This is a genomic window from Sphaerisporangium sp. NPDC051011 (assembly GCF_040653595.1).
Lineage (GTDB): Bacteria > Actinomycetota > Actinomycetes > Streptosporangiales > Streptosporangiaceae > Sphaerisporangium.
In genome coordinates, this window is sequence record NZ_JBFAGG010000006.1 from 1 (window position 1) to 56,923 (window position 56,923).

Below are 56,923 nucleotides of genomic sequence, written 5' to 3' on the forward strand. Positions count from 1 at the left end.
GAACAAGAACAATCCAAAGAACGACCCTCAAGATCATGGACAACGGCGATGTCGCCGTACGCCTCCTACGTACTCAACCTGAGTGTCGTCCTACACCTGGTGGGGGTGGCTGGGGTATTCCTCGTCCGGCTCCAGTCGCCAGCGCCAGACCTCGACAGGGGCCGGGCCTGAGGTCGTCAGCATGAGCCGGGCCTCGCTGCCCCGTTCTCCGGTCCACAGTGGTGCCACGGCGTCGGCGGCCACGACGCGGACGCGGCTTTGGGGCGGTCCCTGCATCAGGGCGGACACCGAAATGCCGAAGGTGTCGGCCAGCCGGACCAGGGTGGCGAGGTTGGGGTTGCCCTGGGCTTTCTCCAGTCCCACCAGGGCACCCTTGCTGACCTGGGCGCGCCGGCTGAGTTCCTCCAGGGACAAACCCGCGCGGACGCGGGCCGCCCGGACGTTGTGCGCGACCGTCCGCAGGGCTGCGGCTGTCTCGGCCACCTGATCACCATCCTCACAGTTGACCATTCGAATGCACTAGTAGGTCGTTCGATTGACCGCCACCGGTCGATATGTTGTACGGTTTGGTCGTTCTAGTGAAATAGTAAGGGATATCATGTGATCGCTCTGCTGCTGGCCCTGGGCAGCTCACTCGCTTACGGGTGCGCCGATTTCCTCGGCGGCCTCAGCGCCCGCAGGGCCCATGTGCTGCGCACCGTGATGATCGCGGCCCCGGCCAGTCTCGCGGTAGAACTGCTGCTGTGGCCGCTGCTCGGCGCCTCCTTCAACACCGCGGCCCTCGGCTGGGGCGCCGCCTCGGGGGTCGCCTCGGCCGCCGCGTTCGCCCTGCTCTACCGCACCCTGGCGATCGGTCCGATGAACGTGCTGTCGCCCGTGACCGCGCTGGTGTCCGCCGCGCTGCCCGTCGGTGCCGGCCTGCTGCAAGGCGAGCACCTGGCCGCCGCCGCCCTGGTGGGCCTGCCGCTCGCGCTGGTGGCGGTGGTGCTGGTCAGCGCCGGACACGGCGCGGGCTCGGCACGCCCCTCGCCTGCCGCGCTGCTGCCGGCATTCGGTGCGGGCGCCGCCATCGCCCTTCAGCTGATCTTCCTGCACCAGACGCCGCCCGACAGCGGGGTGGCTCCGCTGATCGTGGGCCGGGCGGTCTCCTCGGCCGTCACCCTGGCCGCGGCCGGGCTGATGCGCCGCAAGCTGGGCTCCGAGCGGCCCGCGTACGCGATCTCGGCGGCCGCGGGCGTGCTGGACTCGGTGGCGAACCTGCTGTTCCTGCTCGCCGCCCGCAGCGGGGACCTCGCCGTCGTCGCCGTGATCACCGCCCTCTACCCGGCAGGCACGGTCCTGCTCGCCCGCAGCGTGCTCGCCGAACGCATCCACCGCGGCCAGCTCGTCGGCCTGGGCACCGCCGCGGTCGCCGTCAGCCTGCTCGCCCTGGCCTGAGCGAGCCACGCAGCCCACCACACCACCGAACCAAGGAGAACAGCATGTTCATACAGCCCTGGGACGCCGGCCTGGACGAGGCCGAATGGCAGACCTGGATCGCCGAAGGCCACGACTTCGGGCAGCTGAGCGTCAACGGCCTGCCCGGCCACCCGCCCATCGTCGTCCCCACCCACTTCACCTGTGACGGACACCACCTTCTGGTCCACCTCGCCCGGCCCAACCCGGTCTGGGCGGCGATCGAGCACGACCCGAACGTCGTCTTCACCGTCATCGGCGACTACGCCTTCATCCCAGGCCCCTGGCGGGCCAAGACCGGCACCCCGCCCCACGAGGGCGTGCCCACCAGCTACTACACGGCCGTCCAGTTCACCTGCCGGGCCGGCATCGTCGACGACCCCGAGGCCAAGGCCGAGCTGCTGCGACGCCAGCTCGCCCACTTCCAGCCCGACGGCGACCACGCCCCCGTCGCCGTCGACCAGCCTCCCTACGGCCGGATGCTGCCCGGCATCCGCGGACTGCGCTTGGAGGTAATCGAAGCAGTGGCCAAGTTCAAATACGACGACCACAAACCCGTCGAGCACCGCGCCGCCGTCGCCGACCACCTCACCGGACGCGGTCAGGGTCTCGATGTTCCCACCGCACGCCAGCAGCGCCGCCGCCTGGACCGCATCGGCCCCTGGAAGCCCTGACCCCGGCAACCGGCGCACGTACCGCATGCAGGGGAACGGAACTCCGCCCATGCCCGCCTTCCACCTCACTCCCGCTGTCGTGGTGTGGTGGTCGGGTCCAGGGAACTGATCCTCCCGATCAAGACCGAGGCGATGATCAACGTGGGAGGCGCCATCTCACCGTTCAACGCATGGCTGATCTCCTGCGGTGCGACCACCCTGCCGCTGTGACTGCGCCGGCATCTGTCCACAGCCCAGCGGGTGGCCGAGTTTCTGGACAGCGATCCGCGGGTGCTGCACATCGCCTACCCAGGTAATTCGCTCTTCGGCCCGACGCTCGACGAAATCCGGGCTTCACCAAGAAGCCGTTTCCTCATCTTGGAGACAGCCGCTCCGCCCGGGACCCATAAGCCCACTGAGATCGACGACCTCGTCGCGACCCTCGCTGCGCGGAAGGATGTCATCGGCTTCAACTGGTACACCTACTACCAGGCCGGCGTGAAAGATGAGACCGACTGGAAGGTCGACAGCGGCTCGCAATCCCTGGCGGCCTTCCATTCTGCGGTCACGAACGCTCTCGCCGGATTCAACATGGAGCACCGTTGATGGAGATAGGGCACCTTGATGGAGGTTGAGATCACAACCCCGGCCTTCGGCACCGGACGCACCGCCCCGCAGCGGCTCGGGGACGAACTCCAGGTGAGCCGCTCGTCGATCCAGGAGGGCCAGGAGGCCCCGCGCGTGCTGGACAGCATGGGGGCCCCGCTCCACGACACACCTGCCCACCTTGTCCCCGAGGTCGCCCCGGCCGGGTGGTCAGCCCGGGACGGTCGCCGGCGTGCCTGGGTGTGCCGAGCTGGTCTCGGCCTCATCATGGTGGTGCAGGCCCTGCTGTCGATGCGGCTGCACAACACCGCCTTCATGGACGAGGCGCTGTACATCTACGCCGGCCACGCGGAGTTCGCGCACATCTTCCACGGGGCTCCGGTGAACTCCTCGTACAGCAGCACCTTCTCAGGTTCACCGATGCTGTATCCCCTGCTCGCGGGGGCCATGGACTCTCTGGGCGACCTGACCGGGGCACGCGCCCTGAGCCTGTTGTTCATGCTCGGCTGCACGGGCCTGCTCTATTCGCTGACCCGCCGCCTCTTCGAGGAGCGCGTGGGCCTGTTCGCGGCCGCACTCTTCGTGGCCGCCCAGTCGACGATCGTGCTGGGTTGGTTCGCGACCTTCGACTCCGCGGCCCTGTTCCTGCTGGCCTTCGCGGCGTGGGTCGTGGTGCGCACCGACCGGGCCAATCCGTTCACGGTCCTGTTCGCCGCACCGATCCTGGTCCTCGCCTTCTGCACCAAGTACGCCGCCGGACTCTTCATCCCCACGGTCGTCGCCCTGGCCGTCATCGTCGCCTGGCCCCATCGGGGCGCCCGCGCGCTCTGGCGCGGGGTGCTGCTGTCAGCCGCCCTGGGAGCCATCGGCGGCGCGGTGCTGTACGGCAGTTCCATCCTGGCGGGCATCCAGTTCACCACCACCTCCCGGGCTCACGGCACCAACTCCACGAGCTCGCTGATCGACGTGTCCGCCGACTGGATAGGGTTGGCCCTCGCCTTGGCGTGCTGGGGGGCACTGTCCTACGTGTGGCGCGGCCGTATCGGCGAGGTCACCTCCGCGGCCCGGAAGGCCACTGGCGAAGAGCCGGGCAGGATCTGGCGTGCGATGCTGGGCCTCCTGCTCTGTGGGACGGGTCTGCTGGCCCCGGCCTACCAGATTCACTTGTCGACCTCCGTGTCCCTCCACAAGCACGTCGGGTTCGGCCTCTTCTTCTTCGCACCGCTGGCCGGGCTGGGCCTCGCCAGGATCGTCGGCCCGCATTTCCGCCGCGCCGCGATCGGCCCACGTTTCCGCCGCGCCACGATCGGCGTCGGCCTGCTGATCATCCGCGCCGCGACCGGCCTGCTGATCATCGTGCTTGCGCTCTCCGACGGCATGGAGCAGTCCCAGCGACGGTACGCGACCTGGCCGGACTCGACGCGCCTCGTCGACCTTCTCCGTCCACACGTGAACGGCAACGGCCGGTACCTCTCGGACATCGCGCAGGTGCCAATCTACTATTTCCGGGACATCACCAAATGGAATCAGTGGACGGGCACCTACTACCTCAACTACACCGACACCAAGGGCGTCAAGCGCACCGGTGCGGACGCCTTTGCGGCAGCCATCGATGACGGCCGCTACAACTTTGTGGTGCTGCAGAAGCCCGGAGTCTCGAAGTTCGATCCGGCCATCGCGAAGGCCCTGCCGACTAGCGGCAAGTACCGCCTCTACGCGGAGCTGCCATTCTCCACCACCTTCGGGGACGGCTCCTACCAGGTCTGGATGAGGACATCCGATTCGCGTGGAACGTCAGTCAGTTGATCAGCGTGGAGGACTGGCTGAGATCCGACGGCCTCGGCCAAGGTCCAGCGGTTCTTGTCTTCCCGGTGAATCACCAGGCCTTGTGGCGCGCGCTTCGCGCGTCGAGGGGAGACGTCAGGAGATGGTGAGCGCGCCGTTCGCGTTACGGGCGCACGTGACGATCGTGCGGGGCGCGGCGGCGAGGGCGCCGGTCAGGCACTGGCCGAGGGCGGCGTGACCCGCGGCGTTGGGGTGCCACGACTCCTGGCAGGTCTGGAAGTAGGTGACGCAGGTGTTCGCCAGCCGCTGGATGCCGATCTTGTCCCAGCCGGACAGGCTGGTGATGAACGTACCGGACGGCCCGTCCTGCACCCGGAGCGGCGTGGCGAGCGCGCCCGCCGGGCTTCCGGGGTTCTCGCAGAGCCGGGCCCCGTCGAAGGCCCTTTGGACGTCCAGCACGCGCAGGTCGGCCGTCGGACGCTCGGCCGCCAGCGTGGAGTAGGCGTTCTTGACCAGGGAGCCGAGGTCCTGGGAGAACACGTACCCGGGGGCGAGGCTCGCGCGGTGGATCGGGCAGCCGGCGGCGTACCGCTCGGCGCCGAGGGCGCGGAACTTGTCGCGGGTGTCGGTGCGGCCGTCCTCGTCCCAGTACTGCGGGGCGACGTCGAGCGGCAGCGGGTTGGTGTAGGTCTGCAGGACTACCTGGTGGACGCCGTCGGCGTCGATTTGGTCGAGGGTGTCGAGGATCCGGCGCAGGGCGGCGGTGGTCTCGGTGGTGGCGGCGGCGACCTCGGCGTCACTGGCCAGGTCCGAGACGGTGCAGGGCTCCTGCGGCACCGGGCCGCCCAGATACGCCCAGAACTCCCACCAGCCCGTCCAGGCGTCCGCGATGAAGCGGTTGGCGCACAGCGTGGCCACATCGCCGAAGGTGAACTGGGCGTTGTTGGAGCCGAGGCCGATGAGGACGACGTCGATGTCGTGGGTCTGGGCGACGGCGCGTAGCTGGTCGAGTTGCGAGGCGACGGAGCGGCCGTTGGCGCGGGCGCTGGAGGGGTTGGCGATGTCGGCGGGCTGACCGCCGGAGCACGCGAGGTTGAAGCGGTCCTGGATGCCGGGGAGTGACGCCTTGAACAACGAGGCGTTCGCCGACCGGTGGCAGAAGTAGGCGTTGCTGTTGGCCGCCGACCAGCCGGGGAATGCCTGTGCCGTTCCAGAGGCGTCGACGACGGGTTGGTAGTCCCCTGCGCCCTCACCGCTGACGAAGCTGTCGCCGAGCGCGACGGCCGCGGTGGGCAGGGCCGCCTGCGCCGCTCCGCCCTGGACGACCTGGATGCCGACCGCGCCCACCAGGAGCGCGACCATCGCGGCCACACGCCGGAGAACCCTCACAACTCCCCCATTTCCTACTAAACAAGTACGAAATAACGGTTATGCAGATGACAACACGCCGCGCCGATGGCGTCAAGATCTCCATGAGATCCGGCCGCTTCACCTAAAGAGATCGCGTATCGCCCTGACCGTCAAGCATGCATTTGCTTGCTCAGTTCGAGCATTCAGCGACCGAACGGGTCGAATCAGGTCGGGGACTACTACATTCACGACTCGATGTGGTCTTCCGCGCTGCCAAGGAGAGGTACATACCTCAGACTCCCCAGCGGATCGCTCTCTGATGACCGGCCTTATGCGCACGTCAGAGCTCTGCGAGCAGCGATCGATACACTTCCCAAGCTGACAGCGCGGGTCCGATTCCCGTCACCCGCTCCCCTCGACCGGCCAGGTCAGCTAAGCATTCCTGGCAGAGTTGATGGTCCAACCGGCCTCGATCAAGATGGTTGAAGGCAGCAGGAGCGGCACTTCCAACTCTTCAAGGAGACGTACGCACGAGGTGTGGTACTTGTCATCCCGATCGACGACGGCGATCAGGGGGCCGGTGTCCAGCAGCGTGGCAGCCACGTTGACCGATTGAACCGCTCCGCTAGCAGATCCTCGACCTGTTCCGAGAGATTCCCTTCACCAGAGGCACCGATCCCTGCAATGGACAACCGACGGCAAAGCGGCTGAGAGCGCTCTTCATCCACTGCCTCGGCCAACTCCGGATCTGTCTCCACCAATCGCAAGAGGCATACAGTAGCCGCAGCATAGTGAGATCGCCACCGAAATGCGGATCGTCGGACCCGCCAGTCGATCTTCACGGGCATACCGTGGGCATACGACCCAGAACCCGATCTCCTCGGACCGCACGGCGGTGACCGAATGCTGCATGCGCTACGGGTCTGATGACATGATCGCTCGGTGTTAACCGCGCCTACCGGACCGGGTGCCCGCTGCAGGCAAGCCCCACGCGCCCCCCACTAAGCGATGGCCCAATCATCGGTTGGCTCGGCGCTCCACGAATACGTCGACAACAGCCACAACTAGCGCGGCCAGCACGAACATCATGTTGATCAGTAGGGCGTGCTGGAACGCCTTCGCATGGATGCCATGAGCCGAACCCACCGCCGCAAGACCGACGGAGGCGCCGATTCGCTGTCCTGTCTGAAGCACGCCGCCGGCAACGCCGGCCTCGGCGAACGGCACCGCCGACAAGGTGAATGTCTGGTTTGGCGAGACGATCAGGCCGTTGCCCAGCCCTGCCAGAAACAGTGCTGCTGCGATCATCCAGGCCCCGCTTTGGCCGGTAGCCAGCCGCATGGCGGGTTCCGTGGCGCCCAATCCAACCGTGACCAGCACCAGTCCGAATGCGAGGAGCGGGCGGCCGAATCGGACGACGAGTCGACCGCTCAGTGCGGCACTGAATGCTGATCCCAGCGCGAACGTCGCACTCAACAAACCTGCCCGCAGAGCGGAATAATGCAGGCCTTCTTGCAAGTATTGAGTGACAAGGTAGAAGATTGCGGTGAATCCGCCAAAATACAGCGCAGCGAGCAATACGCCGAGGACATATGAGCCTCGACGAAACAGGGACATATCAACCATCGGACTGCTTCGCTGTCCGTACCAACGCTCCCAGCGTACGAACCCGGCCAGGACGACGGCCGAAGCCAACAGCAACAGCCACTTGCTCTGTGCCTGCCACTCATGTCCTTCCACGAGCGGCAATAGCAGCAGCAATATACCAGCAGCCAGAATTAAAACTCCAACAGGATCAATGCTCTCTCGTTTCCGTTTCCTAACCTGCTGCCTAGGTACGTATCGGTACGCCAAGATCACGGTGATGATGCTGATCGGTATGCTGACGTGCAAGACATGGCGCCAGCCCGCCTCTTGGCCGGTAAATTGAATAAGCAGGCCGCCCAATAGCGGGCCGATTGCCGTGGAGAAGCTGATCACGGCGCCGAGCAGTCCGAAGGCCCGTCCCCGTTCCGCGCCCCAGAAAAGCTGCTCGATCAGGCCGGTGATCTGCGGGGCCATCACACCTGCAGCAGCCCCCTGTACGACCCGTGCCACGATCAGCCAACCCGGTCCCGAGGCTGCTCCCGCCACGGCGCTGGCCAATGTGAAAAGGACCGAGCCGAAGACAAATACATTGTGCCGGCCGTGTGCGTCGCCGAACCGCCCGGCGGGTATCAGCACCAGCCCGAAGGCGAACGCGTATCCAGAAACAACCCACTGCAGGTCGCTCGGCGAGGCGTGTAACGCGATGCGGATAGCGGGTAGCGCCACGTTGACAATGCTGATGTCCAACCATGTGACGAAACCGGCGATCAGGCAGACGCCCAGAGCCTTCCACCGGCGGGGGTCCGAAGGCTTCTGCCCATGCTCGCCGGGCGCCCCGCCTGCAGGGACGCCGCCACTCATCTGATCGGGCACCGGAGCAACGCTCCGTTACACCGTCTCGCCACGGCACCGCACAGTGCCGCTGACTACCGCCACCATAAAGCCGCACCGAGCCAAATCTTTCCTTACGTACTCATAGTCCTCCGGCGGCCCGGCATCGTGGGGACTTCCCGCACCGCCGTCGTGGCTGTTGCCACGAGCGAGAAGGCGTGATGACGCTCGGTGGATCTCCCCTAGGTGATCGGCGAAAATCCACTCTCCTTGTCCTATTCCGGAACCAGGTTCCCAATACACTCACAGAACGGTATCGATTGGATCTCCCTGACATCTGCCGACGACCGACTCGACGGCATACTCAGGCAAGCAAGCGATCTTGGACGGATCATTAACCGGGCTGGGCTGTGCGGCTGTTGAGCTGGACGTAGCGTGGAACCGCATCGTCCTGTGAGGACCCTCCGCTTGCTAAGTAGCTCTGCGGGTCATCGCCCCTGGATCGCTACGAGCGTTTTAACGAGAGGGAGACTTTCATGATGGAGAAGGCTTACCAGATCGCGCTGCTGGTCGCTCGGGTCATCGTGGGCATCATCTTCATTGTGCACGGGGTGGAGAAATTCACGAGCATCGACGCCACCACCGCGTTCTTTCAGTCGTCCCATGTACCCCTGCCCAGGGTGTCGACCCTGGTGGCCGCGGCTGTCGAACTGGTCGGAGGCGTGGCTCTTGTGCTCGGGTTGCTGCTGCCGTTGTTCGGCACGCTGCTTGCGCTCGACATGCTGTTCGCGATCATCTTCGTTCACGCAAGCAAGGGCTTCTGGGTATCCAAGGACGGTTACGAGTACGTTCTGACACTCTTGGCTGTCTCCATCGCCCTCGCCTATAGCAGGGGAGGATTCCTCGCCGCGGACAGCCTGTGGCGGCGGGGTCGCAAGGCCCAGGAATGACACTCCCTCATCGGGAGCAAGGACGTGGCGCCCTCGACCGAACTGCGCCGATGGTATGTCCATGATCCGGCCAAGTTCACCGAGTTCCGCCGTCGCTACACGCCATGGAGCGCGCGGTTCATGGTGGCGCTCCGTCTGCTGATTCAGTTATCAGACGTATTCGGGGGCACGCCCGAGGGCCGGGACAGTGCCCCGGATGGGGGCATCATGAGCATTCCGCGAGGGCAGGTCCTGGTGCTGTACGGCATCGCCGGGAATCTCGCCAAGAAGAAGATCATTCCAGCGCTGTATCGGCTCACCGCCCGCGGCTTACTCGACGTTCCGGTCATCGGCGTGGATCGCGGGCCGCTGGACGCGGCCGCGCTGCGCGACCACGTGCATGACAGCGTCGCCGCCGCCTGCGGAGGGGTCGATGAGGAGGTGTTCGGCGCGTTCGTCGGCAGGCTCGTGCCGGTGGTCGGCGACGTGACAAAGCCCGACCTCTATTCGGAGGTCGCGCGCCACATTCCCGACGACGCGTTCGCGGTGCACTATCTGGCTGTGCCGCCCGCGCTGTTCGGGCCGATAGCCGAGCGGCTGGGGGCCGAGGGACTGAGCGCCCGCGGCCGGCTGGTGGTGGAGAAGCCGTTCGGCCACGACCTTGCCTCCGCGCGGCAGCTCAACACCGCGCTGCACCGGCATTTCCCGGAGGAGCGGCTGCTGCGGGTTGATCATTTCCTTGATAAGGAGACGGTGCAGAACCTGGTGGTGTTCCGTTTCGCCAACAGCCTGCTGGAGCCGATCTGGAACCGTGATCATGTCGCCGCCGTGCAGATCACGATGGCAGAGGCGTTCGACGCAGCCGACAGGGGGGCGTTCTATGACGCGGTGGGCGCCGTCCGCGACGTCGTACAGAATCATCTGCTGCAGGTCCTGGCGTACCTGACCATGGATCCTCCGGCCGACCACGGCGCCGAGAGCGAACGCGACGAAAAACGCCGGCTGATGTGTGCGATACGCGCGATCGACCCTGATGACCTGGTGCGCGGCCAGTACGATGGATACCGCGACACGCCGGGCGTTGCCGCCGGGTCGACCGTGGAGACCTACGCCGCGGTGCGGCTGTGGATCGACAACTGGCGCTGGGCCGACGTGCCATTCCTGATCAGGACGGGTAAGGCGCTCGCGGTCACGAGCACCGAGATCGCGGTACGGTTCCGCCGGCCGCCGCGCATGCTGTTCGCATCCGGCGACGGCGACCGGCCGCGACCGAACATCGTGCGCTTCCGGCTGGAGCCCAATCCCGGGGTAACGTTCGAGCTGCTCGCCAAGGCCCCCGGACAGATCGACGCGATTCGCGAGGTGCCGGTGTCGGTCGACTTCCGGGGCGGGCCGGGTCAGCTGGAGAGCGCGTACGAGCGGATCTTCACGGATGCGCTTTCGGGCGACCCGCGCCACTTCGCCCGCCAGGACAACGTGGAGGAGGAATGGCGCATCGTCGCTTCCATCCTCGACGCCACGGCTCCGCCGGAGCGGTACGAACGCGGCTCCTGGGGGCCGTCCAGCGCCGACCGGCTCGCCGAGGAGGGCCACTGGATTCCCACCGTCGTCCAAGCCTGACCGTGATACCCGCGTCGCTGTCTCCTCCAACAGGCCACGGATTACGATTTAGCCCTTGAAGAAGAGCTCCGTGCACCTCAGTGCGAGATCGCTGACGACGATCGCAGAATGTAGCGCTCGACGGCATTGGCGAAGCCTTCGTCCTCGTTGGACGTTGTGATCCGCCGGGCCGCCCGCTGGACTTCGATGCTCGCGTTTCCCATCGCGATGCTGAGGCCGGAGTGGGCGAACATGAGGACGTCGTTGGGCATGTCACCGATGGTGGCGATCGCGGCGGCGGGGATCGAGAATCGTTCGGCCAAAAATTGCGCCACCTGTCCTTTGTTCGCGTTGGGATGGGTGATGTCGAGGTAGTACGGCTGGGAGCGGGCCGCCGAGACGTGGTCGCCGATCCTCGCGTGGGCGGCTTCGGAGGCCTTCGCGACCGCGTCGAGGTCGTCGCTCACTCCAACGATCTTGACAACCTCGCGGGCATGGGCGTAACTGTTCGTGGCGATGGGTACGAACTTCACGGTCCAGGCTTCCCGGTCGACGTGCGGCCCGTTCGGGTTGCGCACATACCATTCGGTGCCCTGGTAGATCCAGACATCGAGATCGAACGACTCCAGCAACGAGATCACCGGGTCGACCATGGGGTCCGGGATGACCTGCTGCTTGATGGCCGACATGTCGGGTTCCACGAACAGGCCGCCGTTGAATGCGGCGATCGGCGTGTTGAGCTGGAGGGGGTCGACGAGCATGGACATGCCGCGCGGCGGGCGGCCACTGGTGATCGCGAAGAGGATGCCGGCCTCGTGGAGCCTGTGAACGGCCTCGCATGCGCGGTTGGTGAGGATCTTGTTCGGTGTGACCAGAGTCCCGTCGACGTCGGCTAGGAGCAGGCGCGTTGCTTGGGTCATGACCACCTCCTGGGGTATGCGGCGTCCTTGTCCGCGAGCACGTACGAGCGCGCCGCCTCCACCCGCCCGGCGGGGATCGCCGGATCACCGGCCAGTAACTTGCGCAGTGGTGTTCGCTTGTCGGCTCCGGTGATGAGCCAGAGTAGCTGGTCGGCGCGGGCGAGGGCGGGATAGGTGAGCGTCATCCGCGGATGGCCCTGGTACGGCCGGGTGAGCGCGACCAGCCGATCGGTCACGGTGAGCACCGGGTCGCCGGGGACCAAGGAAGCGGTGTGACCGTCCGGGCCGAGGCCGAGATGGACGAGATCGAATCTGGCCGGCAACAGCTCGGCGTATCGCCCCGCGGCGGCTTCCAGGTCGGCGTCGGTCACCGGCATGGGTACGATCTCGACACCCGCCGCGCCGAGGCTTTCCCGCAGGTGGGTCAGGTTTCGGTCCGGGTCGCCATCGGGTGCTACGCGTTCGTCGGCCTGGAAGATGGTGATGTTCTGCCAGGGCAGGTTGCGGGTGGCGAGCGCCGCGAACATCTTCCATGGCGTGTGGCCGCCGCTGACGGCGAAGGTGAAGCGCCCGTGGTCGACGACCGCGGCGGTGGCGCGGTTCGCGACCTCGGCGGCGGCGTGGGTGGCCACGGCGTCCGGGTCGTCGAGGATCTGCAGGTCGTGGCGCATTCAGGGTCAGTCCTTCTTCTCCGCGTGGCCACCGAATTCGGCTCGCATCGCCGAGAGCGCCGCGTCGGAGAAGTGGCCGAGCCCACGCGAAGAGAACCGTTCGGACAGCGCCGCGCTGATGGCCGGTGCGGGCACGCTTTCCTCGATCGCGGCGATCAGCGTCCAGCGCCCTTCGCCGGAGTCCGAGACATGCCCTCGGAAATCGTGGAGCTGCGGGGATCGGGCCAGCGCGTCGGCCAGCAGATCGACCAGCCAGGAGGACACCACCGATCCGCGGCGCCACACCTCCGCCACCTCGGCGACGTCGATGTCGTACTGGTAGGCCTCGGGGTCGCGAAGCGGCGCGGTCTCGGCGTCGACGGTCCGTTCCTTCATCCCCGCGTTCGCGTGCCTGACGATGGACAGGCCCTCGGCGATCGCGGCCATCATCCCGTACTCCACACCGTTGTGAACCATCTTCACGAAGTGCCCGGCTCCGTTCGGGCCGCAGTGCAGGTAGCCGTAGGGGGCGGTGCCGTCGCGGGTCCGCCCCGGCGTCGGTTCAGCGGTTCCTGTGCCGGGAGCGATGGTCGCGAAGATCGGGTCGAGTCGCTCGACAGGTTCGTTCTCGCCGCCGATCATCAGGCAGTAGCCGCGCTCGAGACCCCACACCCCGCCGGAGGTGCCGCAGTCGATGTAGTGCAGCTCCTTGGCGGCGAGCCGGTGGGCCCGGGTGATGTCGTCGCGGTAGTAGGAGTTGCCGCCATCGATCACCGTGTCGCCGGCATCGAGCACCTCGACGAGCTGGTCGAGCGCGGATTGAACGACCCCGGCGGGAAGCATCAGCCACACGGCCCGAGGCCGGTCTAGCTTACCCGCCAGGTCGCGAAGCGACGTGGCGGCGGTCGCGCCCTCGGCCTGCAGATCCTTGACCGCGTCTTCGTTGACGTCGTAGACGACGCAGTCGTGCCCGTCGCGCATCAGCCGGCGGACGAGGTTGGCGCCCATCCGACCCAGGCCGACCATTCCCAGCTGGATGGCTCTGTCCGATGCCATGATTCCCCCAAGCGGTTGTCTCTAGGTCTGCTTCAACCTCCGGTAGTGGCAGACTTGGCGAACCCGATCAAGTCGACCGGGATGAGCCGGGTGCCCTGGTGGATGAGCTGGTAGAAGCTGTACTGACCGTTGGTGCCGGGCTCGCCCCAGTACAGGGGGCCGGTGTCGTAGTCGACCGGCACACCGTCGACGGTGACGCGCTTGCCGTTCGACTCCATCGTCAGCTGCTGCAGGTAGGCCGGGAAGCGTTTGAGGTACTGTGGCATCGGCGCGATATCCATCGGCGTACCCGGATGCCCCGACTTGGCCCGCTGGATCGCGTCCAAACACAGGCCACGGATCGTGTTAATGGACAAAGCGTCCATACGTCCCCTTAATCACGAGACTACCAGCGATCCGAGATCGAGGTCAGCGAACGGTTCGCCGAGCGCGGTCCGAAGACCGCTTCACCCATCCCGAGGCGCCTCTTCCACGCCCCACCGACGCCACCGGCAACGAACGCAAGCCGCCGGCCCTCGGGTCTACGACACCCTCCTCGACTTGGCCGGCGTCGAGCACGTCGCTGAGGAAGGCGTGCTGAAGGAGATGTCGGAGGGGTCGATGTGGCTGATGCTGCGTTTTGGCGGCCACACCCGCGAACAGCCGCGCGTGAACGCACAGCCGCCTCAACTGCGCGGCCGGGCTACGCGCCCTCGGCCAGACTGGGCCCAGCTGACACGATCGTGGCCGACACGAGGGCCAGGCCCATGCCACGCACCCGTCAGGGCGTTGGCAGCAGGCGCGCGACGCCCCCGCCTTGAGGGCGCGTTGCTGCTGCCCGCGATCCGCGGCGCGGTACCCGCCGACGACCCGCGGGGCCAGCGTAGGGGGCCGTACGGCGGACCGGGCTCAGGTGGCGTCGTAGACGAGGAGCCCGTCGTCGAGAAGACGTGCGCCGGCGGTCGGCCGGTGTTCGGCGAGCCGCCCGTCATGGGCCAGGTGCAGTACGGGGACGTGGTGGACCAGCACGGCGTAGTCGGCGATGATCCGCCGATGGCAGCGCCACCAGACGGACTCGGCGCACATGATCGCGGTACGGGTGGCCGCCGCCTGGTCCAGGAGGTCCTTCAGGGCGGCGTGAAACTCCGGTCCGCGGCTGTAGCCGGCGTACCCACGGAAGGAGTCGTTCCGCCAGAACGTGTCGGGCGAGTCCGGGGCCGGCCTGCGGAAACCGCCGAGCCTCCTCTCCCACCGGTAGTCGATGCCCTCCTCCGGCAGCCAGGCGGAGAGCTCCTGTCTGCCCACGTCGGGGAGGCGCCGACTCCCCGGCGCGGTACGCACGTCCACGACGGCCTCCGCGTCGACGCCGTGAAGGAGGGCGGCGATCAGGGTCCGGGAGGCCGTGCCGTGGCCGAAGGTGAGCAGCGGAGGCGCCTGGTCGCGGTCGGCCGGCAACGGACGGAGGTCTGCGGTACCCACCAGCGGTGTAGTACCTGGGGACCCGAGGGCCAATCGCCTGATCAGGACGATGCCGCCGGGCGAGAACACACCGGTGGTCGCGGAAAGTACCAGCCCGCCTGAGAGTTGGGCACTACAGCATCCCTGCCATGTTGGAGGCCTGGGTCGGGTAGACGAATAGCGCATGCTTCAGCGCGTCGGCGCGGACGTCCGCTCGGATGGCAAGAGCGAAGACGTTCGCGAACTCGTCGGCCTCCGGGCCCAAGAGGTGAGCTCCGAGAATCTTGCCGCTGCCCTTCTCGATCAGGATCTTGTACATCGACGCCGGCTCGGCGACCCGCCGCGCTGAGTACCAGCTAGAGGTATCCGCCTGGTTAACGGTGAAAGTCAGGCCCTTGGCGTGAGCTTCCTCCTCGGTCATCCCCACCGCGCCCAGTGCGGGAATCGAATAGACCACACTCGCCATGCCGAGGTAGTCCGCCGTACGCTGGTTGCCCTCCACAATGTTGTGGGCAACAAGGCCGCCCTCGTACTGAGCGAGGGGCGTCTCGGGCAGCCCTCCGCTGTTGGCCGCGTCACCCGCCGCGTACACCGCCGGGTTCGAGACGCTCTGCAGGTGGCCGTTGACCCGGATCCCACGGCGATCGAACTCGACCCCGGCAGCGGACAGGTCGAGATCGTCCACCTCGGGTGCGCGACCAGCCGCATGGACAACCATGTCCGCCTCGAACACCTCAGGCCCCGAATCCGTCAAGGCCGTGACCTTGAAGTTTCCCGATGCTCTCTCGACGCCCGTAACCTTCGTACCAGTCCGAACGTCGATGCCCACGTCACGGGTGCGCTCCACTAGCCGCGCCACGAGGTCTTGGTCAAAGTGTTTGAGTGGCCGAGCCCCTTGGTGCAAGATCGTGACTGCCGCGCCAGCCCTGGCCGCGATGTGGCCGAACTCGAAGCCGATGTAGCCGCCTCCGACAAACGCGATCCGTCGAGGCAACTCCTGCAGGTCGAGAAACTGGTCGCTGCGGGTGAGGTGGTGCTCGCCCTGGATGCCCAGCCTGGTCGGCCACGCGCCAACTGCTACGACTACGTGAGCGCCATCGAGCATGGCCTCGCCAACCTCGATCGAACGCTGGTCAAGAAAGCGCGCACGCCCGTGGAAGGGTTCCACCCCTGCTTGGACGAAGCCATCCTCTCGCTGCCGGGGAAAGGGGTCTGTGAACGTGGCCTTGAAACGGATCAGCTCAGGCCAGTCGATGCGCAGGTCCCCAGCAACGCCTCGGCCCTCCATGCGACGTTTCCGATCGATGATCTCGGCCGCTCCCACCAACACCTTCTTGGGGTCACAGCCGCGCAGCCCACAGGTGCCGCCAAAGGGCCGGGAATCGACGATCGCCACCTTCTGGCCGGCCGCCCGGCATTGCATGGCCACCGCTGAGCCGGCTTCCCCTGTTCCGATCACAACGACGTCAAAGGACTTCTTCATGATCCATCCTTATGGCTATCCGTTCGATCAGGTGCTTCTTCATTGACGGCACCAATGGCCTGACGCTGCTGCGCAAATGCCGCTCGCGCACAGACTGTCCGCAATCGTTCCGCTACCCTAAGTGCACTAGTTCGACACGTCCGTCGACTCGATGCTTCGAGCAGGGCCGATGTAGGCCGTTCCTGCCTGTGCCCTCAAGCTGCGGGCTCCAGCCGGTGGGGGGTTGCGCTGGCGGGGGTGCGTCGTGGCGACCGCCCCGGTCGGTTCGACAACCGGTCCTACGTGCAATCATGGAGGGCTGAATCCGGTGGGTGGTTTCGAACTCATCGGCTGGCGGACTGGCCGGCGACAGGGCCCATGGAGCGAGGCGGCTGGCAGCACTCGGTCCGCAGCCTGGTTGCAAGACGATCCCACCGCGTAGGCCGATGATGGGGAGAAGGCGTCCACTGACTCATACAAGTGCAGCCAGTTGGGGAGCACTGTCATGACCAAGGACATCACGTACCGCAGGATCTACGAGGAATCCTCGCCCGAGGACGGCAGGCGGGTGCTTGTCGATCGCGTCTGGCCGCGGGGGATGCGTAAGGAGGACGCACATCTCGACGAGTGGCTGCGTGACGTCGCCCCGTCCACCGAACTACGCCGCTGGTACGGCCACAAGCCCAGCCGCTTCGCCGAGTTCCGCCGCCGCTACCTCACCGAACTGCGCGGGCCTGCGCGGCACCAGGCCGTAGACCATCTGCGATACATCGCCGACCACGACAAGCTGACGCTGCTGACCGCCACCCACGATGTCGAACGCAGCCAGGCCGCCGTCCTCGCCGAGTGGCTGACCAGCACCGGGAGATCTAGGGCTTGATCCGCCGCGAGCCCCCAGCACCTTTGCCGCAGGTGTCGTTCGCCGAGGATGAGCGTCCGGTCGATGACCTCAGCCTCGTCCTGTTCCTTGCGCGGCTCTGGCAGGCCACGCTACGCGGCGAGACCGCCCCGGCCTGACTGCATCGTGCGGTTGCGGGCGGCAGACGGAACTGCGCGTCTCCCCGTACTGAGGAGCCCGCTGCGGACTGACTCGAACCCTACTTGGGTCCGTGTCCGGAAGTCAGCGGGCCCCTCAAACCGACCATTCCGATTTGCATCTCGTGTCTCCTTCTTGTTCTTGTGTCATGCCTGGTCTTGGAGCTGCCCTTGGTCCGCTCCGCGCGGGCCGACGATCAGCCGCACCGGGCGGTTGCGGAACAGGTAGCCGGACACCCAGTTCGCCAGCACCAGCCAGCGGTTGCGCATGCCCGCGATCCGGGCGATGTGCACCACCAGCCAGGCCAGGAATCCCGGCTGCCCGCTGAGCCGGACCGGTCCGATGTCGGCCACGGCGAAGCCGCGCCCGACTGTGGCCATGGTGCCCAGGTCCTTGTACCGGAAGGGCTGCGGGATGTCTCCGCGCAGCAGCGCGCCGATATTCCTCGCGGCCTGCCGGCCGGACTGGATGGCCACCTGGGCGAGCATCGGCAGCGGCTCCCCGGCGTCAGGCTGGGGGATCTCCGCGAAATCGCCCACAGCGAACACCTCCGGGTGCCCGTCGACCTGCAGGGTGGGCGTCACCACGATCCGCTCGTGCGAGCCGAGCCGGAGGCCCAGGCCGTCGGCCAGGTGCGAGGAGCGCACCCCGGCGGCCCAGACCACCGTCGCGGCGGGGACCGTTGTCCCGTCCTTCAGGCGCAGGCCCGTCTTGTCGACTTCGGTGACCATGACCCCGGAGCGGATCCGGACGCCCTTGCGCCGCAGCGCCCGGTCGACCGCGGCCGGCAGCGGCCGGGGGAACACGGACAGCGGGTGGCGGCCGGCCTCGGCGAGCGTGATGCTCACCTCCGACCGGTCCAGGCCGGGGAAGTCCCGGGTCAGGGTGCCGGTGACCAACTCGGCCAGCGCCCCGGCGAACTCGGTCCCGGTGGGACCGCCGCCGACCACCGCGAAGCTGAGCAGGCGAGCCCGTTCGGCCGGATCACCCGTCCAGGCGGCGGCCTCGAACCGGGCGAGGATGGCGTTGCGCAGCTGCAGCGCCTCGGGCAGGTCGTTCAGCCCGAGGGAATGCTCGGCGATCTCGGAGTGCCCGAAGTAGGCGTTGACCGCCCCGGCGGCCAGCACCAGATAGTCATAGGGCAGCCGGCCCTGGTCGGTGTCGACCGCCTTCGTGTCCAGGTCGACGCCAGTGACGGTGGCGAGCCGGAACGACACGTTGCCCAGCCGCCGGACCTCGCCGCGGACCGGGTAGGCGACGTCGTCGGCTTCCAGCAGGGCGGTGGCCACCTGGTACAGGAACGGGGTGAAGGTGTGATAGTCGTGCTGATCCACCATGGTGACCTGGACGGGCGCCCGGTGCAGGGCCTTGGCCGCGGCCAGCCCGGCGAAGCCGGCCCCGATGATCACGACCATGGGCCGGGGGGCGCTCACAACGCTCGCCCTCTCGCGGCCCGGTGCCGGCGGATCAGCGTCGTGGTGGAGGAGTCATGATCCAGGCTGGGCGCCGCTTCGGACAACAGCTCGCCCTCGATGGTCTTGGCCAGGATCTTGCCCAGTTCCACGCCCCACTGGTCGAAGGAGTCGATGCCCCAGATGACTCCCTCGGTAAAGACCCGGTGCTCATACAGGGCGATCAGCTTGCCGAGGTTCGCGGGGGTCAGGCGCTCGGCCAGGATCAGCGTGGTGGGCCGGTTGCCCTCGCAGACCCGGTGGGGGATCTGGGCGGGCGGGCTGCCGGCCTTCCGCAGTGCCTCTTCGTCCCGGCCGAAAGCCAGCGCCTCGGCCTGGGCGAACATGTTCGCCATCAGCAGGTCGTGATGGTCGCCGAGATCCTCCACCGGCTCCCAGAAGCCGATCAGCTCGGCCGGGATCAGCTTGGTTCCCTGGTGCAGGGCCTGGTAGAACGCATGCTGGCCGTTGGTGCCGGGCTGGCCCCAGATGATCGGGGCGGTCTGCCAGTCCACCCGGCGGCCGGCCAGGTCCACGTGCTTGCCGTTGGATTCCATCTCCAGTTGCTGCAGGTAGGCGGCCAGCCGGGCCAGGTAGTCGCTGTAGGGCAGCACGGCGACGGTCTGGGCGCCGAGGAAATTGTTGTACCAGACCGACAGCAGGCCGAGCAGCACCGGCAGGTTCGCCTCGAACGGGGCGGTCCGGAAATGCTCGTCGATCTCGTGGAATCCGGACAGCATCTCGGCGAACCGCTCCGGCCCGATCGCGACCATCAGCGACAGCCCCACGGCGGAGTCGAAGGAGTACCGGCCGCCGACCCAGTCCCAGAACCCGAACATGTTCGCGGGGTCGATGCCGAATTCCCTGACCCCGTCGGCGTTGGTGGACACTGCCACGAAGTGGCGGGCTACCGCCGCGGTGTCCCCGCCCAGCCCGCCGACCAGCCACTCCCGGGCCGAACTGGCATTGACCAGGGTCTCTTGCGTGTGCCAGCTCTTGGAACAGACAATGAACACCGTCTCCGCCGGGTCCAGGTCCCGCGTCGCCTCGATCAGGGCGGCCCCGTCGATGTTGGACACGAACCGAACCGCCTTGTCCAGGTCGGTGTAGGCGCGCAGCGCCGTGTAGGCCATCGCCGGGCCCAGATCAGAGCCGCCGATGCCGATGTTGACCACGTTGCGTATCGGCCTGCCGGTGTGACCTTTCCAGGTCCCGTCCCGCACCGCCCGGGCGAAACCCGCCATCCGGTCCAGGACCTCGTGCACCTCAGGCACCACATCGGCACCGTCGACCTCGATGGATTGGTCCCGGGGCGCCCGCAAGGCGACGTGCAGCACCGCCCGGCCCTCGGAGGAGTTGATCTTCTCCCCGGCGAACATGGCATCGATCCGCTGGCGCAGTCCACACTGACGGGCCAGGTCCAGCAGCGCGCCCAGGATCTCATCGGTGAGCAGGTTCTTCGAGTAATCGAGATGGATCCCGCAGGCATCTGCGGACAGCCGCGCGGACCTGCCCGGGTCCTCGCAGAACATCTCCGCCAGCCGCAGGTCCTCTGTCTTGGCCGCGTACCCCTCCAGCCGCGCCCACGCGGGCTGATGGCGGGCCGGTATCGGCTCGGACTGTGCCATGGAACTCTCCCTCGTTCGTCGTCCGTAGCGATGACGGGCGGGTGAACGACGCGGTCAGCTCGCCCCGGAAAGCTGCTCGTGCCTGGACCCGATCCGGTCCAGCAGGTCTTTCCAGGAGGTCACGAAGGCGTCCGCGCCCTCGCGCTGCAGCTCGCCCGCCAGTGAACCGGCGTCGATGCCGGCCCTGGCGAAGGCGGCGATGACCTCGTCGGAGTCGCCGCCGTCGGCAGGCAGCAGCTCGCCGGCCTTCCCGTGATCGGCGAAGGCCTCCAAGGTCTGGTCCGGCATGGTGTTGACGGTGAACGGAGCGGCCAGCGCGGCCACGTACAGCACGTCCGAGGCCTCGGGATCCTTGACCGAGGTGGAGGCCCACAGCATCCGCTGCGGCCTGGCTCCTTCGTTGGCCAGCCGTTCCCAGCGCGGGGAGTCCAGCAGCTCCCGGTAGGCGCGGTATGCCTGCCTGGCCACGGCGATGCCCAGCCGGTCGCGCAGCTCCTCAGGGACCCGCCCGGCCACCGCCTTGTCCCACCGGGACACGAACAGCGAGGCGACCGAGCCCACGGCCGGGTCCAGGCCGTCGGTGATCCGGCGCTCCACGCCGCGCAGGTAGGCTCCGGCCGCTGCCTGGTACTGCTCCGCCGAGAACAGCAGGGTCACGTTGACCGGCACCCCCGAGTAGATGCATTCCTCGATCGCCGGCAGGCCCTCGGCGGTGCCCGGGATCTTGATGAACAGGTTATCCCGCGCGGCCCTGCGGTGCAGCGCCCTGGCCTCGTCGATCGTGCTGCCGGTGTCGTGCGCCAGCAGCGGGGACACCTCCAGCGACACCCAGCCGTCCACCCCGTCGGTCCGGTCGTGGATGGGCGCGAACAGGTCGGCGGCGCGGCGCAGGTCGGCCACGGCCAGCTCGAAGAACACCTCCTCGTCGGAGGCTCCGGCGGACTTGCGGCCGGCGATGTCGGCGTCGTAGTCGCGGCCGCCCTCGATCGCCTTGTCGAAGATCGTCGGGTTCGAGGTGAGCCCGGTCACCGAGTACTCGGCGATGTAGCGGTCCAGGGTGCCCTCGTCGAGCAGCGCCCGGGTGATGTTGTCCAGCCAGATGCTCTGGCCCGCCTCGTGCAGGGCCTGGGTCGGTTTCATGGCTCTTCCTTTCCCCGCAGGACGACCGGGACGGTGCCGGTCACGGCCGGCGGGCCAGCTGGTCCCGGGCTGCCTGGACGACATGGGCGGGCTCGAAGCCGAACATCGCCTGGACCTTCTGGATCGGCGCCGAGGCGCCGAAGGTCTCCATGCCGAGGATGGCTCCGTCGATGCCGACATACCGGCACCAGCCGAAGTCGGCGCCCTCCTCGACCGCGACCCGGGCGCGGACCCGCGGCGGCAGCACCTCGTCGCGGTAGGCCTGATCCTGTCTCTCGAACAGCTCCCAGCAGGGCATCGACACCACACGAGCGCGGATGCCTTCCTCGGTGAGCGCCTCATAGGCGGCCACGCACAGCGCGACCTCCGAGCCGGTGCCGATCAGGATCACATCGGGCTCCGCGCCCGGGGGGTCGGCCAGCACGTAGCCGCCGCGGGCCAGGCCGGAGGCGGCGGCGTAGCGGGAACGGTCCAGGGTCGGCAGCTTCTGGCGGGACAGCACGAGCACGGCGGGCTCGTGACGCAGCGGCATGATCACCCGCCACGCCTCGGTCACCTCGTTGGCGTCGGCGGGCCGGATGACCAGGATGCCGGGCATGGCCCGCAGCGAGGCGAGCTGCTCGATCGGCTGGTGGGTGGGGCCGTCCTGGCCCAGGCTGATCGAGTCGTGGGTCCAGATGTAGATGACCGGGATCTCCATCAGCGCCGACAGCCGCATCGCGCCGCGGGCGTAGTCGGTGAAGATCAGGAACCCGGAGGCGAACGGCCGCACCTTTGCCAGCGCCATGCCGTTGGCCATGGCGCACATGGCGTGCTCGCGGATGCCGAAGTGGAAATTCCGCCCGGCGTAGCTGCCGGCCTCGAAGTCCCCGGCGCCGTCGAAGGTGAGCCGGGTCTTGGTCGAAGGGTACAGGTCGGCGGCTCCGCCGAGCAGCCAGGGGACGTTGCGGGCCAGGACGTTGAGCACCTGGCCGGAAGACTCCCGGCCGGCCAGTCCCTTTGGGTCGGGTGGGAAGGTGGGCAGGCCGGAATCCCAGCCGCCGGGGAGTTGGCGGTGGCTCATCCGGTACACCTCGTCGGCCAGTTCGGGGTGCGCCTGACGGTAGCGCTCGAACAGCGCGAACCATTCCGCCCGCAGTTCCGCGCCGCGGCGGCCGATGCCCTCCCGGAAGTGCTCGTACACCCCGTCCGGCACCAGGAAGCGGGCCTCTTCCGGCCAGCCGTAGAACCGTTTCGCGGCCCGGACCTCGTCCTCGCCGAGCGGCTGGCCGTGCGCCGCGGCGGTGTCGTGCTTGTGCGGGGCGCCGTAGCCGATGTGGGTGTCCACGATGATCAGCGTGGGCCGCCCTGACGTCGCCTTGAACGTGTCCAAGGCCTTGGACAGCAGGTCCAGGTCGTTGGCGTCGCCGACCCGGGTGACGTCCCACCCGTAGCTCTGGAAGCGGGCGGCCACGTCGTCGGAGAACGCCAGCGAGGTGGATCCCTCGATCGTGATGTGGTTGTTGTCGTAGATCCAGCACAGGTTGTCCAGGCGCAGGTGCCCGGCCAGCGACGCCGCCTCGCTGCTGATTCCCTCCATCATGCAGCCGTCGCCCATCAGCGCGTACACATCGTAGCCGAACAGCCGGAAGCCTGGCTTGTTGTAGCGTTCGGCCAGCCAGCGGCCCGCGGCCGCCATGCCCACGCTGGTGGCCACCCCCTGGCCCAGGGGCCCGGTGGTGGTCTCCACCCCCGAGGTCCACCGGTACTCCGGGTGCCCAGGGCAGCGGCTACCGGCCTGTCGGAACGTCTTGATGTCCTCCAGCGTCACCGAGGGCTTGCCGGTGGTCTCGTACTTCGGGTTCACCGCCTGCACCCTGGCCAGGTGCAGCAGTGAGTACAGCAGCATCGAGGCGTGCCCGTTGGACAGGATGAACCGGTCCCGGTCCGGCCAGATCGGGTCGGCCGGGTCGAACCGCAGGTGCCGCTGCCACAGGCAGTACGCCACTGGGGCCAGCGCCATCGGGGTGCCGGGATGCCCGGATTTCGCCGCCTGCACCGCATCCATGGACAGGGTGCGGATCGTATCGACGCAGCGCCGGTCCACATCCTCGGTGGCGAGCTGATTTGCTTGATCGGTCATGGGTGGTTCACGCTCCTCTGGCTGTGGCCGCGCGGGAAGTGGCGGTCCACGCGGCGACGTCGCGCAAGGAGGTCACGCAGGCCGTACCGGCCGCGTGGTATCGAAGATGGCCGAGCCGACGACGATGGTCGCCCCGGCGTCGACCGCCATGGCGATGGTCTGTTCGTGGATGCCTCGTCCACCTCGACGTCTGAGCGGGTAAGCCCCGGCTGGCCGGCAGTCCCGCGGCGGGCACCTTGTCCAGCGTCGAGGTCCAGCGTCGAGGAGATCAGTTCCTGGTCGCCGAAGCCCAGATCGACGCTCATCACGAGAACAGGGCGACCTCGGTGAGGATCTCTTCGACGGCTTCCGGTGAGGTAGCCGGGTTCAGGGCCACCCCGGCGCCGGAGCCCGACGATCGTATGTTCTCGATCGTCCGGTGCAGCCGGCGGCATGCCTCCGCGTGCACCCTTATCACCTCCACTCTACGACCCCCCTGGCTGCATGTACCAGGGGCGCCAGTGCCGCCACCGTCCCCGGGTCGAACGTGAGTCCGCGGAGCGCCGCCATGGCGGGCCGTCAGGTCCGACTAGCCGCCCATCCCAGCCTTCCGCGGCCCTCCACCACGGCGAACGACAGCCCGCGAGTGCCCCAGCCCGGCGCTCTCCGGTTCGCCATTAAATGGACTGCCGGTAGACGAAGAACTCGTGGTCGGGGTTGTAGCCGCCGCCGACCTCGGAAAAGTGGGCCACGAATTCGATGCCGGCCAGCCATTTGACCTGCTTGAAGCCGAGCTGGACCTCGTTGCGCAGCCGTAGCGGGGCGCCGTGCCCGTACGACAGCGGGGCGGCTGCGGGCGTACCGGCTGGACCGGACCGGCGCCGGGGCCGGCGTGTCGGGCGCGGACGGCATCACGGTGATCACATCGCTGGATGAGCTGGTGACCCTGCTGGTCGCATGGTCCCGAAGGTCTCCCTCGTCTGCCGGTGCGCCGGTCGGCGGCCGGGAGGCTGGGTGGGGGCCGGGCCCGGGAACGCCGGAGGGATCGCGCAGGTGATCGGCGCGCCGTTGGTGACGACGTCCGGCTTCCCATAGTGGACGATCTTGAGCGGCTCGCCGTCGAGTAGCGTGTACGTGGCGGACTTCTGGTCCGCGCTGACCGTGAGCCGCCGCCCCAGCAGGGACACCGTGAAGGAGAGCCCGGTGAGCGCCGAAGGCAGCCGCGGCGCGAAGCGGAGCACGCCGCCGTGGTGGCGCATCCCGGCGAGCCCCTCGACCAGGGCGATCCAGGCTCCGACCAGAGCCGCGATGTGCAGTCCGTCGCGGGTGTTGTGCTCGACGTCCTCGAGATCCATCAGCGCCACCTCGGCGAGGTAGTCGTAGGCGAGGTCCATGTGACCGACCTCGGCCGCGATCACCGCCTGGGTGCAGGCCGACAGCGAGGAGTCCCGTACAGTGATCCGCTCGTAGTAGGCGAAGTCGCGCGCCTTCTGCTCGGGGGTGAAGGCGTCGCTCCGCCGGTGCAGCGCCAGCACGAGGTCGGCCTGCTTGACGACCTGCTTGCGGTACAGGTCGAAGTACGGGAAGTGCAGCATCAGCGGGTACTGGTCGGGTCCCGTCGCGGCGAAGTCCCACACCTGGTGCTTGGTGAAGTCGTCGGCCTGCGGGTGGACCCCGAGCTTCTCGTCATAGGGGACGTACATCGCCTGGGCCGCGGCCCGCCAGCCCGCCATCTCCTTCTCGTCGACGTCCAGGCTCCTGGCCTCGTCGGGGTGGCGCTTGGCCGACTCGGCCGCGGCGTACAGGTTCCGCTGGGCCATCAGGTTCGTGTAGACGTTGTTGTCGGAGACGGCGCTGTACTCGTCCGGGCCGGTGACCCCAGCGATGCGGAACGCGCCGTCGGCGTCGTGGTGTCCCAGCGACCGCCACAGCCGGGCGGTCTGCACGAGCAGCTCCAGGCCGACGCCCCGGTCGAACGCCTCGTCCTGCGTGATGTCGAGATAGCGGTCGACGGCGTCGGCGATGGCGGCGTTGACGTGGAAGGCCGCCGTCCCGGCGGGCCAGTAGCCCGAGCATTCCTCCCCGTGGATGGTCCGCCAGGGGAAGGCAGCCCCACGCAGCCCGAGCTGCCGCGCCCGGTCCATCGCCATCGGCAGCGTGCTCTGCCGCCAGCTCAGCGCGTGGGCGACAGCCTCGGGCAGCAGATAGGTCAGCACCGGCATCACGAACGCCTCGCTGTCCCAGAAGCAGTGCCCGTCGTAGCCGTTGCCGGTCAGCCCCTTGGCCGGGATGCCCCTACCTTCGCCGCGCGCCGCGGCCTGAAGCATGTGGAACAGCCCGAACCGCACCGCCTGCTGGATCTCCGCGTCGCCCTCCACCTTGACGTCGGCGCGGGCCCAGAAGTCGTCCAGATAGCTCCGCTGCCCGGCGACCAGCCCGTCCCAGCCGGTCTGGCGCGCCGCGGCGAGCGCGGCGTCGGCCTGGTCCCGCACTGCGGGGCGCGACCGCGCGCCCGACCAGCCGTAGGAGACGAACTTGACCAGGCGCAGCGGGCTGCCGGGCTCGATCGAGGCGATCACGGTCACCCGGCCGAGGTCGGGGGAGCTCTCGGCCATGACGCCGGTGCCGTCCGGACCGTCGACGACGTGGTCCATCGCGGCGGCGACGCACAGGCCGCTCGCGTGGGTGTTGTGCACGAGCGCGGCGCGGGCGCCCCACGCCGCGTTCTCGCGGGAGATCAGCGGCGCCTCCAGCGCGGCGGCGACCCGTGGGTCGCCCGCCGCGCTGGGCAACTGCTCGTTGGCGACGAGTTCGGACTGCACGACCACCCGCAGCGGCTTGTCGACGGGCTCCACCTCGTAGCAGATCGCGGCGACCGCTCGCTGGAGCAGCGACACCAGCCGGACCGAGGACACCCGGACCGCGCACCCGTCCGGCGACTCCCATTCGGCGGTCCGCCGCAGCACACCGTCGCGGAAGTCCAGCGTCTGCTCGTGCGCGCGCAACTGTCCGTAGCGGACGTCGAACGGCTCGTCGTTGACGAGCAGGCGGATCACCTTGCCGTTCGTGACGTTGATGACGGTCTGCCCCGACTCGGGAAAGCCGTAGCCGGCCTCGGCGTACGGCAGGGGCCGCACCTCGTAGACACCGGACAGGTAGCTGCCGGGCAGGCCGTGCGGTTCCCCCTCGTCGAGGTTGCCGCGCCAGCCGATGTGCCCGTTGGACAGCGCGAACAGCGACTCGGACTGGGCGAGGACGTCGACGTCCAGCCCGGTCAGCCGCAGGCTCCAGGGCTCGCACGCGAATGCGGGATGGGTGATCATGAGGAGCGCTCCAACAGCTCTGCGAGGTCGGACACCACCACGTCGGCGCCGTGTTCGCGCAGCTCGGCCGCCTGCCCGACCCTGTCCACGCCGACCACGCAGGCGAACCGTCCGGCCCGTCCGGCCTCGACCCCCGCGAGCGCGTCCTCGAACACCGCCGCCTCGTCAGGCGCCACCCCAAGTGCCCGCGCGGCGGCCAGGAAGGCGTCGGGCGCCGGTTTTCCGGCCAGGTGGTCGCGGACCACGGTGCGTCCGTCGATGCGTTCCTCGAACAGGTCCTCGATCCCCGCGCCGACGAGCATCTCCCGGCAGTTGGCGCTCGACGACACCACCGCCCGGTGCAGCCCGGCGTCCCGCACCGCGCGGACATAGCGGACCGATCCCTCGTAGACGTCCACGCCGTCCTTCATGATCCGGTCCAGTACCAACTGGTTCTTGCGGTTGCCCAGGCCGTGAACGGTCTCGGTGCCGGGCGGGTCGTCGGGGTCGCCCTCCGGCAGGTGGATGCCGCGCGCGGCCAGGAACGCCCGGGTGCCGTCGGCCCTGGTTTTGCCGTCCACGTACGTGTCGTAGTCGTTCACCGGGTCGAAGGGGACCAGCGCCTCGCCCGTCCGGTCGGCCCGCTCGCGCAGGAAGTCATCGAACATCTCCTTCCAGGCGGCGGCGTGCAGCCGCGCCGTACGGGTCAGGACACCGTCCAGGTCGAACAGGCAGGCCCGCACGCGGTCCGGCAGGCCCAGTTTCCTCGCGGCAGACAGCTCCACGCTGGGTGACCTCCTCGACCATCCGAAACGTGACCCTGCTCCCCCTACCCCCGATGGGGCCGGTCATCGGATCCGCGCCACGGTCCAGGGCAAAGGCTCCGGATTCTTTCCCTTGGGAGCCGCCCTTTGCCCAGGAGCGCGAGTTCGTTGTGCATGGCCGTCGAGACAGGGTTAAGGTGTTCTCGAACTGGTGTTTGATATCGATGGCATCATGAGCATCGTGAAGGAGCGATCACATGACCGAGCCGAAGACCCACACCCTTGAGGTGCCTGGCGCCGTCGTCCACTACGACGTGCGCGAGGCCGAGGCGAGCGCCGCGCCGACTCTGCTGATGATCGGGTCCCCCATGGATGCCAGCGGGTTCACCAGCCTGGCCGCGCACTTCCCGGACCGTACGGTGGTGACCTACGACCCGCGCGGAATCGGACGTAGCAGGCGGACCGACGGCGCCGTCGAGTCGACCCCCGAACTGCACGCGGACGACCTGCACCGGCTGATCACGGCGCTCGGCGGCGAGCCGGTCGACATCTTCGCCAGCAGCGGCGGCGCCGTCAACGCGCTGGCGCTGGTGGCCCGGCATCCAGAGCAGGTACGCACGCTCGTGGCGCACGAACCGCCGGCCGTCCAGGCCCTGCCGGACCGCGAGCAGGCGCTGGCCGCGGTGGTGGACATCCGCCGGACGTACGAGCGGGACGGTTTCGGACCGGCGATGGTGAAGTTCTTCGCGGTCGCCGGCCTGCGCGGCGAGATTCCGGCCGACTTCGCCGACCACCCCGTTCAGAACCCGGCCGATTTCGGGCTGCCGGCGGAGGACGACGGCTCCCGTGACGACCCGCTGTTCGGCCAGAACCTCATGACGTCCACGCACTACGGGCACGACTTTGACGCGCTACGTGCCGCGCCGACCCGCATCGTCGTCGGTGTCGGGGCCGAATCGGAGGGCGAGATGGCGCACCGCGCAGGCTTGGCGGTCGCCGAGGGGCTCGGCACGAAGCCCGTGACCTTCCCCAGCCACCACGGCGGTTTCCTCGACGGCGAGCTCGGCATGAAGGGCGACCCGGACGCCTTCGCCGTCACGCTCCGCCAGATCCTGAGTGAGTAGGTTCAGACCTCGAGGCGTGAACACGCGGACCTCTATCCAGCGGGCCGAACCTGGATGAGGTAGGCATTAAATGATTCGCGGAGTTCCCGTTCTGGAGGAGGTGCTCGATGCGGGCTACCACCGATGCCGACGTGCGCCGCGTGTTCGACCGGATCGCGGACCGCTATGACGACCAGATGCAGGTCTGGGAGCGGCGCCTGTTCCCCGGGAGCCGGGAGTGGGCCGTCGGGCAGGCGCGCGGCCATACGGTGGAGATCGCGGTCGGCACCGGGCTCAACCTGCCGCTGTACGGCGACGACGTCACGGTGGTCGGGGTCGAGCTGTCCGAGCACATGCTGGAACTGGCGCGGCGGCGCGTGGCGCGGGCCGGCCTCGGCGCGCGGGTGGAGTTGCGACAAGGGGACGTGCAACGCCTGGAACTGCCCGACGGCATCGCGGACACCGTGCTGTCCACGTTCACGATATGCACGATCCCGGACCCCGCGGCCGCGGCGCGCGAGGCCTACCGCGTGCTCAAGCCAGGCGGCCGGTTCGTGCTGGCCGAGCATGGGCCGTCGAGCAACCCGATCATCCGGGCCGGCATGCGACTGGTGGAACCGATGTTCGTGCGGTTCGCAGCCGACTACCTCACCCGCGATCCCCGGCCGTTCCTGGAGCAGGCCGGTTTCCAGATCGAGTCGGTGTCCCGGATGAAAAGCGGTGTCAGCTTCCGGGTACTGGCCATCCGGCCCTGACGTACGGGCAGGTCACCGACGCGTGCGGCACCCCGTCCTCCGCCTGGGCGGGACGACGCGATTTCCAGCCCCGGCCGGCGCCTGGGGCCTGCCGGGGCAGGCAGGGCCGTGTCGGGGCGGATCTATTCGGGTTCGTTGCGTTTCTGGCCTCCAATGGTGAAGGGGGTGGTGACTCCCTCGTACATAAGGTGGGCCACCAGGCCTTCGGTGGCGTGGGGCAGGTTGTGGCAGTGGTCCATCCAGATGCCGGGGTTGTCGGCGACGAAGGCGACGTCGTACCACTCGCCGTTGCCGACCTCCAAGGAGTCCACCCACCACGGGCTCCCCGTCGCGCGCACACCGCTGCGGCTCAGCACCACGGCGTGGTGGCCGTGCAGGTGCATGGGGTGCGTCTCGCCGCTGTGGTTGCCGATGCGCATCCGTACGACGTCGCCGGACGCCACGACGAACATCGGCACGTCCGGGAACATGTGCCCGTTGACGGTCCACCAGAGCCCGGGACGCCCGTCGAGGAAGCCCGGGCGGCGCCCGATGTCGTACACGAACCGCCGGTCGGCGGCGTCGGGGTCGAACCCGATCGGCGCCGGGGTGCCGTAGGACAGCAGGTCGAGCGTCGTGGCGGGCCTGGGGACGGCGGCGGCGTCGTACGTTCGCGAGCCGAGCACGACGCCGGAGGGGCCGCCGATGTGGACCCGCACCGGCGACCCGTCCGCGGGCATGGTGACCTCGACGTCGGCGCGGCCTCCCGCGGTGACCATCACGGCGGTGTCGCGGACCGGGCCGGGCTCGTGCAGGTCGGTGCCGTCGACGGCGACGAGCCGGTACGGCGCGCCGGCCACCCATACGGGCGTCTGGCCGTTCTCGGTGTTGATCACCCGCACGCGGGCCCGTTCGCCGGGACGGGCCTCGACGCGGACGTCCCCCTCCCGGCCGTTGACGGTGCGGACACCGTCGTACAGGTGCAGCAGTGCGACAGCGTCCACTGCGGGCGGGCGCGCGGCCGGAGCCACCACCAGCGCGCCGAGCAGGCCGCGGCGGACCTGCTCGTGGGACATCTGGTGGGAGTGGTACCAGAAGGTGCCCGCCCGGTCGGCGACGAAGCGGTAGGTGAACGACCCGCCGACGCCGACCGCGTCCTGGGTGACGCCCGCGACCCCGTCGGCGGCGTTGGGCACGTCGACGCCGTGCCAGTGCAGCGTGATACCGTCCGGCACCGACTCGTTGACCAGCCGGACCTCGACCAGCTGGCCCTCGGTCGCGTGGATCACCGGGCCGGGCGAGGCGCCGTTCAGCGTGTACCCGTCGATGTGCCGGCCGGCGGCCAGGCGGAACCGCTGCTTGCGCGCGGTGAGGGTGAGTTCGACGTCGGCCGGGCGGCGCGGGTCGGCGGTGAGCGAGGTCACGTCGCGCCCGGCCGCCGTGGCGTCGGGCCCCGGCGCCGAGATGTCACGCCCCGCCGCAGCTGAGCCGTGCGCTGTGCCGTGCCCCGTGGCCGTGACATCGTGCCCGGCCGCCGCGTGCCCGTCATGCCCCGCCGCGGCGGCCCCCAGGTGCGCTTCGTGGCCCGTGGCGTGAGCGCGGTGGTCCGGCGCGCCGCCCATCTGGCCGGCTTCGCGGGAACCGCGCCCGTGGTCGGCATAGCCCATGTCCATCACGGAGTACGTGTCCGGCAGCAGACTGTCCTGCCAGAGCCAGGTCAGCGGGCCGAGCACGGCGAGGGCCGCGGCGCCCGCGACGACGAGACGTGCGCGGGCGCCGCGCCGGCGGGTCGCGTCCATGTCAGCCGGCTGACCGGACGCGCGCTTCGTGCCGGGCGGGCGCGGCCACGACGGCTGCGCGGCCACGGAAGGCGGCGTAGACGGCCGAGCTGAACAGCAGCAACGCGTTGAGGCCGTGCAGCGCGCCGAGGCCGGGGATGTCGTGGCCGAGGATGCCGAGGGAGACCTGGAGCACGACGAGCAGCAGCACGAGGCCGGCCGCCTTCACCGCTCCCGGGATCTTCGTGAAGAACGAGGAGACCAGCAGGAGCAGCGCGACCACCGGGATGACCATGATCCCGTTCATGCCGTGGATCATGAGGCCGATGGCCTCGGGGAACGGCGACGCGTCGCTCTCCATCACCGCCTTGTCGAGCACCCCGCCCTGCTCGACCCACTTGCCCATGCCGGCGTCGGCGAAGACGACCGCCATCGCCTGCACGGCGACTTCGGCCGCGACGAGGTAGGCCAGCACCTTGTAGAGGACTTTCATGACATTGTTCCCATCCGGGCCCGAGTGGCCCTGTCGCCCCGCCGGGCGTGCGTTCCCCCGAAGTGGACGGTGTCCGTCCCCGCACGCCGGGTTCCTTACGCGGGCGACGTTAGGGAGTCGCGCTTGGCTGCCACTTGTCGATGAGTTGGATGGGAATGGGCGCTCAGGCGCGTCGCGCGCCTCTGGGCCCGATGGGGTGATCAGCCGGCCGGGGTCTCGGACAGGAGTTTCCGGACCCGGGGGATGACCTCCTCGCCGTAGAGGCGGATGGTGGTCATGAGGCTTTCGTGCGGAAGCGTCCCGGAGCTGTACTTCAGCTCGAAGCGGTCGACGCCGAGCCCGCGCACGGTCTTCGCGATCTTCGCGGCCACCGTCTCGGGCGATCCGACGTACAGCGCCCCCTCGTCGGCCTCCGCCTCGAACCGGGCGCGGGTCGTGGGACCCCAGCCGCGCTCGCGGCCGATGCGGTCGTGCATGGCCTTGTAGTGCGGCCACAGTTCCTCGCGGGCCTCCGCGTCGCTCTCGGCGATGTGACCCGGCGAGTGGACGCCGACCGGCAGCCGCGGGACCTCCAGCTCGGCCAGGGCGCGGTGGTACAGGTCGACGTACGGGGCGAAACGCTCCGGCTGCCCGCCGATGATCGCGAGCATCAGCGGCATCTGGTAGCGGGCCGCGCGAACCACGGACTCCGGGCTGCCGCCGACGCCGACCCACGTGCGCAACCGGCCGGACTCGGTCTTGGGGTACACATGCTGGTCGGTCAGCCCGGCGCGCAGCCGTCCCTGCCAGGTGACCGGCCCCTCGTCGAGCAGGTGGGAGAGCAGGTCCAGCTTCTCCTCGAACAGCTCCTCGTACTGGGACAGGTCGTAACCGAACAGCGGAAACGACTCGGTGAACGAGCCGCGGCCGAGGATGATCTCCGCCCGCCCGTTCGACACCGCGTCCAGCGTCGCGAACTTCTCGAAGACGCGCACCGGGTCGTCCGAGCTGAGCACGGTCACGGCGGTGAAGAGGCGAATGCGCTCGGTGCGACCCGCGATCGTCGCCAGCACGATCTCGGGCGCCGAGACGGCGAAGTCGTCGCGGTGGTGCTCGCCGATGCCGAACGCGTCGATGCCCACGCGGTCGGCGAGCACGGCCTCCTCGACGACGTTCCGGATCACCTGCGCGTACGGCAGGCGCTTCCCGTCCGCGCCGACGGTGACGTCACCGAACGTGTCGATCGCGAACTCAAGTTCTGCGGACATCCCTGACCTTCCTCTCCATCACGAGCAGTACACGGAACCATGGCACCGTGGCGGGAATTCCTGTGCCCGCGCGTCCGGCGTCAGCGGCCCGTGGCAGCCGGTGCGGCGGGGGTGCGGGTACGTCTGATGGCGGTGCGCCGGGTCAGCAGGATCGTCGCGCCGACGGTCAGGATGGTCGCGCCCGAGAGTACGGCGAATGCCGCCATCACCGATTCGCCGTCCGGGTCGCCGATGCCGGACGACCGGCCATCGACCCACCGCGTCGCGGCGATCGCCTGCGTCATGAGCACGGCCCCGAACGCGGCGGTGACGCTCCCGAGGACGAGGCCCGGAGGCGAAGGCGGGGGCCGATCTTCGCGCGCGCCGAGGACCTTGTAGATGCCGATGGCCAGGGCGATCGGGACCGTCAGGAACTGGGCGAGATCAAAGCCGATGAGTGCGGCCAGGCGCATGTGCTCGAGCTCGTCGCCCCGCTGTATCCACATGACGGGAGCGACCGCCGCCGCGCTGAGGAAGCCCAGGGCAAGGTAGCGGAAGAACCACATGCTCGACATGATCCGGCATCACGGATAAATCAGGTCGAAGAAGCGCGATACCCCCGCGGTCACGCGGAGACCCTCCGAGTCCGGGTATGTGGAGACTACCGACCATAAATCCCCTTGCAGGATGGGGGCGTCCGGCGAGCATAATCACCGATCATGAAGGACAGACCAGAGGGCCTGGAGGACACCGCGCTGGTCTCGGCGGTGTCCGAGGGCTGGGACGTTCGGGTCCGCTCGGCCACCTACCTCCCGCTCGGAGCCGGAAGCTACCACTGGGCCGTGGAGGACGACGGCGGCCGGTCGTGGTTCGTCACGGCAGACGACCTCGGCAGCGAGAACGACGCGTGGCAGGAGTCCTTCCACGACCTCGGCAGCGACAGCGGGCGTAAGGGATCCTTCGAGGACCAAGGCGGCGAGAACGACGCGCGGGAGGTCGCGTTCGAGCGGCTCGGCCGGGCCTTCGCCACGGCGGTGGCACTCCGGCGCGACGCCGGGCTCGCGTTCGTCCTCGCGCCGATCCCCGCCCGCACCGGAGCCCCACTGTGGCGGATCGACCCACGGTACGCCGTCTCGGTGTTCCCGATGCTGGACGGCGAGGCGGGCGAGTTCGGCGCGCACCGGCCGGACGACCGCCCCGACGTGATCCGCCTGCTCACCGAACTCCACCGCGCCACTCCGGTTGTCGCGGCCACGGCCCCGCGCACCGACCTGACCCTGCCCGGCAGGGACAGGCTCGAAGACGCGCTGAACGACCTCGGCCGGACGTGGGACGGCGGACCCTTCTCCGAGCCGGCCCGGCGGCTCCTGGCCACGCGCGCCCGCGACGTCGAACGGTCGCTCGCCGCCTTCGACCGGCTCGTCCGGCAGGTACGGGAGACGGCCGACACCTGGGTCGTCACCCACGGCGAGCCACACCCCGGCAACCTGGTCAGGACCGCGGCCGGTCTGACGCTCATCGACTGGGACACCGTACAGATCGCCCCACCGGAACGAGACCTGTGGATGCTGACCGGCGCCCCACCCGCCGAGGCGCTCGCCGTCGATTCGACCGCTGATCCACTCGCCCGCGATTCGGCCGCCGACGTGCTCGCCCGCGACTCAGCAGACCACGTGCGGGCCGTGAAGGCCCTCGCCGAGTACACCCGCGCCACCGGCCACACCGTCGACCCCGCCGCGCTCGCCCTGTACCCCCTGTGGTGGAAACTCGCCGACATCGCCATCTTCACCAACGACCTCCGCCGCCCCCACAGCACGACCGAAGACTCCACCGCCTCCTGGCACTACCTCAACGGCTATCTGAAAACCCCCTGAAGCAGACACCCCACCAACACACCGACCACCACTGACCCAGCCCTGGGGTTACCCCTGGGGGACGTCTTTGGACGCCGTCGTGGTCGCCCAGGCGCGTAGGCCGTCGAGGGCCGCGGCGAGGCGGGCATCGTCGGCGGAGTCGGGGGGCGCCCAGGTCTCCGTCCTGATGTCGGACTCGGAGTCGAGGTCCACCCACAGGTCGTAGAAGGCGTCCGATTCCGCCCAGCCGCGCAGGCCCGAGGCATCGAACAGTCCCCGCAGGTCCGCGACCAGTTTGGGGAGGGACAGCCCACCCTCGCGGTACAGGTCGATGCGCTCCACCATCTGCTTGATCAACGCTCGCCCATGCTCCTCCATAAGCACACATATTGTCGCACCTTCTTGATCAATTCGCCGGGGTCCGCTCCGCGCGGACGGGAACCCATGCGACCCGGGTGGCATCGCGAGAGCAACTTTAGAACGTGCGTACGACAAAATCGGGAGGCCGGGCCCTCGGCCGCGAAGCCCGATGACCTTCGAGGGTACGCGCAGGTTGGACACGGCTTCCGCGGTGCTGTGAGGATGCTCGGCATGACGGAGCGGGTGCTGATCTCCAGCGGGTCGGAGTTCGAGAAGGCCATCGGGTACTCCCGAGCCGTCGTCGTCGACGGGTGGGTGCACGTCTCCGGGACGACGGGGTTCGACTACACGTCGATGACGATCTCCGACGACGTGGTCGCGCAGGTCGAGCAGTGCATGGTGAACATCGAGACGGCCCTGCGCGAGGCGGGCTCGTCCCTCGCCGACGTCGTGCGCGTGACGTACATGCTGCCCGATCCCGCCGATTTCGAGCCCTGCTGGCCGACCCTGCGGCGTTGCTTCGAGGACGCGCGCCCGGCCGCGACGATGATCTCCTGCGGGCTCGTGGACCCGCGCATCCGCATCGAGATCGAGGTCACGGCACGCGTCGGCAGCGGCCACCGGCGACCGTAGCGGGTCCGACAACGTCAAGGAAGGCGGGAATCGCGATGTCAGAGCGGAAGATCCTGTTCGGGTTCAGGGTGCCGGTCGAGGTCGGCGCGGTGGCGGAGGTCCTGCGGTGCGCGGCGCTGGCCGACCGCGCCAGGCTGGACCTGTTCGCGACCTCGGACCACCCGTACTACGGCGACCACCTGGAGGCGTACGCCACGCTCGGGTTCATCCTCGGCCGCACCACCACCATCGCCGGGGTCACCACCGTCACCAACACCCCGACCCGCTCGGCGCCCCTGCTCGCGCGCACGCTGACGTCGCTGTCCGCGCTGTCGGACGGCCGCGTCGTGTACGGCGTCGGCGCGGGCGGCGTGTGGGACGACATCACGAGCTTCGGGGCGCCCCGGCTGAGCCCCTCGGCGGCCGTCCGCGCGATGGAGGAGTCGATCCACCTGGTGAGAGCGCTGTCCGGCGGCGGGGAGCCGGTGACCTTCGACGGGGAGTTCTACAAGATCTCCGGGATCACTCCCGCGCCGGTGCCCGCCCCGCCCGTCTGGACCGGCTCGGTCGGCCCCAAGTCCCTGGCCGTCACGGGCAGGCTGGCCGACGGGTGGGTGCCCGGCCGTGCCTCCGACTGGCTGAGCGAGCGGTACCGCGCGTCCCGCCCCCTGATCGACGAGGCCGCCGCGGCCGCGGGCCGGGACCCATCCGAGATCGCCACGATCTACTACGTCCAAGGTCATATCACCGACACGCCGCGGTCGGTCACGCGCGACGACGCCGGCCGCTGGGTCGGCGGCTCCGTCGGCCAGTGGGTCGAGTCGCTGACCGGCGCGGTCCTGGAGCACGGCGCGTCCGGCTTCATCCTGTTCCCGCCGGGAGGCGCCTCGCTCGAGGGCACGCTCAGGCGGTGGGCCGAAGAGATCGTCCCCGCCGTCCGCGAGGCGGTCGAGAAGCCCTCGGGCCGCTAGGCGCGCGGCTCCGGCGACTGTCCCTGGACGCCGAGGTCGGCGTCCACGTCGTAGGCCGCGGCCGTGTGATGCCGGGTGGGGTGACCGAGATCGGCGTCCAGGTCGAATGCCACGCTGTCGGCCGCCTCGGCCAGTTCCTCCTCTTCGCGGCGCTGCGCGGCGCGCTCGTGGTGCTCGCTGACCCGCTCGGCGAGGCCGTGGAGGAGTCCGTGGTGGCCGTGCTGCTGTTCGGCATCCCTCATGGCCGCCATTGTCGGCGTACGGGCGTGCTGGGACAACCAATGCGGCGTGAAGAGTGACGATCCAGTCGGTATACGCCCATCTTCTGAGCGATGCGTCGGCACGTGTCGCGCCACGGACTCGGCCACGCGTGCCGATTTGGGGTCCGGCCCCGTCGCGCGCCTCCTGGGACTGCTGCGCGATGACCGTCCGCTGTGGCGGGAGCCGGGACGGGTGCTCGGGCCGGGCAGGCGCGTCGTCGCCCTGGTCCACGAACCAGGGGCCCGGCCGGGTCTGGCCGAGCTCGCCGCCGAGGCGGGGCCGGTGGTGCGCCGGACGGTCGAGGTGAGCCTGTCCGGGGCGCATCCCCTGATCGTGGTGCTCAACCCCTCACCGTGAGTGCTCGTGTGTGCAGGCGTGTCACCGAACTGGGGTGGGGTCGAAACGGCCCTCCCCCTATGGGTATTTCCGTTTTGTTTGGTAGCAGCGCCGGGCCTTCGACGCGCGGAAACCGCCGATTCCGCAGGTGGTGACGCTTCCACTGATCCTGCTGGGTCTCCAGCGGCCTCAGGTGTCGATGTGAATAGCACGCTCGAAGAAGACGTCGGCATCGTGCGTCGTGCACGCTTCATTCGGACCACATGGTTACGGCAGGTAACTGGTCAGTTCCGCGGACGTCCGAGCATATGGGCGGGCGCGGAGATGGCCGGGGTTCAGCGCACCAAAGAAGTGGACCCTCAGGCTCGAAACCGGACCGGCCCTGTGGTTCGCGGGTCCACGGAAAGGAATTTGCTATGCCGTTGGAGAACACCATCCCGCGCGACACCGGGCGAGCACCGCGCGCACGAGGCCGCGTTCTGAGCGTCGGACGCGTCACGAGCGCGCTGGCCGCGCTGGTGATCAGCCTCTTCGCCATGACCGCCGGCGCCGGCGCGAGCACCGCCGTGCCCGAGCCGGCGACGGGCACAGCACTCTTTTCCACGATCTTCACCCACGGCAGGGTCACCGTCGACGGCGGCAGCACCCTGCACTACGTCAAGGGCGGCTCCGGCCCCGCCATCGTGCTCATGCACGGCTGGCCGCAGACCTGGTGGATCTGGCGCAACGTGATGCCGGAGCTCGCCAAGACCCACACCGTGATCGCTTTCGACCTGCCGGGCCTCGGGGACTCGACCCCCCAGAACGGCGGCTACGACAAGGCCACCACCGCCAAGCGGATCCACCAGGCCGTCGTCAAGCTCGGCTTCAACTCCGTCGCTCTGCTCGGCCACGACCTCGGCGCTCTCATCGCCTACCCCTACGCCCGTGACTTCCCGAACGAGGTCACCAAGGTCGGCGTCATGGAGACCCCGCTCGCCGGGTTCGGCCTGGAGAACCTGTACGGCATCAGCTTCCACTTCAAGTTCAACATGGCGCCGGCGCCCGTCCCCGAGACGATCCTCGACAACGACGACGTCCCGACCTACCTCGGCCACATGTTCGGCTTCAGCACCCACCCCGAACTGATCGACAAGACCGCCTACTACCAGGCGTACTCGAGCCCGACCAAGCGCAGCTCCGGCTACGAGTACTACCGGGCCTTCGAAGCGGACGGGGTCAACAACACCGCCAACGCCTCCCGCCGCCTGACCCAGCCGGTGCTCGCGCTCGGTGGCGCGAACTCCTTCGGGCCCGGCGTCGCCGACTCCTTCCGCCTGGTCGCCAACGACGTCCGCCAGGTCATCGTCCCCGACTCCGGCCACTACATCCCCGAAGAGAACCCCACCTTCCTGAGCGACTGCGCGAAGCTCTTCTTCGGCCCGCCGACCACCACGCCGCCGCCAGCCTCGCTCGCCGCCTGCGCCCCCTGAGCCCGTACGGCCCGCGCGGCTGACCGTACGGCCCGAACCCTCCACTACCGCAACCCACCGAAGGCCCGGACCCCGATGCCCACCGGGGTCCGGGCCTTCGGCCTTTCCTCACCCTGCCACGGACCGGCCACAAGCCCCGGCACGGACGCCGGGAGCTGCCATGATGAACGGATGCGGACCACACCCACCCCCGAGGACGAGCACGAGGCCATCCCCGGGCTGGAGCCGGCCCCGCGACCGGCGCGGGCCACCCGCACGGGCGGGGCGGCGCGACGGGAAGCCGGGTACGAGATCGAGCGGGAACTGCGGGGCCGCGGGGCGGTCGCGATCGCGGGGGTGGACGAGGTCGGCCGGGGGGCGTGGGCCGGGCCGGTGCTCGTGTGCGCGGCGGTCACGGACCTGTCGCCGCCGCCGGAACTGCCCGGGCGCGGCGACCGCGCCGTGCGGCTCACCGACTCCAAGCTGCTCACGCGGGCCCACCGCGAGGCGTTCGCCGAGATCCTTCCGGGCTGGCTGTCCTGTCACGCCTTCGGGGAGGCGAGCGCGGCGGAGATCGACGAGGTCGGTATGACCGAGGCGTTGCGCCGTGCCGCGGAACGCGCGCTCGGCGCGCTGCCGAGCCGCCCGGACCTGGTGCTCCTGGACGGCGCGCACGACTACCTGCGCAGGCCGTGGGCGCCGGCCTCCGCGGAGGGCTGCGAGGCGTGGCGGGTGCGGTGCGAGGTCAAGGCCGACCAGCGGTCGGTGACCGTGGCCGCGGCCTCGGTGCTGGCCAAGGTGCGCCGCGACCGCCTCATGGAGGCCGTCGGCGCCGACCACCCGGCATACGGCTTCGCCGACAACGCCGGTTATCCCTCCCCCCAGCACCAGCGGACCCTCGCGAGCGACGGCCCGACCCCCCACCACCGCCTGTCCTGGTCCTACCTGGACGACCTCCCCCAATGGCGCCACCTCAAGAAGGCCCGCGCCCCCCAGCCCCCGTCAGGCCAGATGACCCTCCTCTGACTCGAACCCCGCCGTCGCCGGCCAGAGCAAGGTGGATTTAGCGGGGAATGGGGGGATAAGGGCGGGATTTGGCGCGGGGAGGTTGATGCGGGTTTCGCGATTTGAGACGGGTAATGAGGGTTTTCAGGGGTCTTGGGTAGGTTATGTGGGTGTCCTTCGACTACACCATGGCCATCGGGTCGTTCCTCGTCGCGATCGTCGTCGGGTTGACCGGCATGGGCGGCGGCGCCTTGATGACGCCCATGCTGGTGACGCTCTTCGGGGTGCCTCCGCTCACGGCGGTGTCGAGCGACCTGGTGGCGGCCGCCGTGATGAAGCCGGTCGGCAGCCTGGTGCACCTGCGTCGGGGGACGGTGAACCTGAGACTGGTCGCCTGGCTGTGCGTGGGCTCGGTGCCCGCGGCATTCTGCGGCGTACTGGTCGCCAAGGCCCTGGGCGACGGCAAGGACGTCCAGGACGTGATCCAGAAGGCGCTCGGGGTCGCCCTGGTCATCGCGGCGGCGGGCCTGGCCGTCCGGGGCTACCTCGCCATGAGGGACCGCGCCGAGGGACGCACGCCCGCCAGCCGCCGCACCGCGCTGCCCGGCGAGCCCGCCGCCACGGACCTGCCGCCGATCACCGTACGCCCGCTTCCGACCGTCCTGGTGGGGATCGTCGGCGGGCTGGTGGTCGGGATGACGTCCGTCGGGTCGGGGTCGCTGATCATCGTTGCGCTGCTGGCGATGTATCCGGTGCTGAAGGCCAACCAGCTCGTCGGCACCGACCTGTTGCAGGCCGTTCCGCTGGTCATGTCGGCGGCACTCGGGCACCTGCTGTTCGGGGACTTCAAGCTGTCGGTCACCGCGGCCCTGCTCGTCGGCTCGATTCCCGGCGTCTACATCGGCTCGCGGATCTCCTCCCGCGCGCCCGGCGGTTTGATCCGCCGGGCGCTGGCGTTCGTGCTGCTCGCCTCGGCGCTGAAGATGTTCGGCGTGAGCACGACCGCGACCGCGTGGGTGCTGGTCGGTGTGCTGCTCGCGGCCCCGCTCTTCTGGATGTTCCTGCGCACCCGGCACGGCCTTCCGGCCCTACCATGGCCTCGCACGGCCACGCGGGCGGAGTCAGACGCCGTCGCCGGCGACCGGATCGATGAGGGGCGCATCGGCGAGCGCTAAGACGTCCAGGACCTGCCGGCCGTACTTGGCCAGCTTGTTCTCGCCGACGCCGCTCACCTTCCCGAGCTCGTCCGGCGAGGTGGGAGCCACGGCCGCGATCTCGCGCAACGTCGAGTCGTGGAAGATCACGTATGCGGGGACGCCCTGCTCCTTGGCCGTGGCGGCGCGCCAGGCGCGCAGCCGCTCGAAGACCGGAACGGCCTCCTCGGCCAGGTCGGCGGCGGGAGAGGCGGAACGGCGGGGCTTCGGGGCGCGGGCGGGCTTCTCGGGCTCGCGCCGGAACAGGACCTCGCGCCGGCGGCCGAGCACGTCGCCGCTGGCCTCGGTCAGCACCAGCGTGCCGTAGTCGCCCTCGACGCCGAGGAGCCCCTGGGCGAGCGACTGGCGCACCACGCCGCGCCACTCGGGCTCGCTCAGTTCGGTGCCGACGCCGAAGACCGTCAGCGAGTCATGACCGAACTGGGTGACCTTGGGGGTCTGCCGCCCGAGCAGGATGTCGATTATCTGCCCGGCGCCGAACTTCTGCCGCCGCTCGCGTTGCAGCCGGAACACCGTGGACAGGAGCTTCTGGGCGGCGATCGTCCCGTCCCAGGACTGCGGCGGGTCGAGGCAGGCGTCGCAGTTGCCGCAGGTGGTGGCGGCCTGCCCGAAGTAGTCGAGGAGCCGGGCCCGGCGGCACTCGATCGTCTCGCAGAGCGCGAGCATGGCGTCGAGGTGAACCGCGAGGCGGCGACGGTGGGCGTCGTCCCCCTCGGAGGTGTCGATCAGCCGGCGCTGCTGGACGACGTCGCTCAGCCCGTACGCGAGCCAGGCGGTGGAGGGCAGGCCGTCACGCCCCGCGCGGCCGGTCTCCTGGTAGTAGCCCTCGACGGATTTGGGGAGGTCGAGGTGGGCGACGAAGCGGACGTCCGGTTTGTCGATGCCCATGCCGAAGGCGATCGTGGCGACCATGACCAGGCCGTCCTCACGCAGGAAGCGGGACTGGTTCTCGGCGCGGGTGCGGGCGTCGAGCCCCGCGTGGTAGGGCAGGGCCGGAATGCCGTTCTGGACGAGGAACTCGGCGGTCTTCTCGACCGAGGCCCGGGACAGGCAGTACACGATGCCCGCGTCGCCGGGGTGCTCTTCGCGGACGAGCTTGAGCAACTGCCGCCTGGGCTCGTTCTTCGGCACGATGCGGTACTGGATGTTGGGGCGGTCGAAGCTCGCGACGAAGTGGCGCGCCTCGCGCAGGCCGAGCCGGCCGGCGATCTCGGCGCGGGTGGCCTCGGTCGCGGTCGCGGTGAGCGCGATGCGGGGCACCGTCGGCCAGCGCTCCTGGAGCACGGACAGGGCGAGGTAGTCGGGCCGGAAGTCGTGCCCCCACTGGGCGACGCAGTGGGCCTCGTCGATGGCGAAGACGGAGATCGCGCCGCGGGCGAGCAGCGCCAGGGTGGACTCCAGGCGCAGGCGCTCAGGCGCGAGGTAGAGCAGGTCGAGCTCGCCCGCGAGGAACGCCGACTCGACCTGCCTGCGGTCTTCGGGCTCCTGCGTGGAGTTGAGGAACCCCGCCCGCACGCCGAGCGCCGTCAGGGCGTGAACCTGGTCCTGCATGAGGGCGATCAGCGGGGAGACGACGACGCCGACCCCGTCGCGCACCAGCGCGGGAATTTGGTAACACAGCGACTTTCCGCCGCCGGTCGGCATGAGCACCAGCGCGTCTTCGCCGCCGGCGACGTGCTCGATGATCTCCTGCTGGCCTTCGCGGAACGAGGCGTAGCCGAAGACGCGGTTCAGCACGCGCAGCGCGTCGTCCGCTCGGGTGTCGGTGTCAGGGGAGGTCACCGCGCCAGTTTACGAGCCCGCTCCGCCCCCGCCGGACGTATGAGCGCGGGTTGTGGACAACCTTTCCTTCGTCCACAGGACGGCGTCCCACCAGGCCGTTCTCGCATTCATATCAACAGGATGTGCATGCCTTTCATGGAATTTCCTGATATGCGATGCTTCGAGCCATGAGCGACCCGGACATCTCCCCCTCGGACGACGTAGACGGCCTACCGGACGCCCAACCCACCGTCCAGCCGAGGAACGGCAAAGTGCCCGGCACCCTGGGCCGCACGTCGGACGCGGCGCGCGCCGGGGCCGTCGACGACGCCGGGCTGGTGCGGTCGTGGGGAACCCTCGCTCTGCTGTCGGCCCCGGTGGTCCTCCTCGTCGCCCTGCTGTTCACGCGGGAGCTCCCGCTCAGCCTGGTCGGCGTCGTGCTGATCCTCGCGATGGTCGGGGTCGGCCTGCGCATCGAGGCGGCGATCCGCCTGCGCGACCGCTGACGACCCGCGGCGCCCGCCCCGCCCCTCGCCGCACCCGGCGAACAGATGTGCAGCTATTTACACAGTTTGTCCTCTGGGATACGTGTCTTACATACATGATCCGTGCTGACCCCCCGGAGGCACACCTTGCGGCAATCACATAGATTGCTCTGCGCCCTCGGCGTGACCCTGGCGCTGACGGCGACGACGGGCGGCGTGGCGTCCGCCCAGGCCGGACCCCAGATCACCGTGGCGAACGGGAGGACGCAACCCGTCTTCTCCTACGCCGACGCCATCCGCGAGCACGTCCGCGTCGAAACCCCCATCGACGGCGACGGCGACGGCAAGAAGGACCTCGCGAACGTCGACATCATCCGGCCCCGCGAGACCGACCGGGGCCTCAAGGTGCCGGTCATCATGGACGACAGCCCGTACTACGACAACGTCGGCCGCGGCAACGAGGGCGAGCGCAAGCAGTACGACGCCTCGGGTCAGCCGACGAAGTTCCCGCTGTTCTACGACAACTACTTCGTGCCGCGCGGGTACGCCGTCGTGCTCGTCGACATGCTGGGGACGACCAGGTCCGACGGCTGCGTGGACGTGGGCGGCGCCTCGGACGTCGCGGCGGGCAAGGCCGTGGTCGACTGGCTGAACGGCCGGGTCAAGGGCTACAACCCGGACGGCTCGGTGGCCACGGCGAGCTGGACCACGGGCAAGGTCGGCATGATCGGCAAGTCCTACGACGGCACGCTGGCCAACGCGGTCGCGGCCACCGGCGTGCGGGGCCTGGAGACGATCGTCCCGATCTCGGCGATCAGCAGCTGGTACAGGTACACGCGGATGAACGGCGTGCTCTACACCGACGACTACATGCCCTGGCTCGCCGGCTACGTCGACACCGACCCGCCCGCCAAGTGCGCCGCCGTGCGCCAGCGCCTGCACGACGAGCAGGACGACGCGACCGGCAACTACAACGCCTTCTGGAACGAGCGCAACTACGTCACCGGCACCCTCGGCGACGTGAGCAAGGTGCGCGCGAGCGTGTTCGCCGTGCACGGGCTCGGCGACCTGAACGTCAAGGCCGACCACTTCACCACCTACTGGGAGGCCCTGGCCAGGCGCGGGGTGCCACGCAAGCTGTGGCTGTCGCAGTACGGGCACGTCGACCCGTTCGACTTCAAGCGCGAGGAGTGGATCGACACCCTGCACGCCTGGTTCGACCGCTGGCTGCACGGCATCGACAACGGCATCACGCGCGAGCCCAAGGTGGACCTGCAGCTCACCTCCGGCCAGTGGGTGAAGCAGGCGGACTGGCCGTCGCGGTCGCTGACCATCCCGCTGTGGCTGCGCCCGGGCGACGACGCGCAGGGCGCCCTCGGCCTGCTGCCCGCCCGCAGGGGCACGACGCTCTCGTTCGTCGACGACCCGAGCCAGTCCGAGAGCAGGATGGTGTCCAACCCGACGGATGTCTCGCCGAACCGGCTGACGTTCCTCACCCCGCCGCTGAAGCGGGCCGTGCGATTCTCCGGCACACCGACCATCGACATCCGGGCCAAGCTCGACCAGCCGGACGCCAACCTCACCGCCCTGGTCGTGGACTACGGCGAGGACTACCGGGTCAACCACGCGTCCGCGGGCGGCATCAGGACGCTCACCACGGAGAGCTGCCACGGGGAGAGCACGGCCGACGACGACGCCTGCTACCGGCAGACGCAGACCGTCATCTCCAAGAGGCCGGTGGAGATCGTGGCCAAGGGCTGGCTGGACGCGCACAACCGCCGCTCCCTGACGACGCCTGACACGCTGACGCCGGGCACGAACTACCAGTTCACCTGGAAGACGCTGCCGGGCGACTACATCGTGAAGCCGGGGCACCGGCTCGCGGTCATCCTGGCCGGTAGCGACGTCACCGAGACGATCCCCGACCAGCCGGCGGCGGCCACGGTCACCGTCGACCTGGCGGCGAGCAAGATCTGGCTGCCGCTCGCCTCCGTGAACTCCGTCGACTCCGTGGACGCGGCCCAGGACGCGAACCCGCCGACCACATTGGACTTCGCGCCCGCTCCGGCGGACGGGGAGTGGCAGGGGCCCAAGGACGTCGTCCTTCCCCTGCAGTCCCGCGACTTCTTCTGACGGAACCGAACCCTGCTCATGGCCGCGCCTCCGGCACGGCGGTCCGGGGCGCTCCGGAGGCGCCCCGAACCCGCCCGACCACACCTGACCGGATGAACCCGGCGGGGGATCGACGATCCCCCGCCGGACCGGGCCCGCGTCAGTAGACCCGCCCGCTGATGTAGTCGGCCAGCACGCGCGCGGCACCCGCGGCGTCGCAGACCAGGTGCCGTTTCTCGGCCGACTGCCAGGAGTAGTACGCGCCGCCGTACCCGACGAAGACCCACAGCGGCAGGCCCACGTCCGGGCGCTGCACCAGCAGCGCGGTCCCGGCGTCACAGAGCTCGGACCTCAGCCCGAGCCGCCCCAGATGGTCACACAGCCGCAGGAGTTCGGCCCCCTCCGCGGGGGCCTCGGGTTTCTCCTCGCGCGCCGCCGTGGTGATCGTTTTCATGCCACGTCCCTCCGACCCCGTAGCGCCGAGACGGTACGTACCTCGGGCAGGCGGCGAGCGACGCGCGCGAGGGACGCGCGGGGAGCGCCCGTGCGGTTGCAGGCCGCGACGGGCGCGCGGGTGCGACGTGGCGCCGCCGGCCACGATGGCCATCGCTGGTCACCACCGAGCGTCGCAGGACCCGCTATCGCCGGATCACCGTACGCATATCCTCAGCCGATCCGCGTTCCCGGCGTCCACCGGGGGACGGGTTCGGTCGTACCGTCGTATTACATGCTTCAAGACAAACACCGCATCTTTCTCATGCAGACCCCAATCCCCACCCCTCATGATTTTTGTCGGGTGCCCCTAGGCTGAAACCCCGGTGTCAGGAGGCCCGGTTCCAGCCAGAGGCGTCCCGGCGACCGGGGGCGGTAATATCCACGTCAACGCGATGACGGAGACGAGTACCTCCGGGAGCGCGCGAGCCAGAGAGCCGCCGGAAGCTGCGAAGGCGGTCTCGCGTCCCGGAACGAAGACCCTCCCGAGCGCGGGGAGGAACGGCGGGCCGCAAGCCCGTCCAATGCCCCGCCGGCCGGCCCCCGTCACAGGGCCACTCGAGGCCGCCGCCCAGGCGGCGGCGAAAGCGCGGTGGCACCGGGAGTCCCCTTCTCCCCCGCGCTCCCAAGGGATCGCTCATATTCCTCCAAGGAGTGGGATGATCTCGCGTATCCTCGCCGCCGACCTGCCCGCGCACGCGGGCCGGCGCGTCCGTCTCGCCGGCTGGCTGCACCGCCGGCGCGACCTGAAGTCCGTTTCGTTCCTCATCCTGCGCGACCGCTCGGGGCTGGCGCAGATCGTGCTGCGCGAGCCGCCGCCGGAGCTCGCCGAGGAGACCGTCCTCGCCGTGACCGGCGCGGTCGTCCTCAACGACCAGGCGCCCGGCGGGGCCGAGGTGGCGGACCCGGAGGTCGAGGTGCTGTCGGCGCCCGTCGCGCCGCCGCCGTTCGACCTGTACCGGCCGGTCGTGGGCGGCACGCTGCCGACGATCCTCGACCACGCGCCCGCCGCGCTGCGGCACCCCCGGCTCCGCGCCCCGTTCGAGATCGCCGCCGCCGCGGTGGCCGGGTTCCGCGCCGCGCTGGACGGGCTCGGCTTCGTCGAGACCTCGACCCCGAAGATCGTCGCGTCGGCGACGGAGTCGGGCGCGAACGTCTTCGGCATCGACTACTTCGGCAGGCCCGCGTTCCTCGCCCAGTCGCCGCAGTTCTTCAAGCAGGCGCTGGTCGGGGTGTTCGAGCGGGTCTACGAGGTCGGCCCGGTGTTCCGCGCCGAGCCGCACGACACGGCCCGCCACCTGGCGCAGTACACCAGCCTGGACGCCGAACTGGGCTTCGTCGACGACCACCGGGACGTCATGGCGGTGCTGACGGTGGCGCTCGCCGGCATGCACGCCTGCGTGGCGGAACGGGCGGGAGCCGCGACGGCGCTGCTGGAACTCGACGTGCCGGAGGTGCCGCGGGAGATCCCGTCGATCCACTTCGCCGAGGCCCAGGAGCTCGTGGCCCGGCACACCGGCGAGGACCCGCGGGGCGAGCCGGACCTGGCCCCGGCGCACGAGCGCTTCCTCGGCGAATGGGCGCGGCGCGAGCACGGGTCGGAGTTCCTGTTCGTCACCGGATATCCGATGGTCAAGCGGCCCTTCTACACCCATCCCGACCCGGAACGGCCGGAGTTCTCGCGCAGCTTCGACCTGCTGTTCCGCGGCCTCGAACTGGTGACGGGCGGGCAGCGGCTGCACCGGCACGCCGACTACCTGGCGGCGCTGGCCGCCCGGGGCGAGGACCCGGAGGCCTACGCGGGCTACCTGGCCGCGTTCGCCCACGGCATGCCGCCGCACGGCGGGTTCGCGATCGGTCTGGAACGCTGGACGGCGCGCTTCACGAGCGCGGCGAACGTGCGCCAGACGACGCTCTTCCCCCGTGACCTGCACCGCCTGACGCCGTAAGCGCCACTTCGGTGTGAATTGACCCCGGTGGTGTTGAATTGACGGGTGACGACCATCGCGCCCACCGGGGTCCAGCACGTCATCGCCGCCGACGGCTACGAGGCCGTCGTCACGGAGGTCGGCGCGGGCCTGCGCGCCCTGACCTTCGAGGACCGGCCGCTGATCGTCGACTACCCGAAGGACCGGCAGCCGCCCGGCTCGGCGGGGGTGTTGCTGCTGCCGTGGCCGAACCGCGTGGACGGCGGCCGGTACACCTTCGACGGGCAGGAGCGCCAGCTCGCGCTCACCGAGCCGAAGTACATGAACGCCGCGCACGGCTTCACCCGGACGCTCCCCTGGCGCCTGGTCTCCGGCGACAAGGCCTCGGTCACCCTCGGCCTGCGGCTGTTCCCGCAGGCCGGCTACCCGCACATCCTGGACCTCACGGTCACCTACGCGCTCGGCGCCTCGGGCCTCCGGGGGGCGCTGACCGCCGCGAACGCGGGCGGCACCGACGCGCCGTACGGCTTCGGCGCGCACCCGTACCTCACGGTGGGCGAGCCGCTGGAGTCGGCCGTGCTGGAGCTTCCCGCCGGGCGGTGGCTCCAGGTGGACGAGCGCAAGATCCCCGTCGGCGGCAGCGACGTCGAGGGCACCGCGTACGACTTCCGGACGGCGCGGCCGATCGACGATCTGGCGCTGGACACCCCCTTCACCGACCTGACCCGCGAGAAGGACGGGCTGGTGCACGTCCGGCTCACCACGGCGGACGGCTCGCGCGGCGTCGAGTTGTGGGCGGGCGAGGGCGTCCCGTGGCTTCAGCTCTTCACCGGCGACAGCCTGACCGGCCCGTACCGCCGCGCCGGGCTGGCGGTGGAGCCGATGAGCTGCCCGCCCAACGCGTTCGGGACGGGCGAGGACGTCATCCGGCTCGGCCCCGGCGACCAGGTGACGCACCACTGGGGCATCGCCGCCCTCAGACCCGCCCTCTGACCCGCCCTCTGACCCGCCCTCTGACCCGCCCTCTGACCCGCGCGGCCGCCCGTTCGTGATCGGCTCTGGCTATGGCCCAGTGGCTTCCACGTCCGGACGACCCGGCATAAAGATGAGGTGCGGATCGCGGCGAACGGCGTCAAGAACCCGTACATATGACCATAAATCAGGATTTTTGGCGCAGGATGGAAGGGTAACCGCAGGTAGGAGACGGATGCGATGCCCGCCATCACCCGTGCCACTTCCTTCGGAAGAGCAGCCCTCCGCAAGACCCCTCCGAGGAAGGGCTTCGCCGGCAGGATCGGCACCCCGGACACGGAGAGACACCGCCTCAGCGTCCCCGGCGGCCTCGCCGCGCTCTCGCTCGACGCCCTGGCGTCCGTCGCGTACGGCCCCGAGGCGATCGTGCTCGTCCTCGCGCTCGCCGGCGCGGCCGGGCTCGGCTACGCGGTCCCCGTCACGCTGGCGATCGTGCTCCTGCTGGCCGTGCTGACGATCTCCTACCGCCAGGTGATCGCCAGCTTTCCGCAGGGCGGCGGCGCGTACGGCGTCGCCAAGGCCTACCTCGGACGCCGGGCGAGCCTGGTCGCGGGTGCCAGCCTGATCGTCGACTACGTCCTGAACGTGGCCGTCTCCGTCGCGGCGGGGGTGGCGGCGCTGACCTCGGCCTTCCCCGAGCTGCTTCCGTACACCATCTGGCTGTGCCTGGCCGTGGTGCTCGCCGTGACGCTGGTCAACCTGCGGGGCGTCGGCACGAGCGCACGCGCCTTCATCGTCCCCACGATCATCTACGTCGGCGCGATCTGCCTGGTCATCGTCGTGGGTCTGCTGCGCGCCGCGCCCGCGACCCCCGTCCAGCACGCCGCCCAGGCCCACGGGCTGGAGACGGTCGGCGCGCTGCTCCTGCTGCGGGCGTTCGCCAACGGCTGCGCGGCCCTGACCGGGGTCGAGGCCATCGCCAACGCCGTGCCGACCTTCAGGAAGCCGCGCGTGCGCCGGGCGCAGCGGACCGAGGTCGCGCTCGGCGCCGTGCTCGGGATCATGCTGATCGGCGTGGCCGCCCTCATCCAGAGGTTCTCGATCGGCCCGGTGCACGGGATCACGGTGCTGGCGCAGGTCACGCGGGCCGCGCTCGGGGACGGGCCGCTGTTCTACGTCGTCCAGTTCTCCACCGTGATCCTGCTCGCGCTGGCCGCCAACACCTCCTTCGGCGGGCTGCCCGTCCTGGCGAAGCTTCTGGCCAAGGACAACAACCTGCCGCACTTCTTCGCGCTGCGGGTCGAGCGGCAGGTCCACCGGTACGGCATCGTGTTCCTCGCCGTCACGGCCGCGCTGCTGCTGGTCGGCACGCGCGGCGACATGAACAAGCTCGTCCCGCTGTTCGCGATCGGGGTGTTCGTCGGATTCACCCTGTCGCAGGCGGGAATGGTGCGGCACTGGCTCGCCGAACGGCCCTCCGGATGGCGGCGGAAGGCCGCGCTCAACGGCTTCGGCGCGCTGATGACCGGCGTCGCCGTCCTCGTGATCGCCGCCACGAAGTTCGGCGAGGGCGGCTGGATCGTCGTCGCCGCCCTGCCGCTGATCGTGCTCGGCATGGAGTGGGTCAACCGGGCGTACACGCGGATCGGCCGCAAACTGGAGCTGGGCGTGGTGCCCACGCCGCCGAGGCCCCGCCGCTCGGTCGTCGTCGTGCCCGTGCACGCGGTGAACCGGCTCACCCGCGACACCCTCGCGGCGGCGCTCTCCCTCGGCGACCGCGTCGTCGCCGTCCATGTGACGTATCCGGACGACGAGGACGAAGGCCGGGCGTTCGTCGAGGAATGGGAGCGCTGGCACCCGGACGTCGAGCTCGTCCTGATCCACGACGCCCACCGGCGCCTCGCCCGGCCCCTGGCGACCTACCTGGCCTCGCTGCGTGAGGCCCACGTGTTCGTGCTGATCGCCGAGATCGAGCCCGAGCACGCCTGGATGCGGTTCCTGCAGAACCAGCGGGGCGCCGTCCTGGCGCGGGGCCTGCGCCGGATGAGCGGCGCAGTGGTCTGCCGCATGCGGTTCCGCCTGTCGGCGCTGGCCTGAAATCCGGCGTGAAGGCCGAACTTCTTGCCGGGTGAATCGTTCCCCTCCATGGGTGAGCAACGCGGGCGTGTGAGCATGGGGGCATGGGTGAGACCATGAGCGCCTGGGTGGTGCGGCGGCCCGGGCCGATGGAGACGCGTCCTCTTGAGCGGGTGCGGCTGCCCGTACCGGAGCCGGGGCCCGGGGAGGTCCTGGTCAAGGTCGAGGTGTGCGCCGTGTGCCGCACCGACCTGCACCTCGCCGAGGGCGACCTGCCGCCGAAACGGCCGGGCACCGTCCCCGGGCACGAGGTGGTCGGCCGGGTCGTGGCGCGCGGCCCCGGAGCGGGTCTGCCGGACGGCACGCGGGTCGGGGTGGCCTGGCTGCGGCAGACCTGCGGCCGGTGCCGGTACTGCCTGCGCGGCCTGGAGAACCTGTGCCCCGACTCGCGGTACACCGGCTGGGACGCCGACGGAGGGTACGCCGAGTACACGACCGCGCCGGAGGACTACGTCTACACGCTGCCGGAGGACCGGCCCGCCGAGCGCCTGGCCCCGCTGCTGTGCGCGGGCATCATCGGCTACCGCGCGCTCGCCCGCGCCGACCTTCCCCCGCGCGGCAGGCTCGGCGTCTACGGCTTCGGGGCCTCGGCGCACCTGACCGCCCAGGTGGCGATCGCGCAGGGCGCCTCCGTGCACGTGCTGACCCGGTCCCTGGCGGCGCGGCGTCTGGCGCTGGAGCTCGGGGCGGCCTCGGCGGGCGGCGCGTACGACCCTCCGCCCGAGCCGCTGGAATCGGCCATCCTGTTCGCCCCGGTCGGCGATCTCGTCCCCGTGGCGCTCGCCGCCCTCGACCGGGGCGGGACGCTGGCCGTCGCGGGCATCCACCTCACCGACGTCCCGCCGCTGAAATACCAGGACCACCTGTTCTACGAGCGGGGCCTGCGCAGCGTCACCGCGAACACGCGCGAGGACGGCCGGACGTTCCTCGACCTGGCCACGCGGCACCCGCTGAGCGTCACCACGACCCCGTACCCGTTCGACCGCGCGGACCAGGCGCTGGCCGACCTCGCGGCGGACCGGGTGAACGGCGCGGCCGTCCTCCACATCGGCGGCTGACCCGCCAGGGGACCGAGCCGCCGGGACCGAGTCGCCGGGACGGGGCCGCTCAGGGGTGGTCAACCGGACGCGCGGTCGCGGACGAGTTCGACGACGGCGCCGATATCGGCGTCCCCGAAGCCCGCCGCCGCGGCCTGCTCGTACCGGCGCTCGACCAGCCGGGCGAGGGGCAGGGTCAGGCCGTGCGCCTCCGCCACCTCGGCCAGCAGGCGGACGTCCTTGGCGCCGAGCCGGGTCGTGAACCAGCCTTCGTGGTCGCCGCCGAGGACGTCGTCCAGGCGGTTGCGCAGCGCGGGCGGGACGGTGGCCCACTGGAACAGGACCTCGCGCAGCAGCCCGGACTCCACCCCGGCGGCCTGGGCGGTCGTCACGCCCTCGGCCAGGACGGCGATGCCGGACATCAACAGATAGTTGTTGACCAGCTTGAGGGTCGTGGCGCTCCCCGGGTCGTCCCCGCAGTACCAGTGCACAGATTGAACTCCTCCCCGACCTGAAGGCCGGAGATTCTCCCGTCGCGTCGTGGTTAAGCGGCGCGCGGGGGTTGACGCTTCGCAGACCGGGCAGCCCCGAGGTCTCCACGTCCTGACACCACAGTTCCTGCGGCGTTGCGAATGTTGATCGCGGCGTTGGTGTCTGCGTGGCCGGTCCATCCGCATCCGGGGTCGGTGCAGGAGAACCGGGTGCCGTCACGGGAGGCCGGGTCGCGGTGCCCGCACCGGTGGCAGGTCTGCGAGGTGCCCGGGGCGGGCACCTTCACCACCAGCCCGCCGCGATCACGGGTCTTGTACTCCAGCAGGGTGACCGTGCGGCCCCACGCCTCGCCGCTTATGGCACGGTTCAGCCCTGCCTTCTGCGTCACGTTCCGGCCGGGGTGTTCGATGGTGCCCTTGGCGGAGCGGACCATGTTCGTGATCTTCAGGTCCTCCACCACGACCACGCCGAAGGTGCCGGCGAGTTCGGTGGTGGTCTTGTGCTGCCAGTCGAGGGCTCGGCGCTTGGCTGTCGCGCGGGCCTTGGCGATCTGGTCGTAGGTGCGGGTCAGCCGTTTGGACGTGGGACGGCCGGGAGTGCGGGTGCGGCGCTGGCGGGCGGACTTCTTCTCCAGGCGGCGCAGGTGTTCCTTCTCGCCGCCGGTGAGCCAGGGCCCGTGCTCACGCGGGGTGCCGTCCGACAACGCCAAGGCGACGGTGATGCCCCGGTCGATCCCCACGGCCGGGCCGGGATGGGTGTCCATGACCGCGGCGGCCATGGTTTCGGTGCGGAAAACGATCTGCCAGCCGAAGGCGTCCTTGACCAGCCGGGCTCCGGTGATCCGCCCGGCCGGGCCGCCCTTGGTGACGCCGGGCAGGTCCTTGGTCCACCGGAACCGGACCCGCCCGGCCTTGGGCAGGCTGACCGCACCCCACCGCCGGTTGACCCGCTTGATCTGCAGATCGCGGGCCTGGGGCACATCCACGGCCATCCGGGATCGCACCCGGGCCTTGAACCTCGGGCGCCCCGCGGTGTGATCGGGGTCGAAGAAGTTCGCCCACGCCTGCCGGTAGGTCTTCAGCACGGCTTGGGCGGCCTGGGCGGGCAGCCGGCCCATCCAGTCGATCTCACGACGAGCCACCCGGATCGCCTCGTCGCACTGCTTCAACGTCGCCAACCGGCCCTGCCGGAAGGTGGCGTACTCGTGCAACAGGTTCCACAGCGCGCGGGCGGTGTGCGCCTGACCGTCCAGCACCGCCGCCTGGGCCGTGCTCAACTCCAGGCGGGCCACATGCGCCCGCGCCTGCTTTACCTTCGCCACACCGTGATCGTATCGTTTCGTTGCGTCACCGGGATGGAAACCGAACCCTGATGTGCGCACCGGACGGCATGTCGTGCACGGTCTCCACGCCCATTTGGTGTTCATCACAAAATATCGGCGTGGGGCCTTCACCGGCCCGATGCCGGTCCGATGCGAACAGATCATGCGGAAGATCTGTGCCGGCTTCGAGGTCGAACTCGGTGAGTTCGACGGCGAGGACGGCCACGTCCACCTGCTGGTCCGCTATCCGCCCAAGGTCGCCTTGTCCAGGCTGGTCAACTCGTTGACGGGGGTTTCGGCTCGGATGCTGCGCAAGGAGCTCGGCGCCCACGCCCGCGAGCACCTGCAGGGTGATCATTTCTGGTCCGGCTCCTACTTCGCCGGACCGGTTGGCCGGGGCCCCGCCGGCCGTGCTCAAGCAGTACATCAGCAGCAGAAACGACCGGTCTGATCGGGGTGGACGCCGGTTCGCCTGGCGGCGAATCGGCTGTTCTTGCCCCGCTACGCGGGACGGTCCGCTTCACCCCCGGTCTGATGGCCGGAGCACTACGGACGAAACCGGTAGATCGCCGACCACAAGGGCTCCAGCGTGTCGGCGAAGCGCCTCTCCCCTCCCACCAGGCCGGACGCCGTCCCGTCCACGACGGCCTCCGGCGCCCCGATGATCGGCGCGGCCAGGAAACGCCGCCGCGGCGCGACGTCGCGCAGGCTGCGCGAGGTGCCGGGCGCGACGGTGCTCATGTCCACGATGACGGGCGGGTCCGGCTCGCCCCCCAGCTCGATCAGCCTACGCATGACGCTGAGCACGGCCTGGTCGTCGGTGAGCGACATCAGCGTGGCGGCGGTCCCGCGCGCGGCCTCCGGGGGCGAGGACGCCTCGGCGGCGCCGGCCCGCACGACCTCGCCGGCCCTGCCGGGGGTGCGGTTCCAGACGGTGACGGCGTGCCCGCGCGTCAGCAGCCGCGTGGCGACCGCCCGGCCCATGTGCCCCATCCCGAGTACGGCGACCCGCATGATCGTTCCCCTCCCGTCGGCGCCCGCGTCAGCTTCGGCTGGGCGTCCGCGCGCGGTCGGCCGGCGCGCCCGGGGGTTTGGCGAGGGCCTTCATGGCCTCTCTGAGCACCCACGCCTCCTGGTTGAGCAGCCTGCGGTCGCGCGGCTCACAGTCGGCGTCGATCACGAAGTCGTCCCCCTGGAAGCGCGGGAAGACGTGGACGTGTGCGTGGAAGACACCGAGGAGCGAGGGCTCGCCGTCGCCGAGGAACATGGTGATGCCCTCGCAGTGCAGCCCCGAGTGCCGCAGGCCGACCGCGACCCGCTGGGCGATCCGCCACATGTGGACGCCGACCTCCTCGTCGAGGTCTTCGAGCCCGGCGGCGTGGACTCGCGGGATGACGAGGGCGTGCCCCGGGTTCACCGGGTTGCTTTCCATGATCACGATCGTGCGGTCGTCCTGGAAGGCCAGGCTCGCTTCCGCCCTGCCCTCAAGGATGTCGCAGAAGGCGCATACGTCGCCTGAGCTGTCCATCCTTCAATGATTCCTCGCCCCGAATCGGGACCTTCCGCGGGCCCCCGGCGGACGGCGTCACGCGCGCGGCCCTCTGACCAGGCCAGACGGCCCGCCCGCCCGAAAGCCTGCGGGCCCGGCACTCCCTGTGGGGAGTACCGGGCCCGCCTGGTGGTCTTCCGTCAGCGCAGGATCTTGTAGAGCGCCGACGTCAGGGACGCCTTGGCGTCGTCCCCGTCGATCGACCACATCATCGACCCCCCGAGCCCCTTCAGCCGGATGTACACGGCCTTCTGGGTCAGGGACGCCGGGTCGTCGTACGACCAGAACTCGTTGCCGTCGTACAGCCACATCGCGCCGGTGAGCAGGTCGCGGTACCGCTTGCCCGGCTTGCCGGCCAGGACCTTGTAGTCCTCGCTGCCCGCCGCCCAGACGCCCGGCGCGGGGCCGGTGGCCGGGGACCACAGCCCGTCGCCGGTGGCCTTCACGCCCGTCCAGCCCTGGCCGTACGCCGGGACGCCGACGACGATCTTCTTGGCGGGGGCGCCGCGCGACAGGAGGTCGCGGACGGTGGTGTCCACGCTGTACTTGATCGCGTTCGGGTCCCTGCGGTCGGGGAACAGGTTGCCGTTGTGGCCGGTGATCGGGTCCCACGAGCCGTGCAGGTCGTAGCCCTGGACGGTGGCGAAGTCCAGGTTGCGGAACACGTCGCGCACCTCGAAGCCGGCGTCGATCTTCGCGGCGGCGGCGGGCAGGAACGCCGTGAGCTGGCTCTTGCGGTCGAAGGCGTTGAGCTGGCGGCGCAGCTCGGCCACGAACAGCGTGAAGTTGCGCTTGTCCTCGGGCCGGATGATGTTGCCGGCGTTGCCCTCGGAGCCGGGCCACTCCCAGTCCAGGTCGAGGCCGTCGAACACGCCCGCGCCCGCACCGGCCGCGAGGCCCGGCAGGTTCCCCTTCAGCCACAGGTCGACGCAGGACGCGGCGAGCGCGGCGCGGGCCTGCGGGGTGAGCACGGCGTCGGAGAAGTACTTCGAGCCGGTCCAACCGCCGAGCGAGATCAGGACCTTCAGGCCGGGGTGGGCGGCCTTGAGCTTCTTGAGCTGGTTGAGGTTGCCGTTGAGCGCCTGGCCGGGCGCGTCGGCGACGCCGTCCACGCTCTGCTCGGCGGAGACCGGCCGCTGCCAGTCGGCCCAGGGGTCGACGGACACGCACTTGAGCGAGGCGTCGACGGCGCCGAACGCGTAGTTGATGTGGGTCAGCTTCGCCGCGGCGCCGCTGGTCTCGACGTCCTTGACCTGGTAGTTACGGCCATAGATGCCCCACTGGGTGAAGTACGCGACCCGCTTGAAGCGGTCGCCGCCGTCGTGGTCGCGCGTGTGGCTCTTGATGGACGGGGCGGACGCGGACGCGGTCGCGTGGGCCGAGGTGGCGGCCTGGGCAGGTATGGCCACCGCGGCGAGCCCGGCGGCGAGCGCCGCTGTGAGAAGGTGCTGGAAAGGTCGTCGCACGGCCGTCTCCACTCGCTGCTCTGGGGAGCTGAA

At 69.7% G+C, this 56,923-nt stretch carries 53 protein-coding genes and 3 pseudogenes; 24 read left to right on the top strand and 32 right to left on the bottom strand.

Features of this window, described 5'->3' with window-relative positions:
* Positions 1-90: 90 nt before the first annotated feature.
* Positions 91-483, bottom strand: coding sequence for a helix-turn-helix transcriptional regulator (locus AB0H21_RS15155; protein ID WP_358516572.1), 393 nt, complete (start codon positions 481-483; stop codon positions 91-93).
* A gap of 117 nt (positions 484-600) precedes the next feature.
* Between AB0H21_RS15155 and AB0H21_RS15160 the strand changes: the two genes are divergently transcribed.
* The 5 genes from AB0H21_RS15160 to AB0H21_RS15180 all read left to right on the top strand — a co-directional run bounded on the left by AB0H21_RS15160 (position 601) and on the right by AB0H21_RS15180 (position 4,520).
* Positions 601-1,437 (top strand): EamA family transporter, encoded by an 837-nt coding sequence (locus tag AB0H21_RS15160; RefSeq protein WP_358516574.1) that lies wholly within the window; start codon positions 601-603, stop codon positions 1,435-1,437.
* A gap of 44 nt (positions 1,438-1,481) precedes the next feature.
* Positions 1,482-2,129, top strand: a complete 648-nt coding sequence (locus AB0H21_RS15165; protein WP_358516576.1) for an FMN-binding negative transcriptional regulator — start codon at positions 1,482-1,484, stop codon at positions 2,127-2,129.
* 87 nt (positions 2,130-2,216) lie between these two features.
* Positions 2,217-2,339 carry a hypothetical protein gene (locus tag AB0H21_RS15170; RefSeq protein ID WP_358516578.1) on the top strand — a complete coding sequence of 41 codons (123 nt, stop codon included), beginning with the start codon at positions 2,217-2,219 and terminating at the stop codon, positions 2,337-2,339.
* A 30-nt stretch (positions 2,340-2,369) separates the two neighbouring features.
* On the top strand, positions 2,370-2,714 hold the full coding sequence (locus AB0H21_RS15175; RefSeq protein WP_358516580.1) for a hypothetical protein: 345 nt from the start codon (positions 2,370-2,372) through the stop codon (positions 2,712-2,714).
* Positions 2,715-2,732: 18 nt separating this feature from the next.
* Positions 2,733-4,520: a glycosyltransferase family 39 protein gene (locus tag AB0H21_RS15180; protein ID WP_358516582.1), complete on the top strand. Its 1,788-nt coding sequence runs from the start codon at positions 2,733-2,735 to the stop codon at positions 4,518-4,520.
* A gap of 114 nt (positions 4,521-4,634) precedes the next feature.
* Here the strand turns inward: AB0H21_RS15180 and AB0H21_RS15185 are convergent, their stop codons facing one another.
* The 3 genes from AB0H21_RS15185 to AB0H21_RS15195 form a co-directional block, all read right to left on the bottom strand.
* Positions 4,635-5,888 (bottom strand): hypothetical protein, encoded by a 1,254-nt coding sequence (locus AB0H21_RS15185; RefSeq protein WP_358516584.1) that lies wholly within the window; start codon positions 5,886-5,888, stop codon positions 4,635-4,637.
* Between the two features lie 393 nt (positions 5,889-6,281).
* Positions 6,282-6,452: a hypothetical protein gene (locus tag AB0H21_RS15190; protein ID WP_358516586.1), complete on the bottom strand. Its 171-nt coding sequence runs from the start codon at positions 6,450-6,452 to the stop codon at positions 6,282-6,284.
* 414 nt (positions 6,453-6,866) lie between these two features.
* Positions 6,867-8,309, bottom strand: coding sequence for an MFS transporter (locus tag AB0H21_RS15195; RefSeq protein ID WP_358516588.1), 1,443 nt, complete (start codon positions 8,307-8,309; stop codon positions 6,867-6,869).
* Positions 8,310-8,803: 494 nt separating this feature from the next.
* Between AB0H21_RS15195 and AB0H21_RS15200 the strand changes: the two genes are divergently transcribed.
* Both AB0H21_RS15200 and zwf read left to right on the top strand, forming a co-directional pair.
* Complete coding sequence (locus AB0H21_RS15200) at positions 8,804-9,217, top strand: DoxX family protein (RefSeq protein WP_358516590.1); 414 nt, start codon at positions 8,804-8,806, stop codon at positions 9,215-9,217.
* Between the two features lie 24 nt (positions 9,218-9,241).
* A complete protein-coding gene (zwf, locus tag AB0H21_RS15205; RefSeq protein ID WP_358516591.1) occupies positions 9,242-10,816 on the top strand; it encodes a glucose-6-phosphate dehydrogenase in 1,575 nt (524 codons plus the stop codon).
* A gap of 77 nt (positions 10,817-10,893) precedes the next feature.
* On the opposite strand, the gene AB0H21_RS15210 is transcribed toward zwf, so the two are convergent.
* The 7 genes and pseudogenes from AB0H21_RS15210 to AB0H21_RS15240 form a co-directional block, all read right to left on the bottom strand.
* Positions 10,894-11,715 (bottom strand): Cof-type HAD-IIB family hydrolase, encoded by an 822-nt coding sequence (locus tag AB0H21_RS15210; RefSeq protein ID WP_358516593.1) that lies wholly within the window; start codon positions 11,713-11,715, stop codon positions 10,894-10,896.
* Entirely contained in the window at positions 11,712-12,386 is a 675-nt protein-coding gene (gene pgl, locus AB0H21_RS15215; RefSeq protein WP_358516595.1) for a 6-phosphogluconolactonase, read from the bottom strand. The genes AB0H21_RS15210 and pgl overlap by 4 nt, the downstream gene beginning before the upstream one ends.
* A 6-nt stretch (positions 12,387-12,392) precedes the next feature.
* Positions 12,393-13,421 carry a phosphogluconate dehydrogenase (NAD(+)-dependent, decarboxylating) gene (gnd, locus tag AB0H21_RS15220; RefSeq protein WP_358516597.1) on the bottom strand — a complete coding sequence of 343 codons (1,029 nt, stop codon included), beginning with the start codon at positions 13,419-13,421 and terminating at the stop codon, positions 12,393-12,395.
* A 34-nt stretch (positions 13,422-13,455) separates the two neighbouring features.
* Positions 13,456-13,678: pseudogene (locus tag AB0H21_RS15225) on the bottom strand (glucose-6-phosphate isomerase); the annotation flags it as partial.
* Between the two features lie 45 nt (positions 13,679-13,723).
* Positions 13,724-13,786: pseudogene (locus AB0H21_RS15230) on the bottom strand (hypothetical protein); the annotation flags it as partial.
* A gap of 523 nt (positions 13,787-14,309) precedes the next feature.
* Positions 14,310-14,879 carry a DUF488 domain-containing protein gene (locus AB0H21_RS15235; RefSeq protein ID WP_358516599.1) on the bottom strand — a complete coding sequence of 190 codons (570 nt, stop codon included), beginning with the start codon at positions 14,877-14,879 and terminating at the stop codon, positions 14,310-14,312.
* 112 nt (positions 14,880-14,991) lie between these two features.
* Positions 14,992-16,341, bottom strand: coding sequence for an NAD(P)/FAD-dependent oxidoreductase (locus AB0H21_RS15240; protein WP_358516601.1), 1,350 nt, complete (start codon positions 16,339-16,341; stop codon positions 14,992-14,994).
* Between the two features lie 484 nt (positions 16,342-16,825).
* Between AB0H21_RS15240 and AB0H21_RS15245 the strand changes: the two genes are divergently transcribed.
* Positions 16,826-17,200 (top strand): DUF488 family protein, encoded by a 375-nt coding sequence (locus AB0H21_RS15245; protein ID WP_358516603.1) that lies wholly within the window; start codon positions 16,826-16,828, stop codon positions 17,198-17,200.
* 302 nt (positions 17,201-17,502) lie between these two features.
* Here the strand turns inward: AB0H21_RS15245 and AB0H21_RS15250 are convergent, their stop codons facing one another.
* The 8 genes from AB0H21_RS15250 to AB0H21_RS15285 form a co-directional block, all read right to left on the bottom strand.
* Positions 17,503-18,789, bottom strand: a complete 1,287-nt coding sequence (locus AB0H21_RS15250; RefSeq protein WP_358516604.1) for an NAD(P)/FAD-dependent oxidoreductase — start codon at positions 18,787-18,789, stop codon at positions 17,503-17,505.
* Entirely contained in the window at positions 18,786-20,435 is a 1,650-nt protein-coding gene (gene pgi, locus AB0H21_RS15255) for a glucose-6-phosphate isomerase (RefSeq protein WP_358516606.1), read from the bottom strand. The genes AB0H21_RS15250 and pgi overlap by 4 nt, the downstream gene beginning before the upstream one ends.
* 54 nt (positions 20,436-20,489) lie before the next feature.
* A complete protein-coding gene (tal, locus tag AB0H21_RS15260; protein WP_358516608.1) occupies positions 20,490-21,575 on the bottom strand; it encodes a transaldolase in 1,086 nt (361 codons plus the stop codon).
* Between the two features lie 40 nt (positions 21,576-21,615).
* Complete coding sequence (gene tkt, locus AB0H21_RS15265) at positions 21,616-23,697, bottom strand: transketolase (protein WP_358516610.1); 2,082 nt, start codon at positions 23,695-23,697, stop codon at positions 21,616-21,618.
* Positions 23,698-24,001: 304 nt separating this feature from the next.
* Entirely contained in the window at positions 24,002-24,145 is a 144-nt protein-coding gene (locus tag AB0H21_RS15270) for a hypothetical protein (RefSeq protein ID WP_358516611.1), read from the bottom strand.
* Positions 24,146-24,353: 208 nt separating this feature from the next.
* Positions 24,354-24,518, bottom strand: coding sequence for a molybdopterin-dependent oxidoreductase (locus AB0H21_RS15275; RefSeq protein ID WP_358517295.1), 165 nt, complete (start codon positions 24,516-24,518; stop codon positions 24,354-24,356).
* A gap of 78 nt (positions 24,519-24,596) precedes the next feature.
* Positions 24,597-26,999, bottom strand: coding sequence for a glycosyl hydrolase family 65 protein (locus AB0H21_RS15280; RefSeq protein ID WP_358516613.1), 2,403 nt, complete (start codon positions 26,997-26,999; stop codon positions 24,597-24,599).
* Positions 26,996-27,757, bottom strand: coding sequence for a beta-phosphoglucomutase family hydrolase (locus AB0H21_RS15285; protein ID WP_358517297.1), 762 nt, complete (start codon positions 27,755-27,757; stop codon positions 26,996-26,998). The genes AB0H21_RS15280 and AB0H21_RS15285 overlap by 4 nt, the downstream gene beginning before the upstream one ends.
* A 242-nt stretch (positions 27,758-27,999) precedes the next feature.
* Here AB0H21_RS15285 and AB0H21_RS15290 point away from each other — a divergent pair, with 242 nt between their 5' ends.
* Together AB0H21_RS15290 and AB0H21_RS15295 are read left to right on the top strand one after the other, a co-directional pair.
* The gene (locus tag AB0H21_RS15290) at positions 28,000-28,866 is read left to right on the top strand and encodes an alpha/beta hydrolase (protein WP_358516615.1); all 867 of its coding nucleotides are present in this window, start codon (positions 28,000-28,002) and stop codon (positions 28,864-28,866) included.
* A 107-nt stretch (positions 28,867-28,973) separates the two neighbouring features.
* Positions 28,974-29,600, top strand: coding sequence for a methyltransferase domain-containing protein (locus AB0H21_RS15295; RefSeq protein WP_358516617.1), 627 nt, complete (start codon positions 28,974-28,976; stop codon positions 29,598-29,600).
* Positions 29,601-29,722: 122 nt separating this feature from the next.
* Here the strand turns inward: AB0H21_RS15295 and AB0H21_RS15300 are convergent, their stop codons facing one another.
* The 4 genes from AB0H21_RS15300 to AB0H21_RS15315 all read right to left on the bottom strand — a co-directional run bounded on the left by AB0H21_RS15300 (position 29,723) and on the right by AB0H21_RS15315 (position 33,651).
* Complete coding sequence (locus tag AB0H21_RS15300) at positions 29,723-31,378, bottom strand: multicopper oxidase family protein (protein WP_358516619.1); 1,656 nt, start codon at positions 31,376-31,378, stop codon at positions 29,723-29,725.
* Position 31,379: 1 nt separating this feature from the next.
* Positions 31,380-31,850, bottom strand: a complete 471-nt coding sequence (locus tag AB0H21_RS15305; RefSeq protein ID WP_358516621.1) for a hypothetical protein — start codon at positions 31,848-31,850, stop codon at positions 31,380-31,382.
* A 200-nt stretch (positions 31,851-32,050) separates the two neighbouring features.
* The gene (locus AB0H21_RS15310) at positions 32,051-33,097 is read right to left on the bottom strand and encodes an LLM class flavin-dependent oxidoreductase (RefSeq protein ID WP_358516623.1); all 1,047 of its coding nucleotides are present in this window, start codon (positions 33,095-33,097) and stop codon (positions 32,051-32,053) included.
* Positions 33,098-33,177: 80 nt separating this feature from the next.
* The gene (locus tag AB0H21_RS15315; RefSeq protein WP_358516625.1) at positions 33,178-33,651 is read right to left on the bottom strand and encodes a hypothetical protein; all 474 of its coding nucleotides are present in this window, start codon (positions 33,649-33,651) and stop codon (positions 33,178-33,180) included.
* Between the two features lie 144 nt (positions 33,652-33,795).
* Between AB0H21_RS15315 and AB0H21_RS15320 the strand changes: the two genes are divergently transcribed.
* Positions 33,796-34,950 (top strand): phosphotransferase, encoded by a 1,155-nt coding sequence (locus AB0H21_RS15320; RefSeq protein WP_358516627.1) that lies wholly within the window; start codon positions 33,796-33,798, stop codon positions 34,948-34,950.
* 48 nt (positions 34,951-34,998) lie between these two features.
* Here AB0H21_RS15320 and AB0H21_RS15325 read toward each other — a convergent pair whose 3' ends face one another.
* A complete protein-coding gene (locus AB0H21_RS15325) occupies positions 34,999-35,286 on the bottom strand; it encodes a hypothetical protein (RefSeq protein ID WP_358516629.1) in 288 nt (95 codons plus the stop codon).
* 234 nt (positions 35,287-35,520) lie between these two features.
* Between AB0H21_RS15325 and AB0H21_RS15330 the strand changes: the two genes are divergently transcribed.
* A complete protein-coding gene (locus AB0H21_RS15330; RefSeq protein WP_358516631.1) occupies positions 35,521-35,922 on the top strand; it encodes a RidA family protein in 402 nt (133 codons plus the stop codon).
* 35 nt (positions 35,923-35,957) lie between these two features.
* On the top strand, positions 35,958-36,872 hold the full coding sequence (locus AB0H21_RS15335) for an LLM class flavin-dependent oxidoreductase (protein WP_358516632.1): 915 nt from the start codon (positions 35,958-35,960) through the stop codon (positions 36,870-36,872).
* On the opposite strand, the gene AB0H21_RS15340 is transcribed toward AB0H21_RS15335, so the two are convergent.
* Positions 36,869-37,114: a hypothetical protein gene (locus AB0H21_RS15340; protein ID WP_358516633.1), complete on the bottom strand. Its 246-nt coding sequence runs from the start codon at positions 37,112-37,114 to the stop codon at positions 36,869-36,871. The two genes, AB0H21_RS15335 and AB0H21_RS15340, sit on opposite strands and share 4 nt — an antisense overlap.
* 136 nt (positions 37,115-37,250) lie before the next feature.
* Between AB0H21_RS15340 and AB0H21_RS15345 the strand changes: the two genes are divergently transcribed.
* The 4 genes from AB0H21_RS15345 to AB0H21_RS15360 all read left to right on the top strand — a co-directional run bounded on the left by AB0H21_RS15345 (position 37,251) and on the right by AB0H21_RS15360 (position 41,100).
* Positions 37,251-37,490, top strand: coding sequence for a hypothetical protein (locus AB0H21_RS15345; RefSeq protein WP_358516634.1), 240 nt, complete (start codon positions 37,251-37,253; stop codon positions 37,488-37,490).
* 395 nt (positions 37,491-37,885) lie between these two features.
* Entirely contained in the window at positions 37,886-38,941 is a 1,056-nt protein-coding gene (locus AB0H21_RS15350) for an alpha/beta hydrolase (protein WP_358516635.1), read from the top strand.
* A gap of 171 nt (positions 38,942-39,112) precedes the next feature.
* Positions 39,113-39,946, top strand: a complete 834-nt coding sequence (locus tag AB0H21_RS15355; protein ID WP_358516636.1) for a ribonuclease HII — start codon at positions 39,113-39,115, stop codon at positions 39,944-39,946.
* A 143-nt stretch (positions 39,947-40,089) separates the two neighbouring features.
* The gene (locus AB0H21_RS15360; RefSeq protein ID WP_358516637.1) at positions 40,090-41,100 is read left to right on the top strand and encodes a sulfite exporter TauE/SafE family protein; all 1,011 of its coding nucleotides are present in this window, start codon (positions 40,090-40,092) and stop codon (positions 41,098-41,100) included.
* Here the strand turns inward: AB0H21_RS15360 and recQ are convergent.
* Complete coding sequence (recQ, locus tag AB0H21_RS15365; protein ID WP_358516638.1) at positions 41,047-42,921, bottom strand: DNA helicase RecQ; 1,875 nt, start codon at positions 42,919-42,921, stop codon at positions 41,047-41,049. The genes AB0H21_RS15360 and recQ overlap by 54 nt on opposite strands.
* A 167-nt stretch (positions 42,922-43,088) precedes the next feature.
* Between recQ and AB0H21_RS15370 the strand changes: the two genes are divergently transcribed.
* On the top strand, positions 43,089-43,406 hold the full coding sequence (locus AB0H21_RS15370; RefSeq protein ID WP_358516639.1) for a hypothetical protein: 318 nt from the start codon (positions 43,089-43,091) through the stop codon (positions 43,404-43,406).
* A gap of 162 nt (positions 43,407-43,568) precedes the next feature.
* Positions 43,569-45,518 (top strand): Xaa-Pro dipeptidyl-peptidase, encoded by a 1,950-nt coding sequence (locus AB0H21_RS15375; RefSeq protein ID WP_358516640.1) that lies wholly within the window; start codon positions 43,569-43,571, stop codon positions 45,516-45,518.
* 139 nt (positions 45,519-45,657) lie between these two features.
* Here the strand turns inward: AB0H21_RS15375 and AB0H21_RS15380 are convergent, their stop codons facing one another.
* Positions 45,658-45,951, bottom strand: a complete 294-nt coding sequence (locus tag AB0H21_RS15380) for a hypothetical protein (RefSeq protein ID WP_358516641.1) — start codon at positions 45,949-45,951, stop codon at positions 45,658-45,660.
* Between the two features lie 697 nt (positions 45,952-46,648).
* Between AB0H21_RS15380 and aspS the strand changes: the two genes are divergently transcribed.
* The 4 genes from aspS to AB0H21_RS15400 all read left to right on the top strand — a co-directional run bounded on the left by aspS (position 46,649) and on the right by AB0H21_RS15400 (position 52,083).
* Positions 46,649-47,938: an aspartate--tRNA(Asn) ligase gene (gene aspS / locus AB0H21_RS15385; protein ID WP_358516642.1), complete on the top strand. Its 1,290-nt coding sequence runs from the start codon at positions 46,649-46,651 to the stop codon at positions 47,936-47,938.
* A 45-nt stretch (positions 47,939-47,983) separates the two neighbouring features.
* A complete protein-coding gene (locus AB0H21_RS15390) occupies positions 47,984-48,910 on the top strand; it encodes an aldose 1-epimerase family protein (RefSeq protein WP_358516643.1) in 927 nt (308 codons plus the stop codon).
* Between the two features lie 219 nt (positions 48,911-49,129).
* Positions 49,130-50,986 (top strand): APC family permease, encoded by a 1,857-nt coding sequence (locus AB0H21_RS15395; protein WP_358516644.1) that lies wholly within the window; start codon positions 49,130-49,132, stop codon positions 50,984-50,986.
* 83 nt (positions 50,987-51,069) lie between these two features.
* Positions 51,070-52,083 carry a zinc-binding alcohol dehydrogenase family protein gene (locus AB0H21_RS15400; RefSeq protein WP_358516645.1) on the top strand — a complete coding sequence of 338 codons (1,014 nt, stop codon included), beginning with the start codon at positions 51,070-51,072 and terminating at the stop codon, positions 52,081-52,083.
* Positions 52,084-52,142: 59 nt separating this feature from the next.
* On the opposite strand, the gene AB0H21_RS15405 is transcribed toward AB0H21_RS15400, so the two are convergent.
* On the bottom strand, positions 52,143-52,553 hold the full coding sequence (locus AB0H21_RS15405) for an NAD-binding protein (RefSeq protein WP_358516646.1): 411 nt from the start codon (positions 52,551-52,553) through the stop codon (positions 52,143-52,145).
* A gap of 53 nt (positions 52,554-52,606) precedes the next feature.
* A complete protein-coding gene (locus AB0H21_RS15410) occupies positions 52,607-53,875 on the bottom strand; it encodes a transposase (RefSeq protein ID WP_358516647.1) in 1,269 nt (422 codons plus the stop codon).
* A gap of 52 nt (positions 53,876-53,927) precedes the next feature.
* Here AB0H21_RS15410 and tnpA point away from each other — a divergent pair.
* A pseudogene (gene tnpA, locus AB0H21_RS15415) lies at positions 53,928-54,257 on the top strand (IS200/IS605 family transposase); the annotation flags it as partial.
* Positions 54,258-54,421: 164 nt separating this feature from the next.
* Here tnpA and AB0H21_RS15420 read toward each other — a convergent pair.
* The 3 genes from AB0H21_RS15420 to AB0H21_RS15430 all read right to left on the bottom strand — a co-directional run bounded on the left by AB0H21_RS15420 (position 54,422) and on the right by AB0H21_RS15430 (position 56,890).
* Positions 54,422-54,889, bottom strand: coding sequence for an NAD(P)-binding domain-containing protein (locus AB0H21_RS15420; RefSeq protein ID WP_358516648.1), 468 nt, complete (start codon positions 54,887-54,889; stop codon positions 54,422-54,424).
* Between the two features lie 28 nt (positions 54,890-54,917).
* Positions 54,918-55,403, bottom strand: a complete 486-nt coding sequence (locus AB0H21_RS15425; RefSeq protein ID WP_358516649.1) for an HIT family protein — start codon at positions 55,401-55,403, stop codon at positions 54,918-54,920.
* A gap of 161 nt (positions 55,404-55,564) precedes the next feature.
* Positions 55,565-56,890, bottom strand: a complete 1,326-nt coding sequence (locus AB0H21_RS15430; RefSeq protein WP_358516650.1) for a glycoside hydrolase family 18 protein — start codon at positions 56,888-56,890, stop codon at positions 55,565-55,567.
* Between the last annotated feature and the right edge of the window lie 33 nt (positions 56,891-56,923).

Coding starts and splice junctions, on each gene's coding strand:
- AB0H21_RS15165 (WP_358516576.1), top strand. CDS start 1,482: ATGTTCATACAGCCCTGGGACGCCGGCCTGGACGAGGCCGAATGGCAG.
- AB0H21_RS15180 (WP_358516582.1), top strand. CDS start 2,733: ATGGAGGTTGAGATCACAACCCCGGCCTTCGGCACCGGACGCACCGCC.
- AB0H21_RS15200 (WP_358516590.1), top strand. CDS start 8,804: ATGATGGAGAAGGCTTACCAGATCGCGCTGCTGGTCGCTCGGGTCATC.
- AB0H21_RS15210 (WP_358516593.1), bottom strand. CDS start 11,715: ATGACCCAAGCAACGCGCCTGCTCCTAGCCGACGTCGACGGGACTCTG.
- pgl (WP_358516595.1), bottom strand. CDS start 12,386: ATGCGCCACGACCTGCAGATCCTCGACGACCCGGACGCCGTGGCCACC.
- gnd (WP_358516597.1), bottom strand. CDS start 13,421: ATGGCATCGGACAGAGCCATCCAGCTGGGAATGGTCGGCCTGGGTCGG.
- AB0H21_RS15240 (WP_358516601.1), bottom strand. CDS start 16,341: ATGAAGAAGTCCTTTGACGTCGTTGTGATCGGAACAGGGGAAGCCGGC.
- AB0H21_RS15245 (WP_358516603.1), top strand. CDS start 16,826: ATGACCAAGGACATCACGTACCGCAGGATCTACGAGGAATCCTCGCCC.
- pgi (WP_358516606.1), bottom strand. CDS start 20,435: ATGGCACAGTCCGAGCCGATACCGGCCCGCCATCAGCCCGCGTGGGCG.
- tal (WP_358516608.1), bottom strand. CDS start 21,575: ATGAAACCGACCCAGGCCCTGCACGAGGCGGGCCAGAGCATCTGGCTG.
- tkt (WP_358516610.1), bottom strand. CDS start 23,697: ATGACCGATCAAGCAAATCAGCTCGCCACCGAGGATGTGGACCGGCGC.
- AB0H21_RS15280 (WP_358516613.1), bottom strand. CDS start 26,999: ATGATCACCCATCCCGCATTCGCGTGCGAGCCCTGGAGCCTGCGGCTG.
- AB0H21_RS15290 (WP_358516615.1), top strand. CDS start 28,000: ATGACCGAGCCGAAGACCCACACCCTTGAGGTGCCTGGCGCCGTCGTC.
- AB0H21_RS15295 (WP_358516617.1), top strand. CDS start 28,974: ATGCGGGCTACCACCGATGCCGACGTGCGCCGCGTGTTCGACCGGATC.
- AB0H21_RS15300 (WP_358516619.1), bottom strand. CDS start 31,378: ATGGACGCGACCCGCCGGCGCGGCGCCCGCGCACGTCTCGTCGTCGCG.
- AB0H21_RS15305 (WP_358516621.1), bottom strand. CDS start 31,850: ATGAAAGTCCTCTACAAGGTGCTGGCCTACCTCGTCGCGGCCGAAGTC.
- AB0H21_RS15310 (WP_358516623.1), bottom strand. CDS start 33,097: ATGTCCGCAGAACTTGAGTTCGCGATCGACACGTTCGGTGACGTCACC.
- AB0H21_RS15315 (WP_358516625.1), bottom strand. CDS start 33,651: ATGTCGAGCATGTGGTTCTTCCGCTACCTTGCCCTGGGCTTCCTCAGC.
- AB0H21_RS15320 (WP_358516627.1), top strand. CDS start 33,796: ATGAAGGACAGACCAGAGGGCCTGGAGGACACCGCGCTGGTCTCGGCG.
- AB0H21_RS15330 (WP_358516631.1), top strand. CDS start 35,521: ATGACGGAGCGGGTGCTGATCTCCAGCGGGTCGGAGTTCGAGAAGGCC.
- AB0H21_RS15335 (WP_358516632.1), top strand. CDS start 35,958: ATGTCAGAGCGGAAGATCCTGTTCGGGTTCAGGGTGCCGGTCGAGGTC.
- AB0H21_RS15340 (WP_358516633.1), bottom strand. CDS start 37,114: ATGAGGGATGCCGAACAGCAGCACGGCCACCACGGACTCCTCCACGGC.
- AB0H21_RS15350 (WP_358516635.1), top strand. CDS start 37,886: ATGCCGTTGGAGAACACCATCCCGCGCGACACCGGGCGAGCACCGCGC.
- AB0H21_RS15355 (WP_358516636.1), top strand. CDS start 39,113: ATGCGGACCACACCCACCCCCGAGGACGAGCACGAGGCCATCCCCGGG.
- AB0H21_RS15360 (WP_358516637.1), top strand. CDS start 40,090: ATGTGGGTGTCCTTCGACTACACCATGGCCATCGGGTCGTTCCTCGTC.
- AB0H21_RS15370 (WP_358516639.1), top strand. CDS start 43,089: ATGAGCGACCCGGACATCTCCCCCTCGGACGACGTAGACGGCCTACCG.
- AB0H21_RS15380 (WP_358516641.1), bottom strand. CDS start 45,951: ATGAAAACGATCACCACGGCGGCGCGCGAGGAGAAACCCGAGGCCCCC.
- aspS (WP_358516642.1), top strand. CDS start 46,649: ATGATCTCGCGTATCCTCGCCGCCGACCTGCCCGCGCACGCGGGCCGG.
- AB0H21_RS15395 (WP_358516644.1), top strand. CDS start 49,130: ATGCCCGCCATCACCCGTGCCACTTCCTTCGGAAGAGCAGCCCTCCGC.
- AB0H21_RS15400 (WP_358516645.1), top strand. CDS start 51,070: ATGGGTGAGACCATGAGCGCCTGGGTGGTGCGGCGGCCCGGGCCGATG.
- AB0H21_RS15420 (WP_358516648.1), bottom strand. CDS start 54,889: ATGCGGGTCGCCGTACTCGGGATGGGGCACATGGGCCGGGCGGTCGCC.
- AB0H21_RS15425 (WP_358516649.1), bottom strand. CDS start 55,403: ATGGACAGCTCAGGCGACGTATGCGCCTTCTGCGACATCCTTGAGGGC.